This is a genomic window from Mycolicibacter engbaekii (assembly GCF_002101585.1).
Lineage (GTDB): Bacteria > Actinomycetota > Actinomycetes > Mycobacteriales > Mycobacteriaceae > Mycobacterium > Mycobacterium engbaekii.
In genome coordinates this window covers 228595-283881 of record NZ_LQOT01000069.1, presented here as the reverse complement: position 1 = coordinate 283881, position 55287 = coordinate 228595, and the positions used below count along the sequence as shown (strand labels likewise).

The window sequence follows — 55287 nt, the reverse complement described above, 5'->3', positions numbered from 1 at the left end:
CCGGGGCCGATCTCGGGTCCCGGGCCATCCGCGAGGAAACCGACGCCATGGAGGTCATGGGCGTCTCGGTGATCCGGCGTCTGGTGGTGCCCCGGCTGGTGGCCAGCGTGGTGGTCGCCGTCGCCCTCACCGGCTTCACCTGCTTCATCGGCTTTCTGGCCGGCTACGCGTTCACCGTGACGCTGCAAGGCGGTACCCCGGGCAGCTACACCTCGACGTTCTCGTCGTTCGCGACCGTCGACGACCTGATCCTGACCCTGCTCAAGGCCGTCGTGTTCGGCGTCATCGTCGCAATCATCTCCAGTTACAAGGGACTGGACACCCGCGGCGGTCCAGCGGGAGTGGCGAACTCGGTGAACGCGGCCGTGGTGCAGTCGATCCTGCTGCTGCTGCTGACCAATGTCCTGATGAGCCAGATGTATCTGGTGCTGTTCCCGAAGACCAGTTTCTGATCATGGCGGCCACCACTTTCCTGCCCCCCGGTGCGCGCCCCGTGCTCGCCGCCGCGAACGTGCCGGTCGACCAAGCGGCCCGGATCGGACACATGGTGGTGTTCTTCTTCCGGACGCTGGCCGGTATCCCGCTGGTGCTGCGGCGCTACCCGCGGGAGTTCTTCCGGCTGCTCTCGGATGTGACATGGGGTAACGGGTCCATCGTCGTCGGCGGCGGCACCGCCGGGGTGGTGTTGCTCAACGGCGCCGCCGGCGGCGCGGTGGTGGCGATCGAGGGCTACAACGCCCTCAACCTGCTCGGCCTGGGACCGGCCACCGGGTTGATCACCGCGCTGGCGACCGTGCGCGAGATCGCACCGATGATGGCCGCACTGAGTTTCGCCATCCAGGCGGGCTGTCGCTTCACCGCACAACTGGGCGCCATGCGCATCTCCGAGGAGATCGACGCGCTGGAGTCGCTGGCCATTCGCCCCATCCCCTATCTGGTGACCACCCGGGTGCTCGCGTCGGCACTGGCCGTCGTTCCCCTGTTCGTGGTCTGCCTGTGCCTGAACTTCCTGGTGTGCCAGTTCGTGATCTTCATGGTCAGCGGCCAGGCCTCGGGGACCTACCTGCACTACTTCGGGCTGATGCTGGCCGCGCGCGACATGGTTTTCGCGGTGATCAAGGTCGCCATATTCGTCGCCATCATGTCCACCCTGCAGTGTTACTACGGCTTCTACGCCGCCGGCGGGCCGCGCGGTGTCGGCATCGCCGCGGGGCGGGCCATGCGCGCGAGCATCACCATCATGGTCTGCGTCAACATGCTTCTGACCATGGCGTTTTGGGGCATCGACGCCGGCGGACGGCTGGGCGGATAGATGCCGAACCGTTTCGACTTCGACGGCCGGGGTCCCTCCACCCCGGCCTTGGTGGGCAGCGGCGTGGCCTTCCTCCTGATCTGCGCGCTGACCGGCTGGCTGCTGCTGGAGAAGTCGGCGGGCAAGCTGGACCCGCGGGTGCAGATCATCGCGGTGCTGTCCAGCGTCGGAGACGGCCTGCCCCCCAAATCCGATGTGAAGTTCCGCGGCGTGCTGGTCGGCGCGGTCCGCACCGTGATACCGGCCACGGACCAGGAACCGAACGTGGTGCATATAGACCTCAAACCCGATCGCGCACGCGGTATTCCGAACACCGTGACCGCACGCATCGTCCCCAGCAACGCCTTTGCGGTGTCCACGGTCCAGCTCGTCGACAACGGGCCGGCGGCGGTGGTGAAAAACGGCGACGTCGTCACCGAGGACCGCACCCTGCCCACCCAGTTGTTCCAGAACACCCTGGCCAAACTGCGTGATCTGGTCACCGCCGTCACCCGTCCCGGCAACGAGCACACCCTCGGCCTGATCCGGGTGCTGGCGGACGCCACCGCCGGCCAGGGACCGGCGCTGAGCTCGGCCGCCCAGGGCCTCAACCGGATCGTCGCCGAGATGAACGAGCTCAGCGCCGACGACAGTGCACCGTCGACGCTGAAGACCTGGGAGTCAGCCATCGCCGCGCTGCGCGGCACCGCGCCCGACTTGGTCGATGCGCTGCACCATGCCGTAGTGCCCATGCGCACCGTCGCCGAAAAACAGGCGGCACTGCAGAACCTGCTCACCGGGGCGCAGGACACCGTCGGCACCATGCGCACCGCCATGGACAACCACACCGACGAATTGGTGGCCATCGGCACCCAGATGACGCCGGTGGTCGGTGTGCTGGCCGACAGCTCGGCGAAGTTCCCGGCGATCGCACTGGGCATCAACAACCTGGTCGACACGTTCTTCGACGAGCTGTGGACCCGCACCGGCACCAAACTCAGCTTCAGCTTCAAGCTGGCGGTGGCGCTGGCCCCGCTGCGCCTTTACACCCGCAGCGACTGTCCGGTCTACGGCGAGCTGCGCGGCCCCAGCTGCGAGACCGCACCCGAGACGACACCCGTCGTCGACACCCACGGGATTCCCGACCCACGCTCGTATGTTCCGCCACCTGGCATCACCCTGCCCGAACCCGCCAACGCCGCCGACCGGGTCCTGCTGGGGCCGGCCGGAAGCGCCTCGCCGGAGCCCACTTTCACCCCGGGCGGCACGCCATGACCGCCCACCGCCGCCAGCTGGTCTTGCTGACCCTGTTCCTGGTTATGTGCATCTCGCTCACCGGGACCATCCTGGTCACCCTGCGCCGCGACGTGGCCGGCCCGACCAACACCTACACCGCGCTGTTCAGCGACGTCACGGGGCTACGGCCCGGATCGGATGTCCGCATGGCCGGGGTCCGGGTCGGCCGGGTAGACGCGGTGGACCTCGACGGCGACCACGCCAGGGTGCGATTCCGCATCCAGCGCAACCAGCCCGTGTACGGCGACACCATGGCCTCGGTCGTCTACCAGAACATCATCGGACAGCGCTACATCGGTTTGACCCTGGCGGATTTCGGGCACCCGGACAAGCTTCCCGACGGTGCCACCATCCCGATGGAGCGCACCGAGCCGTCGTTCGACGTCACCCACCTGCTCAACGGTTTCGAACCGCTGTTCACCCTGTTGGACCCGGACAACCGGGGAAACCTGTCCAATGCGCTGATCAAAGCGCTCCAGGGCGACTCGAGTTCGCTCGCGGTACTGGTCGGCGAAACCTCCCGCCTGGCGAAATCCCTGGCCGGCCCCGATGACCTGCTGGGCCAGCTGATCACCAGCCTCACCGCGGTCACCCAGAACCTGGCCGATCAGGGCACAGCTCTGCAGACCACGCTGTCGCAGGTCCGCGCCGTCGTGGCCGGCCTCAATGTCCACCGCGACGAACTGATCACCGCGATGGGTTCCATCTCCACGGTGGTGGGACGGCTCTCCGGGATTCTCACCGCGGTGCGCCCCGACCTGGAGGACACCCTCAACCGCGAGCCAGGCCTCCTGGCGACCATGATCGCGCGACAGGACCAGTGGGCCACCATGGGCGCCAATCTTCCCGCGGTCTTCAAGGGCCTGGCCCGAATCACCGGCGACAGCACCGCTATGAGCGCCCAGGCCTGCGACTTCAACTTCACCTTGTTCAACTTCCTCAAACCGATCGTGCCCAGCATCATCAACGCCGCAACCCCGGGCGGTTGGCGCAAGTACTCGGCGCAGTGCAGGTGAGGACCATGGGAGCACCGCGCACACGCAAACCGGTCCTCGAGGACCGCAACCAGGCCTGGCTGGGCACCATCGCCGTGCTGACCCTGACGGCGGTGATCGCCGCGACCACGCTGCTGACCACGCTGAACCTCGGCAAGACAACGTATTACGCGGAGTTTCTCCAGGCAGCCAGCATCCGGCCGGGCGATGAGGTGAGCATCGCCGGCGTCCCGGTCGGCACCGTCGAGGACACCGCGCTGGCCGGCGCTCACGTGCTGGTCTCGATGAAGATTCGCCGCGACGTGGTGCTGGGTTCGCAGACCCGGGCTGCCATCAAGCTGACCACCGTGCTGGGCGCTCGCTACGTCGAGCTCAAGCCCGCCGGTGACGGTGAACTCGAAGGCCGGCGAATCACCCTGGCGCACACCGACGTCCCCTACGATCTGCAGCGACTGTTGCAGGACTCGACCAACACCTTCGAGGATGTCGACGCGCAGCGATTCGCCCAATCCATGCAGGCGGTCTCGACCCAGCTGCGTGACCTGCCCGCTATCCTGCCCGACGCCCTGACCAACGTGCAGAACCTGTCGCGGGTCATCGCCGACCGCCGCGACCAGATCGCCGGGCTGCTGCGCAGCACCGCCGAGATCGCCGAGATCCTCGGCGGCCAGCAGGCCGATCTCGCCGCCCTGGTCGATCAGGGTCATCAGCTGTTCGGCGAGGTGACGGCGCGCCGCGACGCGGTGCTGCGGCTGATGGACGCCGCCACCACACTGGTCGCCACCGCCCGCGACATCACCGTCGGCGACCACGCCCAGCTCGACCGGCTGCTCAGTGACATCCGTCAGGCCACCGCGATGCTGGGCGACCACGACGAACTGTTGCGCAACCTGTTCCAGGTGATGCCGGTGGCCATGCGAAACGTGGCCAACGCCACCGGTTCCGGTCCGTTTCTGGACTTCGCACTGCCCGGTGGTCTGCTGGTGGATTCCTGGATGTGCGCGATCAGCGGCCGGGCCGAGCAATTCCGCTGGCCGGAGCGCTACCAGTACTTCAAGGACTGCGAATGACCAAACGGGCCCTCGTCGTCGCCGTCATCGTGCTGGCCGCAGCCGCGGTGCTCGGTGCCGGATATACGCTGCGGTCCGCGGCGAGCTCCGGACAGCGCACCATCACCGCCCGGTTCGACAACGTGATCGGCCTCTACACCGGCAACACCGTGGCGGTGCTCGGCATGCCGGTGGGCCGCGTCGCCTCGATCACGCCGCGCAGCAGCTACGTCGATGTCGTCCTCGAAGTGGACTCGAAGGTCGCCCTACCCGCCGACGTCCAGGCGGTGACGGTGGGTACCTCGATCCTCACCGACCGCCACGTCGAACTGACCCCGCCCTACGCCGGCGGGCCCGTCCTGCCCGACGGCGCCGTACTGGGCCTGGACCGCACCAAGACGCCGATCGAGTTCGACCGGGTGCTCAAGATGGTCGACAAGCTCGGCACCGCGCTCGGCGGCGACGGCCACGGCGGCGGGCCGATGGCCGACATCCTCACCGCGACATCGAAGATCACCACCACCAGCGGTCAGCAGATCAAGGATGCACTCGGCCAGCTCTCGACGGCGCTGCGGACCGGGGACGACGAGGGGCAGGCGACCCGCCAGAACATCACCACCATCGTCACGAACCTGAGCCGGCTGACCGACGCCGCGGCGCGAAACCAGGACGTGGTGCGCGCGTTCGGCGCCGACATCCGCCAGCTCAGCGCCATCGCAGCCCAGCAGGGCGTCGGCAACGGAGACACCGGCCGCTCGCTCAACCAGGTGCTCGGCCAGCTCAACACGCTGCTGTCCGACAACGGCGAGAACCTGATGGCAACCCTGCGCAGCAGCAGCGCCCTGACCACAGCCCTGGCGGACTATCGCCGCGAACTGGCGGAGGTCTTCGACGTCGCTCCGCTGGCGATCGACAACGTGGTCAATGCGATGGACACCGACAACGGCATGTTGCGGGTGGCTGCGCACTTCGATTCGGTGTTCTTCGACAGCTCGATGACCAAAGAGGTCTGCAACATCCTGGGTCTGCGGCAATTGGGTTGCCGCACCGGCACGATCCGCGATCTCGGACCCGATTTCGGGGTCACATCCGTCCTTGAGGCGATGACGAGGTTGGGGCAATGACCCGGCGGATTCTGGCGGCGCTGCCCCTGGCCGCGAGCATGGCGCTCGCCGGCTGTTCGGTCGGGGTGGAACAGCTGCCCCTGCCCGCCCCCGGCATCGGCGGCGACAGCTATCACCTGAACGCGGTGTTCTCCAACGCACTGAACCTGCCGGATCGGGCCAAGATCCGGCTCGGCGGCGCCGATGTCGGCGAGGTGGTGTCGATGGCGGCCAGGGATTACACCGCCGTGGTCGATATGCGGATTCTCGCCGACGTCCGGTTGCCGGTGGGGACCACCGCCGAACTGCGGTCGGCCACTCCACTGGGCGACATCTTCGTCGCGCTCACGCAGCCGCCGACGGCAGCCGGTGCGGCGCTGCTGCACGATGGCGACACCATCCCGATCTCCGCGACCCAGGCCGCGGCCACCGTCGAGGAAGTCCTGGCCTCGACCTCGATGCTGGTCAACGGCGGCGTGATCGGCAACCTGACCAGGGTTCTCAACGGCGTGGGCGACGCGGTCGGTCATGACGGTGACGGCCTGGCCGCCATGATCGGTGAATCGCGTGCGCTGGTGACCACCATGTCGGAGCGCACCGACGATCTTCGCGGGGTGATGCAGCAGACCACAGCGCTGGCCGACATCCTCCACAGCCGGCGGCAGTCGATCAACGACGTGCTGGGTTCGTCGGCGCCGGCGTTGGGCGTGCTCGCCGGCCAGACCTCCACCATCGTCGATCTGGTGGACCAGATGGGGGCGATCACCGGCCAGCTGCAACGATTCCCGTCCATTGCCGGCGTCGACACCCGCAGCCTGATCCACGATGTCGACGAACTTTCCCGCGTGTTCAACGAGACGGCGCTGGACCCCGGCGTGAGTTTGGACAACATGGTGCGAATCCTGCCTCCGGTGCTGAAGCTGTTCAGTGCCAACGCGGCGCACTCCGACGTCGACCTGCAGCAGTTGGCGCTCGGCCACATCGCGGACAAGAACCATCTGGGCGATCCGGAGTTCCACGGCCCCAAGTGGGCCGACTGGGACAACCTGGTCGGCTCGTTGCGCTACGTCATCACCCAGTTGGGCGATCGGGTCTGGGGCACCGACCGGGGCCGGATCTGGGGGCCGCCGCAATGAAGCCCGTCGAACTGATCGCCGCGCTGGTTCTGCGGGCGGTGCGCACCGGTGTGGCGCACCGGCTGCTCATATCGGGCATCGCACAGGTCGGCCTGGTGGTCGTCGGCGTCGCCTATCTGCTCTTCGGCGCCTTGCGCGACAACCCCTTCGCCGACCAGATGACGGTGACGGTGGACCTCGACGAATCCGGCGGCCTGCTGGCCAACCAGGACGTCACCCTGCGGGGGGTTCCGATCGGCCGGGTGGCCTCGGTGGACTTCACCGGTGACGGCGTGCGCGCCGTCGCCCGTATCGACGCACACGCCCGGATCCCGCGCGAGGGCATGGTGGCCCGGGTGTCCGGGTTGTCGCCGGCCGGCGAGCAGTACCTCAATCTCGAACCGGCCGAGTCCACCGGCCCGTTGCTCACCGACGGCACCGTGATCGGCCGATCCGACACCAGTACCCCGATTCCGATCTGGCGGCTGCTGAACAATGTCGACGGACTGCTGGCACAGACCGATCCGGTTCAGCTCCACGCGGTCCTCGGTGAGCTCGGGGTCAGCGAGCAGGGACCGCAGAAGCTGCGCGAGTTGCTCAGCGGCGGCCAGCTGCTCATCTCCACGCTGGACGGAGTGCTGCCGCAAACCGTGACACTGCTGCGCAGCAGCCGCCCGGCCTTCCGGATCTTCGATGAGGGGTCGGACGGAATACGTTCTATCGCGGCCAATCTCGGCAGTACTTTGGCCGGAGTCAGCGCCAAGGATGCCGGCATGCGGCGCCTGCTCGAAGACACCCCGAATACGCTCGCCACGATCGACCGGGTGATCGCCGACAACTCCGAGACCATGGTGCAGTTGCTGGGCAACCTGACCACCGTCGCGCAACTGTCCTACGTCCGCGTTCCCGCACTGCAACAGTTGTTCCGCGACGATCGCCCGCCCCTGCTCGACGGCGTCGCCAGCCTGATGCACGGCGGCGGCATCTGGGCGATCGCCGACATCTACCCCCGCTACATCTGCGACTACCCGCACCCCCGCGATGTGCCGTTCATCCCGAATTACCCGGAGCCCTACCTGCACACCTACTGCCTCAACGACGACCCCGGACTGCTGATCCGCGGTGCCCGCAACGCGCCCCGCCCACCCGGTGACGACACCGCCGGCCCGCCGCCGGGCTGGGATCCGCTGCGCCGCACCGATCCCACCCCCATCGGCCCGCACACCATTCCACTGCCCTACGGCGGTCCGGTCATGCCGCCGCAATCCGAACCACACCGCCAGGGCATTCCCTGGAACTGACAAGGAGACGACAGATGCCCGCAACGGCCCCCGCCGAGGCCGACGCTCTCGGCCGGCCACCCGATGACACCGTTCAGTGCAAACCCGAGAAAGTGGAGCTGCCATGAGCAACAGAATCAGCGAGCTGCGTGACGACCTGATCATGCGCTCCATGCTGGGCCGGGTGGGCGACATCCCGGAGACGGTGCTGCTGCCGGTGCTGCGCGAGCTCGCCGACGACCGCGCGGTGGTGGACGCCGAGTGGGAGTCGGTGATCACCAGGCGGGTGGCGCCGGGGGCCCGGCTTTCTGCCCGCGAATCCTGGCGGCGCCGCTACGGACAGTTCGTCCGCGAACTGGAATGGGCCATCTCCGGTTTGGTGAAGAAACTGCCACGAGACGATGTCGAGCGGCTGGTCTCCGACACCGTGGCAGCCAGATTGCGCAGTTGGCTGCGCTTCCTGCTGCCGGCATTCGGCACGGTCACCCTGGTTCCGCGCGCCCTGTATCCCCCTGTGATGGACGCCGGCGTCTCGGTGGCGACGTTCCTGGTCGGGCCGATCAGACGGACCGGTGTCGAGCCCGACGGCACCCTGGTGTATGAAATCCCCGAATGCGCCATGCACACCGCCACCGAGGCGGGCGTGGCGCAGGAGCATTCATGCCTGATGGCATGCAAAGCAGCCTGCGAGAAGTTGTTCGACAAAGACTCGGCGATGCCCTTGGAGTTCGACCCGCATCTGCCCGGACTGTCCTGCACGCTGCGGGTCCATCCCGCCGCGAGCCACTCCAACAGATAGGACCGCTTGTGACCAACCCCGACACTGCCGGTGCCGACTTCGCCGCCTACACCCCGCTCTATGACGAATATGACTACACCATCGATGATTTCGACGGCGCGATCCCGGAGGACCTGCAAGGAACGCTGTACCGCAACGGCTCTGGCAAGCTCGACGCCGGCGGGCAGGCGCTGGGTCACCTGTTCGACGGCGACGGCATGCTGTCGATGTTCTCCATGGCCGACGGATCGGTGCATTACCGCAACAGGTATGTGCGAACCAAGCACTACCGCAAATCGCTGACCTCGCGGGGAGCGCCCTATCGCGCGCTGGGGACCATGCGTCCCGGCGGCGTGCTCACCAACGCACTGCGGTTCCCGGCCAACGTGGCCAACACCGGCGTGGTGATGCACGCCGGCAAGCTGCTGGCGCTGTGGGAGGGCGGCCCGCCCACCGAGATCGACCCCGACACCCTCGACACCGTCGGCATTCACGACTTCGGGGGTGCGCTGAAATGGCTCGGCGCGTTCTCCGCGCATCCCAAGTGGGACCCCGACACCAAGGAGATGTTCAACTTCGGCCTGGCCATGGTGCCGTTCCCGAAGCTGATCTGCTACCGCGTGGACCGCGCGGGCAAGTTGCACCGACTCGGCCAGCTCGATCTGCCGCTGGCGATGTTCAACCACGACGTCGGCCTGACCAGCAAGCACATGGTCTTCGTGATTCCACCGCTGGTCTTCCCGACATCGAAGATGATGGGCGCCGCATTCGGGCTGCGTAACTTCATCGATGCCATCGAGTACGACGCGTCACGAGGCACCCTGATCGGTCTGGTGCCGCGCGACGGCGGCAAGCCACGGGTGCTCTACACCGACCCGCTGCTGCACCTGCACCTGGCCAACTCCTACGAGGACGGCACCGACACCGTGGTGGAGCTGGTGAACTACGACTCGACGTGGGAACAGCTCAACGGGCAGCTCTCCAGCTTGAGCACCGACCGGGCCAGCGACATCGGCTCTTACGGCGGGACCTTGCTGCGGCTGCGGATCACCAAAACCGACAAGGTGATTCACGAGCCGGTGAGTGATCTTCGCGGCGAGTTCCCGTCCTTCAACATCACCAAGACCAGCCGGCCGAACCGCTACACCTATCTGTCCGCGGACGCCGACGGCAGCGACTACCCCAACGCGGTGGCCAAGATCGACAACACCACCGGCACGGTGGTCACCCACCAGTTCCCCTATGGCCACCAGCCGCACGAAGCGGTCTTCGCCGCCCGGCCCGGCGGTACCGACGAGGACGACGGCTGGTTGCTGGTGGCCACCCAGGACGGGGTCAGCAACCGCGCGGGCCTGGCGGTGCTCGATGCCAAGAACATCGACACCGGACCGGTCTACACCGGCCGGCTACGGCATCACCTGCCGCTCACCTTCCACGGCAGCTTCACCCCACGGGTGGCGCAACCTACCCGGTGATCGCGGCGAATTCCGGGGCTATCAGTTCGGCCACCCGGGGCCAGGGCACGGTGATCACCGGAAGCCCCCGGCCGAACTGATAGTCCGGGAAGTGCAGCTCGATGCCGTCGGCGGTCGGGATCCAGTATTTGAAGTTGAGGTCGATCGGCGCCACCTCGTTGCCGAACTGCCACGGGCCCTGCCGGGGCGGCGCGTACTGGGTCGGCAGGATCTGTTTGGTCTCCTCGGCCAGCCGGGCCAGGCCGGCCGACTTGTCGAGGAACAAGTTGTCCCACGTGATCAGGATTCCGCTGCGTGTGTCAAACACCCGGGTCGCCACCGCATGAAACGGCATATTCGGCATTTCGGTGTTGTATTCGCCGAGAAAAAGCGCAGAAACGGTGATCGGGCGAAATGACAGAGTCCCGGTCGAATTGAATGACCAAGGCATCGTCTTGGTAGCACTCGGCTCGTAGGTCGCTACCTGTCCGCGCGCCTCCGCATCGATCACGGCATTGATCGCCTCCGCCACGTTCGCATCGCCGCCGACGAGGCGCTGGTACTGAACTTCCCAGACACCCAACCGATCCGGGCTCTGACCCGCAATCGCCGCGGGCACCGCGAGATAGCCGCCCGCCGACTCGGGCTCCGCCCCGGCCACCGGCGCTCCGGCCGCCAGGGCCATGCTCGAAAGGACCGCCAGCACCGTTGCGCGAATAACCCCCAGTCGCCGCATATCGTTTTCCTTCGCGCTCGTCGGGCCGCTAATTGCCAGACTAGTGGATCGGCGAATTTTTCAGCGGTGAATTCGGCCCCGAGCCGATGCTGTTGCCCGGCTGCCGGAATTGTCCGGCGGCCGGCTTCGGCGCGGGCCGCACCGAGCCGCCTCCCCGACCCCTCGCAAATACTAGGATGTCCTAGTATTCTCGTGTCGGGCCTATCGAGCCCCTCCACCACTTCCACGGGATGGCGCATGAGCACTCAGATACCGCACTTCATCGACGGCCGCCGAAGCGCAGGCACATCGCAGCGCACCACCGACGTCTTCGATCCCAACACCGGGGCCGTGCAGGCCACCTTGCCGCTGGCCAACGCCGCCGACGTCGACGCCGCAGTCGCCTCCGCCGCGGCGGCCCAGCGCGGTTGGGCCGCCTACAACCCGCAACGCCGCGCCCGGGTGATGATGCGCTTCATCGACCTGGTCAACACCCACGTCGACGAACTGGCCGAGCTGCTCTCCCGCGAGCACGGCAAGACCCTCGAGGACGCCCGCGGCGACATCCAGCGCGGCATCGAGGTCATCGAGTTCTGTGTCGGCATCCCGCACCTGCTCAAGGGCGAACACACCGAGGGCGCCGGACCGGGTATCGACGTGTTCTCGCTGCGCCAGCCGCTGGGCGTGGTCGCCGGCATCACCCCGTTCAACTTCCCCGCGATGATCCCGCTGTGGCAGGCCGGGCCGGCCCTGGCCTGTGGAAACGCCTTCATCCTCAAGCCGTCCGAGCGTGACCCGTCGGTGCCGGTGCGGCTGGCCGAGCTTTTCGTCGAGGCCGGGCTGCCGCCGGGGGTGCTGCAGGTGGTGCACGGCGACAAGGAGGCCGTCGACGCCCTGCTGCACCACCGCGACATCGCCGCGATCGGTTTCGTCGGCAGCTCCGACATCGCGCAGTACATCTACTCGACGGCGACCGCCAACGGCAAGCGCGCGCAATGCTTCGGCGGGGCCAAGAACCACATGATCGTGATGCCCGACGCCGACCTCGACCAAGCCGTCGATGCCCTCATCGGCGCGGGCTATGGCAGCGCCGGTGAACGCTGCATGGCGATCTCCGTGGCGGTGCCGGTCGGCGAACAGACCGCCGAGCGGCTGCGGTCCCGGCTGGTGGAGCGGATCAACAACCTGCGGGTCGGACACAGCCTGGACCCCAAGGCCGACTACGGTCCGCTGGTCACCCGCGCCGCCCTCGACCGGGTCAACGACTACATCGCCCAGGGCGTGGCCGCCGGCGCCGAGCTCGTGGTGGACGGCCGCACCCGCGGCAGCGACGACCTGCAGTTCGGCGACGCGAATCTGACGGACGGCTTCTTCGCCGGGCCGACGCTGTTCGACCACGTCGGCACCGACATGTCGATCTACACCGACGAGATCTTCGGTCCGGTGCTGTGCATCGTCCGGGCCGCGGACTACGAGGAGGCGCTGGCGTTGCCGTCGGAGCACGAGTACGGCAACGGGGTGGCGATCTTCACCCGCGACGGCGACACCGCCCGCGACTTCACCTCCCGGGTGCAGGTCGGCATGGTCGGGGTCAACGTGCCGATTCCCGTGCCGGTGGCCTACCACACCTTCGGCGGCTGGAAGCGGTCCGGTTTCGGCGATCTCAACCAGCACGGGACCGCGTCCATCACCTTCTACACCAAGGTCAAGACCGTCACCCAGCGCTGGCCGTCGGGCATCAAAGACGGTGCCCAGTTCCACATCCCCACCATGGACTAGGGCCGGGCAATGGACACGACCTTGAATGACGAAGAACGGGTGATCGTCGACACCGCGGCGGCGTTCGCCGGCAAGCGCCTGGCCCCGTACGCGCTGGAATGGGATGCCACCCACCACTTTCCGGTCGACGTGATGAAGGAAGCCGCGGAGCTGGGGATGGCGGCGATCTACTGCCGCGAGGACGCCGGCGGCTCCGGGCTGCGCCGCCTCGACGGCGTCCGCATCTTCGAACAACTGGCGATCGCCGACCCGGTGATCGCCGCCTATCTGTCGATCCACAACATGTGCGCCTGGATGATCGACAGCTACGGCACCGAGGATCAGCGCAAATCATGGGTGCCCGCACTGGCGTCGATGGACGCCGTCGCCAGCTACTGCCTGACCGAGCCGGGCGCGGGCTCGGACGCCAGCGCGCTCAGTACCCGCGCGGTGCGCCAGGGCGGCGACTATGTGCTCGACGGCGTCAAGCAGTTCATCTCCGGCGCCGGCGTCTCCGACGTGTATGTGGTGATGGCCCGAACCGGGGACGACAGTCCTCGCGGGATCTCGACGTTCATCGTCGAAAAGGGAACTCCCGGACTGAGTTTCGGTGCGGCCGAGCAGAAGATGGGCTGGAATTCCCAACCGACCGCCCAAGTCGTCTTCGACGGGGTGCGGGTTCCCGCCGAGGCCATGCTGGGCGGCCCCGACGGGGAGGGCACCGGCTTCTCGATCGCGATGAACGGACTCAACGGCGGCCGGATCAACATTGCGGCCTGTTCAATGGGTGGCGGCCAGGCCGCGTTCGACAAGACCGGCAGCTACCTCGCCGACCGGCAGGCCTTCGGAAAGGCCCTGCTCGACGAACCGACGATCCGGTTCACCCTTGCCGACATGGCCACCGCACTGGAGACCTCACGGCTGCTGCTGTGGCGGGCGGCAACCGCGCTCGATACCAACGCAGCAGACAAGGTGGAGTTGTGCGCGATGGCCAAGCGCTATGTCACCGACGCCTGCTTCGAGGTCGCCGACCAGGCGCTGCAACTGCACGGCGGATACGGATATCTGCGTGAGTACGGTCTGGAGAAAATCGTCCGGGATCTTCGCGTGCACCGCATCCTGGAGGGCACCAACGAGATCATGCGGCTGGTGATCGGCCGGGCCGAGGCGGCCCGCGTCCGGTCCGGCCAGTAACCCGCCCATCTGGGATCACCAGGGCCACTGAGGAGTACATATGGCAATCGTCGCGTTTCTCGGCTTGGGCCGGATGGGTGGGCCGATGTCGGCAAACCTGGTCGCCGCCGGGCACACCGTGCGCGGCTTCGATCCGGTGCCCGCGGCCACCGCGGCAGCCGAGCAACACGGCGTGAGCATTCACGCCGGTGCCGCCGAGGCGGTGACCGGGGCGGACGCGGTGGTGACCATGCTTCCGCACGGCGACGCGGTGAAGAGCTGCTACGCCGAGGTTCTGCCGGCGGCCTCACCCGGCACCCTGTTCATCGACAGCTCGACGATCTCGGTCGCCGACGCCCGCGAGGTGCACGCCCTGGCCGGCTCCCACGGGTTCGCCCAGCTCGATGCGCCGGTGTCCGGCGGAGTCACCGGTGCGGTCGCCGGCCGGCTGGCGTTCATGGTCGGCGGTGAGGACGCCGCGGTGGCCCGGGCAACCCCGGTACTGGAACCGATGGCCGCCAAGATCATCCACTGTGGTGCGGCGGGTGCCGGGCAGGCCGCCAAGATCTGCAACAACATGGTGCTGGCCGTGCAGCAGGTGGCGGTCGCCGAGGCGTTCGTACTGGCCGAAAAGCTCGGCCTGGCCGACCAGGCGCTGTTCGACGTGATGACCGGCGCCACCGGCAACTGCTGGGCGCTGCACACCAACTGCCCGGTCCCCGGGCCGGTGCCCACCTCCCCCGCCAACCGGAACTTCGAGCCGGGTTTCGCCACTGCGCTGATGGACAAGGATCTGCACCTGGCCATGGACGCCGTGACGTCGACCGGCGCGAACGCACCGCTGGGCAGCCACGCCGCACAGATCTACCGCGACTTCGCGGTCGATCACGGCGCGCAGGACTTCAGCGCCGTGATCAACGTGCTGCGCGACAACTGAGCGCCCCGGTGATCTGATCACCGGCCGGCAAAACTTGTCAGACCCTGCTGGCACGCTGATGTCATGTCCTCGATCTCGGCCTGCGCGGGTGGCCAAACGCGGCGCGGCGAGCGCCTCGAGGTGCTCTTCGCGGAATTGTCCGAGCTGACGGGTCAGCGCAACGCGATCGACGGGCGCATCGTCGACATCATCGCCGAGATCGACCGCGACGAATTGTGGGGTGCTACCGGGGCGCGCTCGGTCGCGGCGCTGGTGGCCTGGAAGACCGGTGTGTCACCGGGCAACGCCCACACGATCAGCACGGTGGCACACCGGCTTGCCGAGTTTCCCCGTTGCGCCCAGGGCATGCGGGAAGGCCGCCTGTCGTTGGACCAGGTCGGCGTCATCGCCGGGCGGGCAGCCGACGGCTCCGATGAGCACTACGCCCAACTGGCAGGCGTCGCCACGGTCAACCAGCTGCGCACCGCGATCAAGCTCGAACCACGACCCGAAACCGAACCCGAGCCCCGGCCTGAGCCGGTGCGGTCGATCACCAAGTCCACCGACGAGCAGGGGACCTGCTGGCGGATCAAACTCGACCACCTCGACGCGGCCAAGTTCGACGCGGCACTGCGGTCTCATCTCGATGCCCTGATGGCGCAGTGGAAGCGCGACCACGACGGTGCCGGCCGCGCAGCAGAGCAAGCGCCGCCGTTGCCGACTACCGCGGACGCATTCATGCGCCTGGTCGAGGCCGGATGGGATGCCGAGGCCACCCGCCGGCCCCACGGGCAGCACAGCACCGTGGTGGCACACCTCGATGTCAAGGACCGGGCCGCGGCACTGCATCTGGGCCCGCTGCTCTCCGACGACGAGCGGCGATACCTGCTGTGCGACGCCAGTTTTGAAGTGTGGTTCGAGCGCCACGGCGAGGTGATCGGAGCCGGTCGCGCCACCCGCGGAATCAGCCGTCGGCTGCGCCGGGCCCTGGAGCACCGCGACCGCTCCTGCGTGGTTCCCGGCTGCGGGGCCACCCGCGGCCTGCACGCCCATCACATTCGGCATTGGGAAGACGGCGGTGCCACCGAGCCCGCCAACCTGGTGCTGGTGTGCCCGTACCACCATCGTCTGCACCACCGCGGCCTCATCACCATCACCGGCCCCGCCGACCACCTCGTCGTCACCGACACAGCCGGCCGACAACTGCACCCCGGATCGCTGGCCCGCCCACCGGTCAGGCCGGCGCCGCTGGTCGCCCCCTGCCCTGGGCCCACCGGCGAGAAAGCCGACTGGTGGTGGTACCAACCCTTCCAGCCGCAGGCGCCACCGGAACTCAACTGAGCCGCTGCTGCCTGCCGGCTACTTCGCGATCGCCATCACGGCCCCCGGCCTGAGCCAGCCGATGATCTTGACGAGCGTGGCGTCATCGATCGCCACGCAGCCCGCGGTCGGTCCGCCGTCGGTGGTGTGAAAGAAGTAGGCGGAGCCGGCACCGGGTGTGCGGGATTTGTTGACACCGATCACCACCGCGTGCCGGTACTGCGGGATGTTGAGGTTCTCGCTGGCCGCCGTGTTGAACGGGCACTGGGCTTTCTGGCAGACCTGCATGGTGTTGTAGGTCGGACTCTGGGAGTCGCTGTCCCACCAGTGGTCGGATCCGACCTGCACATACGGCAGGCCACCCCCGGGATTGGGAGCGGTGCCGAACGCCGAATCGAGCGTGTAAATCCCCATCGGGGTCGACGGCTCGCCCTCCCGTGTCTGCGGCGTGATGCCCGCCGAACCGACGTGCGCCGAAATCCCGACCGCGACCGGTTCCCAGCCCGCCAGAGTCCGCTGATAGACGTCGATCTTGGCCGTCGAATGACCTACTCCGACAACCGAAACCACCTGGGTGGCGTTGCCCACCGCATTCCCGAACCACGGGTCGACGACCGCCGTCGCCAACGGCGCCGAGATAACGCTCATCGAGCACAACACCGCGCACAGCACAACCACCAGTCGACGCACCGCATCATGGTCGACGACCGGTGGCGTCAGCGTCAAACGCGCCGATCGCCTGGGGTCGCCATCAGCCCGCCGCGCGGGAGCTGAACCGGGCGACCACCCGCTCGGCCTGCAACTCACGGCATCCGGCCGCCGACAGACCGTCGTAGTCGGCCGGGTAACCAGCGCCCGCGCTGATCACCGGCAGACCGATCGCTGCGGCGGTGCGCGCCCCGGCTTCGGAGCCGGCGATCACCAGCGCCTCTCCGGCGACGATGCCCAACTCCCACAACGCCAGGCGGTAGAGCCCGGCGTCACCGGCCGGCCCGGTCAGGTCGTCGGCGCTGACAACGGTCTCCGACATGCCGTCGCCGATCAGTTCCCGCACCCGCGACTGCACCCAGCTGCGCGGCCCGGCGCCGACCACCGCGACCCAGATACCGGCCGCGAACAGGCTCAGCACCAGATCCACCAGCCCCGGGCGCGGCTCTCCTTCGTCGTCGGCCAGCGCATCCAGATCGAAGATCACCGCTTGCAGGGGGTACACCTCGGCATCCGGGTGGACCTGGTCCCACCAGAACGGGCGGGCTGGACCGGTCCATGTCGCGAGTTCAGTTGTGATCTGCATAACAGACACCGTGCCGGATGCCGCCGCAGGTGTCCTCCCCCATTGGGGGGATTCGGGCGGGGGAATCACCTTCTCCGCTGCCGGTTCGTGGGCCTTATTGTCTTGCTATGCCCGTGCGCCTGGTCCTGGTCGACGACCACGAGATGGTGATCGAGGGCCTGCGGGCCATGCTCACCGCGTTCGCCGATCGGATCGAAGTGGTCGGGCAGGCCATCAATGCCGCGCAGGCCATGACGGTGGTCGCCGACACCGACCCCGACGTGGTGCTGTGCGACGTGCGGATGCGCGGTGAGAGCGGCCTGGACCTGTGCCTGGCCCTGCGGGAACGCGACCCGCAGCGCAAGGTGGTGATGCTCTCGGTCTACGACGACGAGCAGTACCTCTTCGAGGCGCTGCGCGTCGGGGCCAGCGGCTATCTGCTCAAAAGCATCAGCAGCGATGACCTGGTGCATCAGATCGAGTTGGCCCACCACGGCGAGACGGTCATCGACCCCGGACTGGCGGCCCGGGCGGCCGGTACCGCCGCCCGGCTGCAGCGCAACGAGTTCTGGCCCGGCGCCCGGCAAGGGCTGACGCAGCGGGAAAGTGAGATCCTGGCCTACATGGTCAGCGGGCTGTCCAACCGCGGGATCGCCACCAAGCTGGTGATCGGCGAGGAGACGGTCAAGTCGCATCTCCGCTCGATCTACCGCAAGCTCGGGGTGTCCGACCGCACCGGCGCCGTGGCCACGGCGCTGCGCGAGGGGATCTACCGGTGAGCTCGGCCGGCGGGCAGCGTCCCCGCTCCCGCAAGCCCCGCGCGGTCCGGGATTTCGTCGACGCCAACCACGAGCTGGCGCTGCTGCGGGAACTCATCCAGGCGGCCTCCAGCGGACCCGGCGTGGAACCGCTCGCCGCGGCCGCGGCCCGGATGATCACCGCAGCCACCGGCACCGACGTCTGCTTCGTGCATGTGCTCGACGACACCGAGCGCTCCCTGACCCTCACCGGCGCGACCCCGCCGTTCGACACCGAGGTCGGCAAGATCCGGCTGGCGCTGGGTTCTGGGGTGTCGGGTTGGGTAGCCCGCCACCGCGAGCCGGTGGTGATCAGCCACGACAAGGAGGCCGATCCGCGGTACCTGCCGATCGAATCGCTGCGCGGGCGCGACTTCACCTCGATGGTGTCGGTGCCCATGGAGACCGATCCGGGCGGGCTGGTCGGCGTGCTCAATGTGCACACCGTGCGGCGCCGCGAGTTCACCGCCGGCGACGTCGAGCTCCTGCGGGTGATCGGCCGGCTGATCGCCGGTGCCATGCACCAGGCCCGGCTGCACCGGCAGCTGGTGGCGCGCGAACGGGCCCACGAGCTCTTCGTCGAGCAGGTCATCCAGGCCCAGGAGATCGAACGGCGCCGGCTGGCCGGTGACATCCACGACGGGATCTCGCAGCGGCTGGTGACACTGTCCTATCGGTTGGACGCCGCCGCGCGTGCAGTCGGCAGCGACCCGGACGAGGCGTCGGTGCAGCTGGAGGCCGCGCGTGAACTCGCCGGACTGACGCTGCAGGAGACCCGCGTGGCGATCAGCGGGCTGCGGCCGCCGGTGCTCGACGACCTGGGCCTGACGGGCGGACTGGCCAGCCTGGCCCAGTCCATCCCGCAACTGACGATAGAGCTGGAACTGGCCGAGACCCGGCTGCCCGAGCACATCGAGCTGGCGCTGTACCGCATCGCCCAGGAGGGCCTGCAGAACGTCGTCAAACACGCGGCCGCGACCACGGTCCGGCTGAGTTTCACCATCACCGCCGATCCCGACACCGCGCGACTGGAGATCGTCGACGACGGGGTCGGTTTCGACACCTTCGAGCATCCGGTGGGCGGCGACGAGATGGGCGGCTACGGGGTGCTGTCGATGGCTGAGCGCGCCGAGTTGGTCGGCGGGCGGCTCAACATCCGGTCGCGCCCCGGAGCGGGCACCGCCGTGACCGCCACCATCCCGATCCCCGCACCGACGGCGCGAGAATCAGCCGGCTAGCCCGCGGCGCCGACCCGCCACGCCCGGCTCCGCCGCGCCTGCGATCGGCGCTAGAAATCGCCGGCGTTGCGGCGCAGCGTCTCGATGGCCGACGACAACGCCCGCGATTCCTCTAGCGACATCCCGATATCGGCGAACACCTGAGCGTTGAGGCTGGCCGTCGCATCGGTGACGGTCGTGCGCCCCAGGTCGGTGATGGACACCAGCGTGGTGCGGCCGTCGGTCGGGTGCGGCAGTCGCTCGACCAGACCAGCGGCCTCCAACCGCCGGATGGCATGCGTGACGCTGGTGACGTGGACCTGCAGCCGGTCGGAGGCTTTGGTGATCGGCAGTGCACCGGAGCGGCTGAACGCCAACAACCGCAACAGCTCGAATCGGGAGAAGCTCAGGTCGTAGGGACGCAGCGTCGCCTCCACCCGGGCCAGCAGAATCTGGTGGGCCCGCATCACCGATGTCACCGCCACCATCCCGTCGGCGACATCGCCCCAGCCGGCCCGCTCCCAGTTCGCTCGCGCCAGGGCGATCGGATCGGCGTCGCCGGACGCAGGGGAAGCTGCCACGTCCTTTTCTACCGCACCGCACCGCGCAGTCATGACGGTGTGCGCCGATCCGGTGTCTCCGCCTTCGGAAGCATTCGTCGCAGAACGCGGCGCTTGAGGCGGTCGATCAGGGAAAAAGGTTCGCTGTCATAGCGGAAAATGAACCATCGAGCACTTCGGCACGGCACACTGAGGAGATATGACCGCGCCGTCGCTCGCCGCCGTAGCCGTTGAGTTCCCGCCCCATCGATATAGCCAGGCCGAATCCGCCCAAGCACTGGGCGACTTCGCCGGTCCCGAGTTTCGGCGGTTCTTCGAGGCCAGCGGCGTCGCCTCCCGCCACCTGGCGCTGCCCCTGTCCCGCTACTCCGAACTGAGCGGCTTCACCGAGGCCAACGACACCTTCATCGAGGTGGCCCTCGACCTCGGCGAGCGGGCGCTGCGGGCCGCCCTGGACGCCGCCGAGGTCAAGCCGGCCGACGTCGACGTCGTGGTGTCCACGACGGTGACCGGCCTGGCCGTACCGACACTGGAGGCCCGCCTGGCGGCCAGAGTCGGGCTGCGGCCCGACGTCAAGCGGGTGCCGCTGTTCGGGCTGGGCTGCGTCGCCGGGGCCGCCGGGGTGGCTCGGATGTATGACTACCTGCGTGCCTATCCCGACGGGGTGGCGGCGTTGCTCGCGGTCGAACTGTGCTCGCTGACCATCCAGCGCGACGACCGCTCGATACCGAACTTCGTGGCCGCCAGCCTCTTCGGTGACGGCGCTGCCGCCGTGATCGCCACCGGGGCGAACCGGCGGCCGGCCGGGGCGAACATGCCGCGAATCTTGGCGACCCGCAGCCGGCTTTACCCCGACAGCCAGGATGTGATGGGCTGGGACATCGGCACCGGCGGTTTCCGGATCAAGCTGTCGGTCGAAGTCACCACCGTGGTGGAGAAGTACCTGGCCGACGACGTCCACAACTTCCTCGCCGACTGCGGCCTGCGCGCCGAGGACCTGTCCACCTATGTCTGCCATCCCGGCGGACCCAAAGTCATCGAGGCGGTCCAAAACGTCCTCGACCTGCCTGCCGAAGCGCTCGACCGCACCCGAACATCGCTGCGCGAGAACGGGAATCTGTCATCGGCCTCGGTACTGGATGTGCTGCGGGCCACCGTGGCCGAGCCGCCGCCGCCCGGTTCGTTCGGCCTGATGGTCGCGATGGGGCCCGGATTCTGTTCCGAGCTCGTACTGCTCGGCTGGTAGCCGGATGTATTACCTGCTGATCCTGGCGGTCGGGCTGGAGCGACTGGCCGAGCTCGCGGTGTCGACGTCGAATGCGAAGTGGGCCTTCGCCCGGGGCGGCAAGGAGTTCGGCGCAGGCCACTACCCCGCCATGGTGCTGCTGCACTCCGGGCTGCTCGTGGGCTGTGTGGCCGAGGTGTGGCTGCTGGACCGCCCGTTCATCGGATGGCTGGGCTGGCCGATGCTGGTCTTGGCCGCGTTGAGCCAGGTGTTGCGCTGGTGGTGTGTGGCGACCCTGGGCCGGCGCTGGAACACCCGGGTGATCGTGTTGGACGGTGTTCCCCTGGTGCACCGCGGGCCGTATCGGTGGCTGCACCATCCCAACTATGTGGCTGTGGTCCTCGAAGGGGTGGCGCTGCCGTTGATCCACACCGCGTGGCTGACGGCACTGCTGTTCACCCTCGCCAACGCCGCGCTGCTGCGGGTCCGGATCCGGCTGGAGAACTCGGCCCTGGGCTACGCCTGACGCCTCAAAGGCCTGACTCCCGAAAGGACGCCGGCCTGCGCCCGCAGCTACCCGCGGGCTGGGGTTATGCGCCGGCGGGGGCGGCCGGGCTGGTCAGGATCCGCGGCCCGTCCTCGGTCACCGCGACACTGTGCTCCCAGTGCGCCGCACGCGACCCGTCGGCGGTGACGACCGTCCACTCGTCTTCGAGGATGACGGTCTGGTCGGTCCCCAGGGTCAGCATCGGCTCGATCGCCAGCACCGACCCGGCCACCAGCAGCGGCCCGTGGCCCGGCGATCCCTCGTTGGGCAGGAAGGGGTCCATGTGCATCTGGCGGCCGATGCCGTGGCCGCCGTAGCCGGCGACGATACCGAAGGAGCGTTTGAACTGCGCGGATGCGGCCCGGGCGCCGGTTTCGATGGCGTGGGAGACGTCGCTGAGCCGGTTGCCCACGACCATCGCCGCGATCCCGGCCTCCATCGCCTGCCTGGTCGCCGCGGACAGGTTCTCGTCGGCGACCGACAGCGTGCCGATCCCGAAGGTGATCGCGGCGTCGCCGTGCCAGCCGTCCAGAATCGCTCCGCAGTCGATGGACACCAGATCACCCTCCGCCAGCACCTCGGTGGCCGAAGGGATGCCGTGCACCACCCGATCGTTGACCGAGCTGCAGATCGACGCCGGGAACCCGTGATAGCCCAGGAACGACGGAGTGGCGCCCGCGTCGCGGATCACCGACTCGGCGATCTCGTCCAGCTGCAGGGTGGACACCCCGGCCGCGGCGGCCTCGCGGACCGCCGACAGTGCGGCAGCGACCACGGCGCCGGCCGCGGCCATCGCGTCAAGCTCGCCCGGGCTGCGATGCGGCACCGCCTTGCGCCGCTTCGGCAGACCGATCACTACTGTCCCAGGGCCTTCAGGGCGCGGGCGAACACCTCATCGAGCGTGCCGAGGGCGTCCACAACGTGCAGGTCGTGCTCGTCCTGGTAGTAGTCCAACAGCGGCGTGGTCTCCTCGCGGTAGACCATCATGCGGTTGTGGATGACATCGGCGGTGTCGTCAGCGCGACCACGTTCCTTGAGCCGCTTGAGCAGTTCGCTCTCGGTGACCCGGAACTCCAGCACCGCGTCCAGCTTGGTCTGCCGACGTTCAAGCATGGCGTGTAGCGCCTCGGCCTGCTCCAACGAACGGGGGTAGCCGTCCAGGATGAAGCCGTTCGCGGCATCGGGCTGGTCGAGCCGGTCGTCGACCAGCGCGTTGGTCAGCTCCGGCGGCACCAGGTCGCCGGCATCGAGGTACTGCTTGGCCTTTTTCCCCAGCTCGGTGCCCTCGGCGATGTTGTGGCGGAACAGATCGCCAGTGGAGATCTGCGGGACACCCAGTTTCTCCGCCAATTTCACTGCTTGGGTGCCCTTGCCTGCACCCGGCGGTCCCAGCAGTACCACTCTCACTTGAGGAACCCTTCGTAGTTGCGCTGCATGAGCTGGCTCTCGATCTGCTTCACCGTGTCGAGACCGACGCCGATCATGATCAGCACCGCGGTACCACCGAACGGCAGGTTCTGGACGGTTCCGGAGTTACCCATCTGGAGGAACAGGTTGGGCAGCACCGAGATCACACCCAAGTAGATCGAGCCGGGCAGCGTGATCCGGCTGAGGACGTAGCGCAGATAGTCAGCGGTCGGGCGGCCCGGCCGGATACCCGGAATGAAGCCACCGAACTTCTTCATCTCGTCGGCCCGCTCGTCGGGGTTGAACGTGATCGACACGTAGAAGTAGGTGAAGAAGATGATCAAGCCGAAATAGATGCCGATATAGACGAAGTTGGACGGGTCCGACAGGTAGGTACTGACGAACTTGTCCCACCAGCCGTTGCCCGGGCTGCCCCCGCTGCGGACCAACTGGGTGATCAGCTGCGGAATGTAGATCAGCGACGAGGCGAAGATGACCGGGATGACGCCGGCCTGGTTGACCTTCAGCGGCAGGTAGGTCGAGGTGCCGCCGTACATGCGCCGGCCGACCATCCGCTTGGCGTACTGCACCGGGATACGGCGCTGCCCCTGCTCGACGAAGACCACGCCCACGACGATCGCCAGCGCTGCCAGGCAGACCATGGTGAACACCACGGCGCCACGGGAGTCCAGGATGGTCTTGCCTTCGATCGGAATGCGCGCGGCGATACCGACGAAGATGAGCAGCGACATGCCGTTGCCGATACCGCGCTCGGTGATGAGCTCACCGAGCCACATCACCAGCACCGCGCCGGAGGTCATCACCAGCACGATGACCATCAGGGTGAAGATGCTGTGGTCGGCGATGATGTCGTGACGCAGGCTGCAGGTCTGCAACAGCCCGCCGTTGGCGGCCAGCGCGACGATGCTGGTGGCCTGCAGGATGGCCAGGGCAACCGTCAGGTAGCGGGTGTACTGCGTCATCTTGTTCTGGCCGGACTGGCCTTCTTTACGCAGTTCCTCGAAACGCGGAATCACCACCGTCAGCAGCTGGACGATGATGCTGGCGGTGATGTAGGGCATCACGCCGATGGCGAAGACCGTCAGCTGGAGCAGCGCGCCGCCGGAGAACAGGTTGATCAGCGAGTAGACCTGCGCGGCGTCACCACCGCTGACTTCTTTGATGCACTGCTGGACGTTCTGGTAGTCGACGCCGGGCGATGGGATGGCGGCTCCCAGCCGGTACACCACGATGATGCCCAGCGCGAACAAGATCTTGCGCCTCAGGTCGACCGTCCGCAGCGCTGAGATGAAAGCCGAGAACACTCTTCTCCTCCTGCGCAGCCGAGGTCCGGTCGCGGCGTTCCAATGGGCTGTTCTGTCCCAGCCCCGGTTAGTCCTGGGTAAGTCCTGCGTTGTCGCGTCCGCGTGGCGGCCCGTCATGGCGGGGCCACGCGTGACTTTGGCGCGTCAGCAGTCTACGAGACTAACAGCTCAGCACGACGGGGCGGGCTGGCCTTGGCGGCACTGCCAGCGCGCGGTCAGGCTGGCGGCGTACAGTCGCCCCTAGCTCGTTAAACGCGCTAACTAGTTTTTCGGGCTGATCTGACCGGCAGAGAGGAAGAGGACCGTGATGGCACCTACCGAACTCAACACCGCCGACCTGCCCTCCGGCGTGGACATGGACGCCGCCATCGGCGCGGGGCGGAGCTGACGACCGTGGCGCGCAGTGACAACGACAGCTGGGACCTGGCCTCCAGCGTGGGCACCACCGCCACCATGGTCGCCGCCGCCCGTGCGCTGGCCACCGCGGAACCCGACGCCATCATCTCGGACCCGTTCGCGGCCCCGCTCGTGCGCGCGGTGGGCGTCGACTTCTTCACCAAGCTGGTCGACGGCGCCCTGGAGCCGGCGGTGGCCGCGGAGGCCAAGGCCGCCGCCGAGCCGATGACGGCCGTGATGGCGGTGCGCACCCGGTTCTTCGACGACTTCTTCCGGGCAGCCGCGGCCGCCGGGATCCGGCAGTTCGTGATCCTGGCCGCCGGACTGGATTCACGGGCCTACCGGTTGGACTGGCCGCAACCCAGCGTGGTCTATGAGATCGACCAACCGGAGGTCATCGAGTTCAAGACGCGCACGCTGGCTGCCCTGGGCGCGCAGCCGAGCGCCGAGCACCGTGCCGTGGCGGTCGATCTGCGCGACGACTGGCCGGCGGCCTTGCGCGAACGTGGTTTTGACCCGACGCAGCCCACCGCGTGGATCGCCGAGGGGCTGCTGGTCTACCTGCCCCCGGACGCACAGGACCGGTTGTTCGACCACATCACCGCGCTCAGCGCCCCGGGCAGCAGGCTGGCGACCGAATTCCACCCGGACGGCGGCGCCGCGCTCAGCGGCTCGAACCAGTCGTTGGGGCAGCGGTTCGCCGCTCAGGGGCTGGACCTCGACATCGCCAGCCTGGTCTACCCCGGCGAGCGCAATCCGGTGGGCAGCTATCTGAGCCAGCGCGGGTGGCAGGTGGACGAACGCTCCCGCGAAGCGGTGTTCGCCGCCTACGGTCGCAGTTTTCCCGACGGCGACATCGTGGCGCGGCTGCGCAATTCGGTTGCGATCGAGGCGATTCGCACCTGACGGCGGCCGCCGCGTTCGGGGCGGTGAATTGGCCATTCGGCGGCTGGCCGGCTTCCGGCAACGGTATAACAGCCCCATGGTGCTCAAAGTCGCGGTTCCGCACGACCTGATCGGCGGCGACGTCGATGAGGGTTTCGGCAAGGTCGCCGACGCCTTCCGGGACAACTTCGCCCGGGGCAGCGAAGTGGGCGCCGCCCTGGCGGTCTTCCGCAACGGCGTCAAAGTCGTTGACCTGTGGGGTGGTTATCGCGACGGCTACAACCGCGCACCGTGGCGGCGCGACACCATGGTCAATGTCTTCTCGAGCACCAAAGGCGTGGCGGCGCTGGCCGTGGCGCTGGCGGTGTCGCGGGGCCTATTCGGTTACGACGACAAGGTGGCCGCCCACTGGCCGGAGTTCGCCCAAGCGGGCAAGGGCGACATCACGGTCCGCCAGCTGCTCGGGCACCAGGCGGGGCTGAGCGCGCTCAAACCTGCCCCGAGGTTGGCCGACGTGGCGGCCCCGGACCGGCTGGCCCCCCTGCTGGCGGCTCAGCGGCCCCGCTGGGCGCCGGGAACCCGCCACGGGTATCACGCGGTCACCTTGGGCTGGTACGAATCCGAACTCATCCGCCGCACCGACCCCGCCGGCCGTACCCTGGGCCGGTTCTTCGCCGAAGAGATCGCCCGGCCACTCGGGCTGGACCTGCACATCGGGCTGCCCTCGTCGGTATCCCGCGACCAGGTGGCGCTGTTGCACCAGTGGAAGCGCGCGGAGTCCCTCCTGCACCTGTCGGTGATGCCCGCCGCTCTGGTGGCCGCCCTGCTCAATCCGTTCGGTCTGCTGGGGCGGGCGAGCTCGCTTCCGCGCGACGTCAAACCGTGGGATGGCGACTACAACCGCGACGACGTACGTGCCGTGGAAATCCCGTCTGCCAACGGGATCGGCACCGCCCGGGCGATCGCGCAACTCTACGGCGCCGCTGCCGGCGCGGACTCCGCTCTGCCGCTGCGCGAGGACGTGCGCGACGAACTCGCCGCCATGCCGGCGCCGCCGTCGCGCGGGGAACGGGACAAGGTGTTGGGCGTGGAGCTGGTGTTCAATCTGGGTTTGTCCAAACCGGCATTCGGCACCGTTTTCGGTTCTTCCGACAAAGCCTATGGCACACCGGGTTTCGGCGGTTCCTTCGGGTTCGCCGATCCCGACACAGCGATCGGCTACTCCTACGTGATGAACCGCCTGGGCTTTCACCTGCACAGCGACCCGCGCGAACTCGCGCTGCGCCAGGCAGTGTTCCACCACGTCCTCGGGACCCGGCGACAAGCCTGATCGCCGCTGCGGTCAGCACGGACCACCGCGTCTTACCAGCGCGACTCCCCCAGCCACAGCACGTGCGCACCGTTGACCGAGCGTTCGATGTGCTCGACCACTCCGACCAGAGAGCGCACCACCAAGCCGCCGACCGCATCGGACACCGCCGCCGCCGGCTGCGACGACGGGCGCGGCCGGATGAATTCCCACCACGACGAGCCCGGATACGACGCGGTGCGGACCTGCGCATCCGCATCGAGTCCGGCCAACACCTTCGCCCGGCGTACCGCCGTGCGCAGGCCGCCCAGTTCGTCGACCAGTCCGCGCTCGGCCGCGTCCGCGCCGGTCCACACCCGCCCTCGCGCCACCGCGTCGACCTCTTCGGTGGACAGGTTGCGGCCTTCCGCCACCCGGGCGACGAAGTCGTCGTAGAACAGATCGGCCTCGGTCTCCACCTGCCCCTGCTGTTCGGCGGTGAAGGGCGCGTCCATCGACCAGGCGTCGGCGTTGGCGCCGGTACGCACCGCATCGCTGCCCACCCCCAGCCGGTCCTTGAGAGCACGGGCCACCAACTTGCCGGTCACCACGCCGATGGATCCGGTGATGGTGCCCGGATTGGCCACGATGGCATCCGTGCAGGCGGAGATGTAGTACCCGCCGGATGCGGCGACCGCGCCCATCGAGGCCACCACCGGCTTGCCCGCAGCACGTGCCTGCTGCACGGCCCGCCAGATGGTTTCCGAACCGGTGACCGACCCTCCCGGACTGTCTACCCGCAACACGATCGCGGCCACGTCATCGTCGGCGGCCGCCTCCCGCAGCGCGGCGGCGATGGTGTCACCGCCCACACTGCGGTTGCCCAGCGGCGACAGCGGTGGACCGCCCGAGCCGCTCACGATCGCCCCGGCCACCGTCACCACGGCGATCACCGGTTTGGGTTTGCGTCCCGGCAACGGCGGGCCCGACCCGGGCGTGGTGGCATGCGCGTAGCGCGTCAGGTACAGGCGCGGCGGCGCGTCGTCGTCGTCGGCGCCGGATATCTCCCTGGCTCCGGTGAGTTCGGCGATCCGGTCGTAGGCCTGGTCACGAAAGCCGATCCGGTCGATCAGCCCCGACCGCTGTGCGTCGTCGCGCAGCAGCGGCGCCTTGTCGGCCAGGGCATCGACGACGCCGGCGTCGAGCTTGCGCGATTCGGCGACCGCCGCGCGCACCTGCGCATGCAGGCTCTGCACCAGCGCGGTGTCGGCCTCGCGGTGCGCATCGGTGTAGGAGTCCTGGGTGAAAAGGTTGGCCGCGGACTTGTACTCGCCCCGGGCGACGAACTGTGCCTCGATACCGGCCTTGTCCAGGGCGGTACGCAGAAAGGTCGCGCTGGTGGCGAAACCGACCAGCCCGACGGTGCCCGACGGCTGCATCCAGATCTCACCGAACGCCGAGGCCAGGTAGTAGGACAGCGTGCCCGGATAGGTCTCCGCCCAGGCCACGGATGGCTTGACGGCGCTGAATTCGGCGACAGCGGCCCGCAGCTCCTGCACCGGCCCGGCGGCGGCCGCCGACAGCTGTACCCGGGCGATCAACCCCGCCACCCGAGGGTCTTGTGCCGCCCGGTGGATCGCGGCCACCACGTCGCGCAGCACCGGCGGTCGGCCACCGGAACGGATCAGCGCCAGCGGGTCGAAGGCGCTGGTCTCGTGAGGAAGCTCTTGCAGGTCGAGTTCGAGGATGACGCCGTTGGGCACGCCGTGGTGCCGGGCGGTGTCGAGACGGCGCGCAACGCCGCGCAGGCCGTCGATGCCGGGTACCCCGGGCAGCAGAGAGAACATGGATTCGAGCCTACCGGCGGCATGGGAGCGGGCAGGGCGTGCGCAGCGCGGCGGGCGATACCCACGCCAACGCAGAATCGCACCCCACCGTGTGGTGGAGTGCGATTCTGTGTCCGGCGGCCGGCGTGATGCCGCCCGCCTTCGAGACTCTTACAGCTCGGTGGCGGTGCCTCCGGCCGCGGTGATCTTGTCGCGGGCGCTGCCGCTGAACTTGTGCGCGGTGACGTCGGCCTTGACCGTCAGCTTGCCGTCGCCGAGCACCTTGACCAGCGTGTTCTTGCGCACGGCACCCTTGGCCACGAGCTCGTCGAGGCCGACGGTGCCGCCCTCGGGGAACAGCCGGTTGATGTCGCCGACATTGACGACCTCGTACTCGGTGCGGAACCGGTTACGGAAGCCCTTCAGCTTGGGCAACCGCATGTGGATCGGCATCTGCCCACCCTCGAACGCGACCGGCACGTTCTTACGCGCCTTGGTGCCCTTGGTACCGCGACCGGCGGTCTTACCCTTGGAGCCCTCACCGCGACCGACACGGGTCTTCTTGGTGTTCGACCCGGGCGCCGGGCGCAGGTCGTGCAGCTTGATGGTCATTCGGCTTCCTCCACATGCACGAGGTGGTGAACAACCCGGATCAGGCCACGGGTCTGGGGGTTGTCCTCACGCACCACCGACTGGCGGATCTTGCGCAGGCCCAGGGTACGCAGGCTCTCGCGCTGCTTCCAGCGTGCACCGATGGTGCCGCGGACCTGGGTGATCTTCAGGTTTGCCATGGTTATGCCGTGCCTTCCCGCGCCGCGGCGGCAGCCAGAGCATCGCTCTCGCGACGAGCCTTGAGCATCGCGGCCGGCGCAACATCTTCGATGGGCAGGCCACGCCGGGCCGCCACCTCTTCGGGACGCTGCAGCATCTTCAGCGCGGCAACGGTGGCGTGCACCACGTTGATCGCGTTGTCGCTGCCCAGCGACTTGGACAGGATGTCGTGCACCCCGGCGCATTCCAGCACCGCGCGCACCGCACCACCGGCGATCACACCGGTACCGGGGCTGGCCGGGCGCAGGAACACCACACCGGCGGCGGCTTCACCCTGCACCGGGTGGGTGATGGTGCCACCGATCAGCGGCACCCGGAAGAAGCCCTTGCGGGCCTCCTCGACACCCTTGGCGATCGCGGCCGGAACTTCCTTGGCCTTGCCGTAGCCGACGCCCACCAGGCCGTGGCCGTCGCCGACGATCACCAGCGCGGTGAAGCTGAACCGGCGACCGCCCTTGACCACCTTGGAGACCCGGTTGATCGCGACCACGCGCTCCAGGTAGTTGCTCTTGTCGCCGTCGCGGTTGTCGCGGCCACCGCGGCCACCGTCGCGGCCACCGCGGCCACCCCGGTTGTCGCGGTTGTCACGGTTGTCGCGTCCCTCGCTGCGGCTGCCCGTGTCGGGACCTGCCGAGGAGGCCCCTGTCGGCTGCTCCGCCATCATGCGGTCCTTCCAGTCATCTTCACGTCAGTCATCAGAAGTTCAATCCGCCCTCGCGCGCCGCGTCGGCCAACGCAGCGATCCGGCCGCCGTAGGTGTAGCCACCGCGGTCGAACACCACATCCTGCACGCCGGCGGCCTTGGCGCGCTCGGCGATCAGCTGTCCGACCCGCACACTGTGGGCCTTCTTGTCGCCGTCCACGGCCCGCACGTCGGCCTCGATCGACGATGCCGCTGCCACCGTGTGGCCGGCCAGGTCGTCGACCAGCTGCACGTGAATGTGCCGCGAAGAGCGGTGCACCACCAGCCGGGGACGCTCGGCGGTGCCGGCGACCTTCTTGCGCAACCGCGCGTGCCGACGGATGCGGTGCGTGCGCCGAACCTCGGAGATGTTCTGCCCGACGGGTTTGCGGACCGGGGTGCCCGTCTGTGATTGCGCCATGACTACTTACCTGTCTTTCCGACCTTGCGGCGAACCTGCTCACCCTCGTAGCGCACGCCCTTGCCCTTGTAGGGGTCGGGGCGGCGCAGGCGGCGGATGTTCGCCGAGATCTGGCCGACCTTCTGCTTGTCGATGCCCGAGACCGAGAACTTGGTGGGCGTCTCCACCGCAAAGGTGATGCCCTCCGGAGCCTTGATCAGCACCGGGTGGCTGTAACCCAGCGCGAACTCCAGGTCGCTGCCCTTGAGCGCGACGCGGTAGCCGACGCCGAAGATCTCCATCTTGCGGACGTAGCCCTCGGACACCCCGGTGACCAGGTTGGCCAGCAGGGTGCGGCTCAGGCCGTGCAGCGACCGGTTGCGCCGGTCGTCGTCCGGGCGGGTCACCACCAGAGCGCCGTCGTCGTTGCGGGCGACGCTGATCGGCTCCGCCACGGTGAGCTCGAGGGTGCCCTTGGGCCCCTTGACCGATACGTTCTGACCATCGATGGTCACGTCGACCCCGGCGGGAACCGGGACCGGCTGCTTACCAATACGCGACATGTCTGCTACTCCCTCACCACACGTACGCGAGGACTTCGCCGCCCACGCCCTGCCTGGCCGCCTGACGGTCGGTGAGCAGACCCGAGGACGTGGAGATGATCGCCACGCCCAGGCCGCCGAGCACCCGAGGCAGGTTGGTCGACTTTGCGTAGACCCGCAGGCCCGGCTTGGACACCCGGCGCAGACCGGCGAGGCTGCGCTCGCGGTTCGGGCCGTACTTGAGGTTGACCACCAGCGACTTGCCCACCCGGGCGTCTTCGACGTGGTAGTCGGTGATGTAGCCCTCGCGCTTGAGGATCTCGGCGATGTTGGCCTTGATCTTCGAGTGCGGGAGGGTCACCTCCTCGTGGTACGCCGAGTTGGCGTTCCGCAGACGGGTCAGGAAGTCCGCGATCGGATCCGTCATAGTCATTTAGGCTGCTCCTCCACCCTCACCAGCTGCTCTTCTGCACACCGGGCAGCTCGCCGGCGTGCGCCATTTCGCGCAGGCAGATTCGGCACAGGCCGAACTTCCGGAGCACCGCACGCGGGCGGCCGCACTTGTTGCAGCGGGTGTAGGCGCGCACCGCGAACTTGGGCTTGCGAGCCGCCTTGATAACCAACGCTTTCTTAGCCATGGTGGTCAGTTCTCCTTGAACGGAAAGCCGAGAGCCCGCAGTAGCGCTCGCCCTTCGTCGTCGTTGGTCGCCGAGGTGACGACAGTGATGTTCATCCCCCGCGGGCGGTCGATGGAGTCCACGTCGATCTCGTGGAACATCGACTGCTCGGCGAGCCCGAAGGTGTAGTTGCCGGAACCATCGAACTGCTTGGGCGAAAGCCCGCGGAAGTCGCGGATACGCGGCAGCGCGATCGAGGTGAGCCGGTCCAGGAACTCCCACATCCGGTCACCGCGCAGGGTGACCCGGGCACCGATCGGCATGCCCTCGCGCAGCTTGAACTGGGCGATGGACAGCCGGGCCTTGCGGATCTCCGGCTTTTGGCCGGTGATCGCGGCCAGGTCGTTGACCGCGTTGTTGATCAGCTTGGCGTCCCGGGCGGCTTCACCGACGCCCATGTTCACCACGACCTTCACCACGCCCGGGATCTGCATCACGTTGGCGTAGTTGAACTCTTTGTTGAGCGCGTCCCGGATCTCCTCGCGGTAGCGCACCTTCAGCCGAGGCTGGATCTTTTCTGCAGTCGTCATCTCTAGATGTCCTTGCCGTTGCGCTTGGAGACGCGAACCTTCTTGCCGGACTCGGCGTCCACCCGGTAACCGATCCGGGTGGGCTTGCCGTCGGAGTCGACGACCATCACGTTGGAGACGTGGATCGGAGCCTCCTGGGTGACGATCCCGCCCGAGGAGGCGCCGGCCTGGTTGGCCGAGTTCGCGACGTGCTTGCGGATCCGGTTGACGCCCTGGACCAGCACCCGGTTGCGGGTGGGGAACGCCTGCAGGACCTTGCCCTTGGCGCCCTTGTCCTTACCGGCGATGACCAGGACGGTGTCGCCCTTGTGGACCTTCATCTACAACACCTCCGGTGCCAGCGAGACGATCTTCATGAACCGCTTCTCCCGCAGCTCACGGCCGACCGGCCCGAAGATGCGAGTTCCACGGGGGTCGTTGTCGGCCTTGATGATGACGGCCGCGTTCTCGTCGAACTTGATGTAGCTGCCGTCGGCGCGGCGACGCTCCTTGGCGGTGCGCACCACAACGGCCTTCACAACGTCGCCCCGTTTGACGTTGCCGCCCGGGATGGCGTCCTTGACAGTCGCGACGATGACATCACCGATGCCGGCGTATCGCCGCGACGAGCCGCCGAGCACCCGGATGCACAAGATCTCCTTGGCGCCGGTGTTGTCGGCGACCTTCAACCGCGATTCCTGCTGAATCACCAGATCTCCTCAGTAGTTGGGACGACGCGCGACATGACAAGTGGCATGCCGGAATCTCCCCGGTCGTGCATGGTCTTCTTTATTGCCGAAGGGCACGCAGGGCCAACTCACGCCAGCCGAGGTCTGCACATGGCAACCCCTAGAGCTTAGGCGACGTATCGCCAGACTCCAAATTGCTCTCCGACCCCCCGGTCGCGCACCGAAACCCGATATGGCTGGTGCCGGTGTCCTGCGCCTGCGGCGATCTGGCGGCGGGCCGGTAGCGGTGGCAGTACTCGGGCGCACACAGGTGCGAGCCGCCCTTGAGGGTCTGGCTGACGGTGGGGTCGCCGGCAGCGGCCGGAGCACAGCAGGCACTCGGCGGTGCATCCAGGCGGTGATGGGCCCAGAAGACGGTGGTGGTCCACTCCCAGACGTTGCCGATCATGTCGAGCAGTCCCCAGGCGTTGGCGGCAAAGGCGCCCACCGGCGACGTCCCGGACCAGCCCAGAGCGCCGTCGTTGCGGTACGGGAAGGCGCCCTGCCAGGTGTTGGCCATCAATTCCCCGCCGGGCTTCTCCTCGTCGCCCCACGAATAGGTGGTCGCGGCCCCGGCCCGAGCGGCGTACTCCCATTCGGCTTCGGTGGGCAGCCGCCGCCCCGCCCACCGCGCGTACGCCGCCGCGTCGGGGTAGGCCACCTGCACCACCGGGTGATCGGGCTTGTCCTCGACGCCGCTGTGCGGGCCCAGCGGGTGCCGCCAGTTGGCGCCGGGCACCCACCGCCACCACTGCCGCCAGTCCCGCAGGTCGACCGGCCCGGATGTCGGGGCGAAGACCAGGGCACCCGGCTGCGCGTCGCCGTAGCGCGCGGGATCGAGGTGCTGTTCGGCGACGGTCACATAGCCGGTTGCGGCGACGAACGCGGCGTACTGGGCGTTGGTCACCGGATGGCGTTCCAGCGCGAACGGCTGCACCGCCACAGTGTGGATCGGCGCCTCTTCGGGATAGAAGCTCGTCGAACCCATCCGGAACACCCCGGCCGGGATGTCGACGAGTTCGGTCAGCAAGGCGTCAATCCCGGGCGAATGCGGCGGCGATGCTCTTCCGCACATCCAGGTACGGCTCGCCGCTGACATCCACGGCCACATCCGCGATGGATCCACCGGTGAAGCCGAACGGCGCACGGTACGCCGACGACACGGCTTGCCCGGTGTTGCGCCCCACGCTGACGCCGCCGCCGGCCAGCGCGAAGGCACCCGGCTGGGCGAGCATCCCGGTCAGGGTGGCCACCACGGTGTCGTCGATGTACAGCGTGGCGTCGCCCACCGGGGTGTGGCTGCCCTCGACGGTGCCGGTGCGCTCGAATCGGATGCCGAAGATGTGGTCTCCCAACGGGATCGGATCGGCCGAGGACAGCCACTGCTCACGCTCGCCGAGGAAGTTGTAGACGTAGTGCAGCTTGCCGTCCTGTACGAACAGCGCGTGGCCGCCGTGCCGTGCGCCCTGCTTGAACAGCACACCCTCGGCGGCAGCCGAATCCACCGTGACGCGCGCCAACACCGAGAACGATCGCCCGCGGATCTCCACGCAGGCTCCCAACGGCACCTCCGCGGTGTTCGGGTAATACGTGTAGGCGGTGCGGTCACCCGACAGGTACGGCCGCTGCCGGGCCGGCATCTCGATGATGTTCAGGTCCGACAGCGGAAGCCCGTTGTAACGCTCCGCTTCGGAGAACCACAGCTGCTTGAGCTCTTCGAGTTTCTCGGGGTGCTCGGCCGCCAGGTCGTGGCACTGGCTGCGGTCTTCGGCCAGGTGATAGAGCTCCCACCGGTCGTCGTCGAAGTTGCTCCACCCCGAGGGCGCCGCCGCGTGCACGGTGTTGGCGAACCAGCCCCGGTGCCAGATACCACGCGTTCCCAACATCGAATAGAACTGCGTGTGCTTGCCGGTGTCGGCGTCCGGGTCTTCGAGGGCGGCTTTGAAGCTCACCCCCTCCAGCGGCCGCTGGGCAATGCCGCGCACCGTGTCGGGAGCGGTGATGCCGAGCAGGTCGTAGACCGTCGGGGTCACGTCGCAGACGTTGACGTAGGTGTCGCGCACCTCGCCGTGCGCCGCGATCCCTTTGGGCCAGCTGATGATCGCCGGATCGGCGATGCCGCCCTCGTGGGAGGCATAGCGCTTGTAGAGCTTGTAGGGCGTGTTGAACGCCATCGCCCAGCCGACCGGATAGTGGTTGTAGGTCTCCGGGCTGCCGAGCTCATCGAAGAGCTTCATCGCCTCTTCGACGGAGTCGATATAGCCGTTGAAGAACTTGTTCTCGTTGGGAGACCCGTTCGGGCCGCCCTCGCCGCTGGCTCCGTTGTCGGAGATCACCACCACGATGGTGTTGTCGAGCTGCCCGGACTCCTCCAGGTAGTCCAGAATCCGGCCGATCTGAGCATCGGTGTAGCTCTGGAATCCGGCGAACACCTCGGCCATTCGGGCAAACAGGCGCTTCTCGGAATCATCGAGGGTGTCCCAGGGGCGGACCATGTCCAACAGCGGCCAGGGATGGCCCGCGGAGCCGGTGACGTCGGCGTAGGGGTTGACCTCGGACAGATCGGTGTCCGCCGGCACCAGGCCCAGCTTCTTCTGGTTCTCCAGGACGATCTCGCGGTACTTCTCGTAGCCCATGTCGAAACGCCCGGCATAGCGATCGGCCCATTCGGCGAACACATGGTGCGGGGCGTGGCCGGCACCCGGGCAGACATAGCCGAACCAGGGCTTGCCGGGTGCGACGGTCTTCGCGTCGCGGATGAACTCGATGGTCCGATCGGCGATGTCCTTGGACAGGTGGTAGCCGTCCTCCGGCGTGGCCGGCGGCTCGACCGGATGGTTGTCGTAGACCAGATCGGGATACCACTGATTGGTCTCGCCGCCCATGAATCCGTAGAACCGCTCGAAGCCCCGCTGGGTCGGCCAGTGCCGCCGCGTGGCCGCCATGTTGGACTCCTCCAGCGGCGTCAGGTGCCACTTGCCGACGCAGAAGGTGTTCCAGCCCTGTTCGGCGAGAACCTCACTGAGAAGCGCGGTGTCGTAGGGGATGCGCCCACTGCAGTTGGGGAACCCATCGGTGAACTCCTCGATGGTCGCCATCCCGACGCTGGTGGCGTTGCGGCCGGTCAGCAACGCGGCTCTGGTCGGCGAGCACAGGGCGGTGGTGTGAAACTGCGACAACCGGACCCCGCGGGCGGCGATCCGGCTCATGGTCGGCATCTCGACCAGCCCGCCGAAGCAGTCCCAGGTCGCGATGCCGGTGTCGTCCCAGACCAGGTACAGCACGTTGGGTGCGCCTTCGGGAGCCGTCGGCGCGGCGAACGGACCCCAGTCCGGTTCGGAGTCCCGGATGTCGAGACTGATCTTGCCCTTGAACTCCACCATTGCTCACTCCGTCGTCGGCCCCCGGAACTGTTGAGACACTACCGGGCCGCCGGCCAAGCGGCAGACTTTGCGAGCCGGACACGCCTTGTGCGCAGCCGAATTCGGCTTCCCCACGCTACGGTGCACCCGGGCACCAGGCCGCTACGCCCCGGTGCGGAATAAGCAGCGGCCCTGACCCGCAGTACAGGACTGCGTGTCAGGGCCGCGGCGTAACAGCTTTTACTTGGCCTTCTCGAGGATCTCGACCAGGCGCCACCGCTTGGTCGCCGAGAGAGGACGGGTCTCCATCAGCGACACGCGGTCGCCGATACCGGCCGTGTTGTTCTCGTCGTGCGCCTTGACCTTCTTGGTGGTCCGGATGATCTTGCCGTACAGCGGGTGCTTCACACGGTCTTCGAGTTCGACGACGATGGTCTTCTCCATCTTGTCGCTGACCACGTAGCCGATCTGGGTCTTGCGGCGACCCCGCGGCGTCTCGGTGCGCGGAGTGTGCTTGGCGCCCTTCTCCGCGGCGTTAGCCTTTGCAGCCTGTGCCATTACGATGCCTCGCCTTCAGAACCAGCGGGACCGGACGCCAGGCCCAGTTCCCGTTCGCGCAACACGGTGTAGATGCGCGCGATCTGGTGGCGCACCGTGCGGAGCCGACGGTTGTTGGTGAGCTGCCCGGTCGCCATCTGGAAACGCAGGTTGAACAGCTCTTCTTTGGACTCGCGCAGCTGCTCGACGAGTTCGTCGGCGCTCAGCTCGCGCAGTTCGCCGGCGGTCACTCCCACTGCCATCAGAACTGCTCCTCTCGGGTGACGATGCGCGCCTTGATCGGCAGCTTGTGGATCGCCCGGGTCAGTGCGGCACGGGCGATGGCCTCGTTGGGGTAGCTCAGCTCGAACAGCACCCGACCCGGCTTGACGTTGGCGACCCACCACTCCGGCGAACCCTTACCGGAACCCATGCGGGTTTCGGCGGGCTTCTTGGTCAGCGGGCGGTCCGGGAAGATGTTGATCCACACCTTGCCGCCACGCTTGATGTGCCGGTTGATGGCGATACGCGCCGACTCGATCTGCCGGTTGGTGATGTAGGCGTGCTCCAGGGCCTGGATGCCGTACTCACCGAACGTCACCGCGGTGCCGCCACTGGCGATACCGCGCTGCTTGGGGTGATGCTGCTTGCGGTGCTTGACCTTACGGGGAATCAACATGATTCAGCTCTCCGTGTTCTGCGTTTCCGCTGCGGCCGGAGCGGCCTCGGTGACCGTCTCGGCAGCAGCGGTGTTCTCGGTGCTCTCAGCGGCCCGCCCGGCGTCGGTGCTGGTCGCGGTGGTACCGGAGGCGCCGCTGCGGCGCGGGCGGGTGCCCGACGGCCGCTCCCGGCGGGGACGGTCGGCCGACGGCGCCGTAACGGACAGCTCGCGCTTGCCGCCGACGATGTCGCCCTTGTAGATCCAGACCTTCACGCCGATCCGGCCGAAGGTGGTCTTCGCCTCGTACAGCCCGTAGTCGATGTCGGCGCGCAGCGTGTGCAGCGGCACCCGACCCTCACGGTAGAACTCCGAACGGCTCATCTCAGCGCCGCCGAGACGGCCCGAGCACTGCACCCGGATGCCCTTGACGTTGGGCTGGCGCATCGCCGACTGGATCGCCTTACGCATCGCGCGACGGAACGCCACGCGGTTGCTCAGCTGCTCGGCAACGCCCTGGGCCACCAGCTGGGCCTGCGACTCGGGGTTCTTGACCTCGAGAATGTTCAGCTGCACCTGCTTGCCGGTCAGCTTCTCCAGGTCGGCACGGATGCGGTCGGCCTCGGTGCCCCGACGGCCGATCACAATGCCCGGACGAGCGGTGTGGATGTCCACGCGAACCCGGTCCCGGGTCCGTTCGATCTCCACGTCGGCGATGCCGGCACGCTCGAGCCCGCTCGACAGCAGACGCCGGATCGCCACGTCTTCCTTGACGTAGTCCGCGTACTGCTTGTCGGCGTACCAGCGCGACTTCCAGTCGGTGGTGATGCCGAGCCGGAAACCGTGCGGATTGATCTTCTGGCCCATTACTCCGAGCCCTCCTTCGCGTCGGACGTCTCAGGCGCCTTCTTGGTTGCCGCCTTCTTGGCGGGCGCCTTCTTCGCCGCCGCTTTCTCCGTCGTCTTCTCGGCAGCCTTGGCTGCGGAAGCCTTCTTCGCCGGCGCCTTCTTGGCGGGCGCCTTCTCGGCCGTCGCCTTCTTGGCCGGCGCCTTGGCAGCAGCCTGACCGGCGGCGGCCTTGCTGGCCTGGGCACGACGTGCCCGGGCGGCACCGGCAGACTGCGCCGAACCACCGCCGGAGACCGGACGGCTCTCCACCACCACGGTGATGTGGCTGGTGCGCCGCCGGATCCGGTACGCACGCCCCTGGGCGCGCGGCTTGATCCGCTTGGCGGTCGGGCCCTCGTCGGCGTAGACCGTGGCCACCACCAGGGTGGCCGGGTCCAGTCCGTTGTTGTTCTCGGCGTTGGCCGCCGCGCTGGCGATGACCTTGGCCACCGGCAGGCTGGCTTGCTGCGGCGCCCAGCGCAGGATGTCCAGCGCCTCAGACACCGACTTGCCGCGAACCAGGTTGATCACCCGGCGCGCTTTGCTGGCCGATACCCGCACGAAGCGGGCCTTGGCGACAGCAGACGGGAATTCAGTCGTAACACTCACCGGCGCTTAGCCTTCCGGTCGTCTTTGATGTGTCCCTTGAAGGTGCGCGTCGGAGCAAACTCGCCGAGCTTGTGCCCGACCATCGACTCGGTGACGAATACCGGAACATGCTTACGGCCGTCGTGTACAGCGAACGTGTGCCCGATGAAGTCCGGGATGATCGTCGACCGACGGGACCAGGTCTTGATGACCTGCTTGGTGTTCTTCTCGTTCTGAACGTCGACCTTCTTGAGCAGATGGTCGTCGACGAACGGACCCTTCTTAAGGCTACGTGGCATCGCTTTCCCTCCGATTCCTAGCGCTTCTTGCCGGTGCGCCGGCGTCGGACGATGAGCTTGTCGCTGGGCTTGTTCGGCCGGCGGGTGCGACCCTCCGGCTTACCCCATGGGCTGACCGGGTGCCGGCCGCCGGAGGTCTTGCCCTCACCACCACCGTGCGGGTGGTCCACCGGGTTCATGACCACACCACGGACGGTCGGGCGCTTGCCCTTCCACCGCATCCGGCCGGCCTTACCCCAGTTGATGTTCGCCTGCTCGGCGTTGCCCACCTCGCCGACCGTGGCGCGGCAGCGCACGTCGACGCGGCGGATCTCACCGGAAGGCATACGCAGCGAGGCGTAGGCGCCTTCCTTGCCCAGCAGCTGGATGCTGGACCCGGCCGAGCGGGCCAGCTTGGCGCCGCCGCCCGGGCGCAGCTCCACCGCGTGCACCAGCGTGCCGGCGGGGATGTTGCGCAGCGGCAGGTTGTTGCCCGGCTTGATGTCGGCGTTGGCGCCCGACTCCACGACGTCGCCCTGCGAAAGACCCTGCGGCGCGATGATGTAGCGCTTCTCGCCATCGAGGTAGTGCAGCAGCGCGATCCGCGCGGTGCGGTTCGGGTCGTACTCGATGTGGGCGACCTTGGCGTTGACGCCGTCCTTGTCGTGGCGACGGAAGTCGATCACGCGGTAGGCACGCTTGTGGCCACCACCCTTGTGGCGGGTGGTGATCCGGCCGTGGGCGTTACGCCCACCGTGGCCGTGCAGCGGCCGGACCAGCGACTTCTCCGGGTGAGAGCGGGTGAGCTCAGCGAAATCGGAGACGCTGGCACCGCGACGACCGGGGGTCGTCGGCTTGTACTTGCGGATTCCCATGTCAGTTAGATCTCTCTCTCACTCCGGTCAGGCCGGCGCGGCGAACAGGTCGATCGGCTTGCTGCCGGGGGCCAGAGTCACAATGGCGCGCTTGGTGTCCTTGCGCTTGCCGTAGCCGTTCCGGGACCGCTTGCGCTTGCCCGGCCGGTTGGCGGTGTTCACCGACGAGACCTTGACCGCGAAGATCTTCTCGATCGCGATCTTGATCTGCGTCTTGTTCGAGTCCGGGTGCACCACGAAGGTGTACACGTTGTCCTCGATCAGCCCGTAGGACTTCTCGGAGATGACCGGCGCGAGGATGATGTCGCGGGGGTCGGTGATGGTCGCCATCAGGCCGAAACCTCCTCGGTTTTGCCAGTGTGAGCCTCGATGTAGGAGTTCAGAGCCTCGACGCTGAACACCACGTCGTCGGCACGCAGCACATCGTGGGTGTTGAGCTGGTCCGGGGACAGGATGTGCACACCCGGCAGGTTGCGCACGCTGCGGGCGCCCGTCTCGTCGGCCCGGCCGATGACCACCAGCACCCGCTTGCGGTCGGTGAGCGAGCCCAGGAACGTCTTGGCGCTCTTGGTCGACGGAGTCTGGCCGCTGACCAGCTCGGTGACCGCGTGGATCCGGCCGTTGCGCGCCCGGTCGGACAACGCTCCGCGCAGGGCGGCGGCGATCATCTTCTTGGGGGTGCGCTGGCTGTAGTCGCGGGGCTTGGGCCCGTGCACCACACCACCGCCGGTGAACTGCGGCGCCCGGGTCGAGCCCTGGCGGGCACGGCCGGTTCCCTTCTGCCGGTAGGGCTTGCGGCCACCGCCGCTGACCTCACCGCGGGTCTTGGTGGAGTGCGTACCCTGACGGGCCGCAGCCAACTGAGCGATCACCACCTGGTGCATGAGCGCGATGTTGGCGGGAGCGTCGAACAGCTCGGCGGGCAGCTCGACCGAGCCGCTGGACTTGCCGTCCGGAGTCTTGACGTCAATCGTGATGCCGGCCATTACTTCTCACCCTTTTTGATCGCGCTGCGGACCAGAACCAGCCCACCGTTGCGGCCCGGAATGGCGCCCTTGATCAGCAGGACACCGTTCGCGGCGTCCACCTTGTGCACCACCAGGTTCTGGGTGGTGACCCGGTCGTTGCCCATCCGTCCCGACATCCGGGTGCCCTTGAACACCCGGCCGGGGGTCGAGCAGCCACCGATCGAACCCGGCCGGCGGTGCACAGCCTGCGCGCCGTGACCGGCGCCCTGGCCGGCAAAGCCGTGCCGCTTCATGGTGCCGGCGTAACCCTTGCCCTTGGAGGTTCCGGTGACGTCGACGTAGCTGCCGTCGCTGAAGATCTCGGCGGTCAGCTCCTGGCCGACCTCGTAGCCGGCGGCGGCCGCCTCGTCGTCGAGGCGCAACTCGGCCAGGTGCCGGCGCGGGTTGACGCCCGCGGCGGTGTACTGACCGGTCAGCGGCCGGTTGACCTTGCGAGGGCTGATCTCGCCGTAAGCGAGCTGGACGGCGCTGTAGCCGTCGCGCTCAGGGGTGCGGATGCGGGTGACCACATTCGGCCCGGCCTTGACGACCGTGACCGGCACGACCTTGTTGTTCTCGTCGAACACCTGCGTCATGCCCAGTTTGGTACCCAAAATACCTTTGCGTGCCATGGTTTCTTCCGAGCTCCTACTGGGATGCCTTATTGGATGTTGACGTCGACGCTGGCCGGCAGATCGATGCGCATCAGGGCGTCAACGGTCTTCGGCGTGGGATCGAGGATGTCGATCAACCGCTTGTGGGTGCGCATCTCGAAGTGCTCCCGCGAGTCCTTGTACTTGTGCGGGGACCGGATGACGCAATACACGTTCTTTTCGGTCGGCAGCGGCACCGGGCCGACTACAGACGCACCGGTACGGGTGACCGTCTCAACGATCTTGCGCGCCGAGGCGTCGATCGCCTCATGGTCGTAGGCCTTGAGCCTGATGCGGATCTTTTGTCCCGCCACGCTTCTGCTACCTCACTCCTGCAAAGGGGGCCCGTCTTTCGAACCCTTTGTGCCCCAGCTCGTCTGTGCCTGCCCGAACCCGTGGGTCCGTTTCGACACTGCGCTGGGCGCTGCCGCCGCTGTTTACCTGTCCTGGTCCACCGGTCCCCGCGGTCGGGCGTGTCGCCCGGACGCGGCCTCGTGCACGGTGAAAAAGCTCCGTACGGCGAGAGTGGGACCGGATGCGCCCGGGTGGGCGCTGGTCGTATGCCCAGCCAGGAGCGATCCCGGCGCAGGCGAACCTGAATAGTATGCCCCAGATCGGGTCAGCGGCCAAATCCCCAGCGGTCGCGCTCCCGGCCCGAGTGGCCGACCACCGCCGAACAGCCCGGCCGCCGATCTTACTTGCCGGTAAGGTGGGTGGGCGTGACCGGATCTACCAGTACTTATCGGACCTGGCAGCGGCTCGCGGGCGTCCCGGGCGGCACCCGGATGTTCTCGGCCGCGGCGATGGCCCGGGTCCCCTATTTCGCCTCGGTGCTGCCCCACGTTGTCCGGATGGAGCCCGGGCTGGCCGAGGTGCTGGTGCCCAAGTGGCCGTTCGTCTACAACCACCTGCGCACGGTGCACGCCATCGCGTCGTGCAATGCGGCCGAGGTCGCGATGGGGATGCTGATGGAGGCAACCGTGCCCGCCAGCCACCGCTGGATCCCCAAGGCGATGAGCGTGAGCTACCTGGCCAAGGCGACGACGTCGTTGCGGGCCACGGCCCGGCTGGACCCGCCCGACTTCGCCGCCATCACCGAAGGCACCGAGGTGGTGGTGCCGGTGAGCATCACCGACAAGACCGGCGTGGAGGTCGTGCACGCCGACATCACCACCTGGGTCACGCCGGCCTGAGCGGGCGAGCCCTCCCACTCCCCCGCCGAGCGTGTACTCAGCCCGAGATTCCGGGTGATTTTTCGTTCTGAGTACACGCTCGGCGAAAGAGAACACGAGCTCAGCCGCGCACGCCCGCCCAGAAGTCGCACTGGTGCTCTGCGGCGTAGTCAGTGATCACCCGGCTTCCGTCGGTCCGCAGCGACATCCAGCGCCGCTGCGGCCCCGGTCCCACCACGGGCCAGTCGGGTTGCTCGACCGCGATCGGCGCCCCCGTCACCACAAACCCCGTCCAGTACTCGATCATCTGGTCGGACAGCCGGCGCTGGGCGGGATCCAGCGGGGGCGCGCCGCCGATGTCGAACAGATAGCGCATCTCCAGGGAGTGGGTGGCCCCGACCGGGAACGGCACCTGGTCGTACAGGTCGGGCGCGGGAGCATGCGGGTCGTCGAACTCGTAGCCGTAGACGGGGCCGGCAGCAGCCAGTCCGCCGGCCATCCGGTCGGCCAGGCAGGCGAAGATGTCGTCGGTCGCCGCGGCCGCGTAGGCCAGCGAGACGCTGCCGTCGTACCGGGCCGGCGGATAGCGCTGCGCCACCTCGGCGGCGTGGTCGGCGCCGAAGGTGTCGTCCAGCTCGCCGGGGTATTCCGCGGCGGTGATCTCCCGGCCGACGCGCAGATACCGCAGCGCGACGAACATGGTGAACTCGTCGCGGTTGATGCCGAGTAGTACCGGTCTGCCCGCCGGGCCGCCCTCGTGCGGGGACTCCTGAAACACCCGCACCGGATCCTTGGGCAGCAGCTTGGTCCCGATCACCGGACCGCTGAGCTGATCGGTGCCGAACCGCGAGTACCACAGCGGCTTGGCCAGCCGGTCGGGTGGCAACGCCCGCAGACACGAGGCGATCTGCTCGTCGGGATAGTCATGGCCCCGGCCGTGCTCGCCACAGCCCACCGATTCGGTGTACTCCCGGCTGATCTGCTGCGCCTGCTCCACCTCGACCTGGGCCTGGCACGGCCCACTCTGGATGATCGCCGCCCGGAACAGCCCGGCCGATTCCGGCGCGGCCAGGTGGTCGCAGACCGACATACCGCCGGCGGACTCACCGGCGATGGTCACCTTGTCCGGATCGCCGCCGAACGCGTCGATGTTGTCGCGGACCCAGCGCAGCGCCGCCTGCTGATCCGCCAGGCCGTAGTTGCCCGGGTCCCCCAGTGCCGGGTCGGACAGGAAGCCGAGGGCGCCCAACCGGTAGTTGACGGTGACGACCACGATGCGGCCCCGGACCGCGAGGCGTTGCGCGTGATAGATGTCGCCGGCGCCCCGCATGAAGCTGCCGCCGTGGATCCACACCATCACCGGCAGCGGCTCGGCCGCCGAGCCGGTCGGCGTCCACACGTTCAGCGTCAGGCAGTCCTCGCTGGTCTGGTCCGGGTGGCCGGCGTCGGGCTGGATGCACCAGGGTCCGCGCCCCACCGCCTCGCGCACCCCCGGCCAGGCGGGCATCGGCGCCGGCGGCTGCCATCGCAGCGGACCGACCGGCGGCGCGGCGTATGGGACTGCTTGGAACAGGCGGTGATCCGGACCGACGCTTCCTTTCAGCAGACCGGAGCCGGTCCGCACCACGTCGGCGTTGAGCGCGACAGCACGCGGGCCCACGCCGGGTTGGGACGCAGCACCGTCAGAACTCGCGCACCCGGCAGCCAGCACCGCGGACAGCGCCAGCACCAGGACGCCGGCCCGCGCCACCCGGCGACACGATCGGATCGACATGACCGAAGAGCCTAATCGGGGAGGTTCGCGCAAAGCGGGTACACGACGGGCGACCATGCCCGACACTGGTGCCGAGCTGACACCTGTCAAGAATTGTGGACGAGGAGCCGGACTTGAGCACACCGACAATCGACCAGGCGGCCCAGGTATTCGCCGACCCCAGCGCCTACGCCGACGACGCTCGGCTGCACGGCGCGCTGACACACCTGCGCGCCCACGCCCCGGTGTGCCTGGTCGACCGGCGGCCCTACCGCCCGTTCTGGGCGATCACCCGGCACGCCGACATCATGGAGATCGAACGCGACAACGCGCTGTGGATCAACGAACCGCGGCCGGTGCTGGTGCCCGCCGAGTCCGACGACCTGCAGCGTTCTCTGCTGGAGTCCGGGATGGGTCTGCGCACGCTGATCCACATGGACGACCCGCTGCACCAGAAGATGCGTTCTGTCGTCTCGGAGTGGTTCCGCCCCAAGGCAATGCGCAATCTCAAGGCCCGTATCGACGAACTCGCGCACCGCTACGTCGAGAAGATGGTGCAGCTGGGGGGCGAGTGTGACTTCGTCCAGGAGGTCGCGGTCAACTACCCGCTGTTCGTGATCCTGTCACTGCTCGGCCTGCCCGAATCGGACTTTCCCCGCATGCTGCGCCTGACCCAGGAGCTGTTCGGCGGTGACGACGAGGAGTACCGCCGCGGCTTGACTCCCGAGGAGCAGTTGCCGGTGCTGCTCGACTTCTTCGCCTACTTCGGGGCGCTGACCGCCGAGCGGCGAGCCCGCCCTACCGAGGATCTGGCCTCCACGATCGCCAACGCGACCATCGACGGGGCGCCGCTGTCCGATGTGGACACCGCCTCCTACTACGTCATCATCGCCACCGCCGGCCACGACACCACCAGCGCGGCGATCAGCGGCGGGATGCAGGCACTGATCGAGCATCCCGAGCAGCGCGAGCGGCTCCGCGCTGACATGAACCTGATGCCGACGGCGGTCGAGGAGATCATTCGCTGGGTGACGCCGGTCAAGGAGTTCATGCGCACCGCGACCGCCGACACGCAGGTGCGCGGCGTGCCGATCGCCAAGGGAGAATCGGTCTACCTGTCCTACGTCTCGGCCAACCGTGACGAGGACGTATTCGCCGACCCGTTCGCCTTCGATGTCGGACGCGACCCGAACAAGCATCTGGCGTTCGGGCACGGCGTGCACTTCTGCGTGGGTTCCGCCTTGGCGCGCATGGAGATCAGCAGCTTCTTCAGCGCCCTGCTGCCCCGCCTGGAATCCGTCGAACTGGCCGGCGAGCCACAACTGGTGTCGACGACGTTCGTCGGCGGGCTCAAGCACCTGCCGATCCGCTATCGCATCCGGCCCTGACCGCACAGCAGCGCAGCCGCCCGCTGTGCCAGCATCGCGATCGTCGCGTGCGGCCCGCGACTGGGGATCGTGGGCAGCGCCGATCCGTCGATCACCCATAGCCCGGCAATCCCCCGCACCCTGCACTGCGCGTCGAGCACCGCGGCCCGGTCGCCGTCGACCCCCATGGGCGCGCTGCCGCACAGGTGTTGCGAAGTCGACCAACGCGGTGCGGTGCCAGATGTTTTGGTGCCCACGACGGCCTCGAGCAACTCCGCCCCGCGGCGCAGCTCGGCAAGGTCTTGCGGCTCGGTGTCATAGCGGTGCTCGATACGTGGGGCGACCTGCGGATCCGCCGAGACCAGGCTGATCCGGCCGCGGGCACGCGGGGTCATCAACGCAACGCCGATATGCGGCGGATCGACGGCGGCGGTCTCACCGACCATGGCCGCGAAACCCGTGGTGTAGGGCCGGATTTCCAGGCCTTCGTGGTGTAGTACGGCCTCGAGCACCGGGCGGCCCGGCGTGCCCGGCCACTCGGCTGAGACCAGCCATTCCGGGTGGTCCGCGCAGTGTGCCCCTACCGGAAGCGGGACACTGACGGCAACCCCGGCGGCACGCAGCATCGCTTCCTCGCCCACCCCGGACAGCATCAGCAGGTGTGCTGTGCCGATCGCTCCGGCGCACAGCACGATTCGATCCGCCGTCAGCCGCACCGGCCCCTGCTCCCCGATCGCCTCCACCGCCACGGCCCGGTCGCCGTCGATATCGACGCGCACCGCGCGGGTCTTCGGCAGGACGGTCAGGTTGGACCGGGACAGGGCCGGCCGCAGGTATGCCTCGCCCGGGCCGGTGCGCACACCGTCGACGATGTTGAGCGGGACGGCGCCGGCTCCCGGTCCCGTCGCCAACGTCGCGTCGTTGAGATCATCGATCCAGTCAAATCCCGCCCGTGTCACCGCTTCGATGAATCGACTTGTCCCAAAGCACATGTCGCGAGTTCGCCGGACCGGAATCGGGCCGGAGTCACCGTGCGCCGGGCCGTGAAAGTCCAGGTCGGTCTCAACCGCCCGAAATGCCTCCAATACCTCCGGCCAGGACCAGCCGGCGGGAAAGCCGGCGAAGTCCGCGGGCAGCCCGCGGCAGAAGTAGCCGCCGTTGACCGCACCGGAGCCTCCGAGCGTGGCACCTCGCACGATGGCCGCCGCGTGATCGCTGGTCAGCTCGGCGCGGTAACGGCGCACCAGCGGGCTCTCGGTGCCGATCGGCAACCGTGCGGCATCGGCGGTATGCGCCGCCAGAACCGGGTCGTCCAGCCCGGTACCCGACTCCAGGACAGTCACCGCGCATGCCGGATCAGCCGAGAGCAGCGCTGCGACAATGGATCCGGCGCTACCCGCGCCCACCACCAGGGCGTCGCTGTGCGCCACCGGAACCGTCAAGCCCCTACCCCCGGATCTGCGGCTTGAGTGCGGCCCAGTTGCGCTCCCGCACCACGCCGCCCCACAGGCCGGCGCCGTAGGCGAGGTCGTCGAGCCGTTTGAGCAACAGGTAGCCGAGCAGCCCCAGCGGCCGTGTGTCGTCCTCGCAGCGTGCGTGCCGCAGCCAATCGACCACTCCGTCGGCAATCGCCGCCACGACCAGCGCCCTGCGGCAGCGCTGGGACACCAGAGCGGCCAGCAGGGCGAGCGGCCAGTAGTGCCGACACAGGGCTGAGGCGATCTGCAGTCCGGCACCGGCCAGTCCGCGCAATGTCACGGTCAGCACATCGGCCGGCGCGGTGTCGGGGCCGCGCATGGACCTGGCGACCTTGCGTCCGGTCAGCGCAGCGATCGCCAGCGCGACCAGGTACCCCGCCGTCGAGCCGAGCGCCATCAGCACCCAACCCGCCAGGGCCCATCCGGAGATCACCATGGGTGCGGTCTTGTCTGGATGCCGCGCCGACAATGGAGCCGCCGAGTTTCCGTAAAATGCTTTGCGCGACAACCACTCCCGTACGTCGACCCGGTGGTCGTGGGCGACCTGTGCGATCGGCTCGTAGCGCAGCCGGCTGCCTGAGTCCACCAGGCGCCAGCACAGGTCGACGTCTTCGCCGGACCGCAGCGCTTCGTCGAAGCCACCCGAGGCACGCAACGCCGAAACACGGCAGATGATGGCCGCACTGGGGACGTAGGCGACCTTGCTGTAGGGAACCACCGGAGCCTCACAGCCACCCAGATCCAGGGACGACCGGATGCCCTCGTAGCGCGCGAGCAGGTTTCCGCTGTCGGCCATCGCGACGATACGCGGGGCCACCAGGGCCACGGCGGGGTCGCAGAAGTGGCCCAGCAGCGCCTCCAGCCAGCCCCGGCGCGGCACCACGTCCGAGTCCAGAAATGCCACGAACTCCGTGGTGCAGACGCTCAGTCCGGTGTTGCGCGCCGCGGCGGGACCCCGATTCTCCGGGTGGCGCACAATCTCCAGCGTGCCGTTGTGCGCGGCTGCCAGGTCCTCTCGGCAGACCGGAACGTGCGACCCGTCATCCACCACCACGACGCGCAGTCCGCGCAGCGCCGCCACCAGGCGCTGTAGACCGACTATGTTGTCCCGCACGGGAATTACTACCGTGACGTCGCGATATGATGGGCCGCCGGCCGGCCGCGGGTGGGCGACCGTGGCATCGAGCAGGGTCCGGGCCAACTGAGCGCTGACGGCGTCGCGTACTTCGAGGCGGCCGTCGGACAGCATTCCCCGTGCGGCGGGCGCCAGCCTGAGCAGCCGGGTCGGCGAGCCGCCCAACAGCGTGGATCCGCGGCCCAGCACGCGCACTTTCCGATCCACCTGCACAGCGAAGCCGTCCGGGAGGCGATCCACGCTCATCGCAGCATCCCGTCCGGCCCGGGAGCCCAGCTCGTGATGGCGGCCAGCGCCGCGTCGGCCATCTCACCGAAGAACCGCCGCCCCTCGGCGGCGGTGGCGGTGGTCGGGTCGCCCAGCACCCCGACGGCGCTCACTGCGGCGACACCGCCGGCACGCATGGCGGGCAACAGCTGCGCCAAGGGCGCCGTGTTTCCTGACTGCAGGCGATCCAGCCGGACACTGTCGGGTGAAAGATGCAGCAACAGAGACGTTTCGGTGTGCCCGGCATGGGCGTCGGCGCCCGCCACGGCACACGGGACCCAGGCCACGTCGCGGGCTTCGGAGCGCAGCAGGCGCACCGCTTGGGCCATCGCGTCGGTATTGCCGCCGTGTCCGTTGACGAAGACCACCCGCTGAGCCCAGCAGCACGCCGACCGGCCGTACTCGACCAACAGCCGGGTCAGTGCCTCGGTGCCGATCGAGATGGTTCCGGCAAAACTCTGATGCTCGCCACTGGCGCCGTAGGCGACGGCCGGCGCCACCGCCCAGGCGTCCCCGCGGGCCGCCAGCTCACCGGCCAGCGCCTGGGCGATTCGGGTGTCGGTGTCCAGCGGCAGGTGCGGCCCGTGCTGTTCGGTCGATCCGACCGGAACCAGCAGCGTCGCGCCTGAGCCCGGCAGCTGGCGCTCTAGCAGGTTCTGCAGCTCGTTCCAGGTAGAACTTCCGAGCTCGCGGCCAACCACCATCGCACGATGGTAAGCGAATTCACCTGTCGTACACCAGTTGTTGAAAAGTACGACTGGCGTAAATTTTTCTTCCGGGGACCCGATCCAGCCGCACCTGACCACGTTCGTCCCGTTGGCCACGGGCGTATCAGCTGCCGGGGCTGATTTCGCAGGTGGACGGCCCAGTCGGGCTACCCGGCCTGGGCGGCCGGCACGCCGAGCGCACGGGCGAAACCAGCCGGAATCAGGATGTCCTCCGGCGACAGGTCGTGCACCGAGGCCCGGCCGAGCCCCATCAGGGCCGAGTCGATACCGCCCCGCAGGATGTCCAGGACGTTCTCCACGCCCGGCTGCCCGGCGGCGGCCAGACCCCACAGGTAGGCCCGGCCGATCATCACCGCACGCGCTCCCAGCGCGACCGCCTTGACGACGTCGCTGCCCCGGCGGATCCCGCCGTCGAGCAGAACCTCGATCTGGTCGCCGACCGCATCGGCGATGGCCGGCAGGGCCCGGATCGCCGCCGGAGTGCCGTCCAGGTTGTTGCCACCGTGGTTGGAGACCGAGATCGCCGAAACACCGGCATCTACAGCACGTTTGGCATCGTCCACGCGCATCACGCCCTTGAGCATGAACGGCCCGCCCCACAGTTCCCGGACCCAGGCGATGTCTTCCCAGGTGGGCGGGGGTGTGCCCATCCATTCTCCGTAGGCCTGAAAGAACGGCGGCCCGGACTCGCCGGGGCGCGCCTGGTTGGGCACCCGCAGAGTCGGGGGACGCAGGGTCTTGGCCCAGCGCAGGAACCAGCCCGGCCTGGCGAGGGCCTCCGGCATCATCGTGATCATGGTCTTGAGGTCCATCTTCTCGGGGATGGTGGGGCTGCCCCAGTCCCGCCCGTGCGAGAAGCTCCAGTCGGTGGTCGCGATCAGACCGACCGCCCCGGCCGCCCGAGCACGCTCCACCCGCTCGGCGATGGCATCGCGCCCCCCAAGCCAGTAGATCTGGAAGAAGGTCTTGGGATTGGCGGCGATCACCTCTTCCATGGGCTTGCTGGCGAACGACGACAGGCCCATCGCGGTACCGCGGGCCGCCGCGGCTCGGGCGACAGCTACCTCGCCGTCCGGGTCGATCGCCTGCACGCCGGTGGGCGAAATCATCACCGGCATTGAGATCTCTTGGCCCATAACGGTGGTCGACAGTTCGCGGCTGGCCGGTGCGCCCACCACATGGGGAGCGAAACCCAGCTCGCTGAACGCGGCGACGTTGTCGCTGACCGTCAGACCCTTTTCGCTGGCCGAGATCAGCGAGGAATACGCGGACTTCGGAAGCCGCTTTTTGGCTCTTTCCTGGGCGACGGCCACAGTTTCGAACCAGAGATTACGAGCCATGTTCAGATCGGACTTTCGTTGCAGAGGCGGGCCGGCGGGCGCATGGACAGCGTCAGCGGCACCACAGACGTGATCGGCTTACCGCGGGAGTGGTCCGCGGCGGGACGGGGCTTGGTGCGGTCGGCGGCCAGCGCGGGCGCGCCGTAGCCCTGGACACATTCGGGATCGGGGCCATCGAGCGGCAAGCCGGTGAAGAACTTGGCGGCCATGCACCCGCCCCGGCAGCTGTCGTAGTGCTCGCAACCACCGCACGCACCCGCGGACTGCGGCTCCCGCAGCTCGCGAAACAGCGGCGCATTCTTCCAGACGTTGTCGAAGCCGTTGTCGGCCAACACGTTTCCAGCCAGAAAGCGGTCATGAATGGCGAACGGACATGCGTAGACGTCGCCGACGGGGTCGATGAGACAGACCACCCGGCCGGCGCCGCACATGTTGAGCCCGGCAAGCGCACCGGGGGCCCCGAGCCCCGACAGGTGGAAGAAGGAGTCGCCGGTCAGCACGCGTTCCCCATTGGCGACCAGCCAGTCGTAGAGCGCCACCTGCTGTTCGGCGGTCGGGTGCAGCTCGTCCCACACATCGGCTCCCCGCCCGGACGGCCGGAGCCGGGTGATCCGCAGGGTGGCCCCGTACCGGCCGGCCAGCGCGGCGAAGTCGTCGAGCTGGTCGATGTTGTGTCGGGTCGCGACGACGGAGATCTTGGCGTCGGAGAAGCCGGCCGCAGCCAGGTTCTCCAGCGCACGGATCGCCATGTCGAACGAGCCGGGCCCGCGGATCGGGTCGTTGACCTCCGCGGTGGCTCCGTCGAGGGAGATCTGGACGTCGACGTAGTCGCTGGCCGCCAGTTTCGCCGCCACCTCGGGCGTGATCCGCAGGCCGTTGGTGGAGAACTTCACGCCGACGTGATGCTCGGTGGCGTAGTCCACCAGCTCCCAGAAGTCTGCGCGCACAGTGGGTTCACCGCCACCGATGTTGACGTAGAACACCTGCATGCGTTCCAGCTCATCGATGATGTCCTTGCACTGCTGCGTGGACAGCTCGCGGGGATCACGCTTGCCCGACGAGGACAGGCAGTGCACACACGCCAGGTTGCAGGCGTAGGTCAGTTCCCACGTCAGGCAGATCGGAGCGTCGAGACCGTGCTCGAATTGTTCGATCAGCCGGGGCACCGGTGCCACGGATGTCATTGGCCCTCCCTGGGCATCAGCATCTTCGAGTCCGCCAGCACGCGCAGCGCATGCAGGTAGGGACCCTGGTCGGCGTCGTCGACTCCGGCTGCACGGCAGGCGGATCGGACATCGTCGTGGTCCGAAAGAGACCGCACCACCTCGACGATGGTGCGGTTCTTCAGAAACGACAACTTACGAGTGCCGAAGTGGTACAGCAGGGCACCAAACGGCTCCGGACGCAGCGCCACCTGCGGGTGGAGCTGCCAGCCGCGGTCGGGGTCGAACACTGTTACCTCCGACTGCACGGCGACCTCCGGCATGGTCAGTAGACGCCGCACATGCCGTCGATGGACACCTCTTCGACCAGGGTCTCGGTGACGATCTCGGCGGCGGTGTCGTTCTGCAGGTTGCTGTCCATGACGCGAGCCTTTCTCCGGGGTTCGACAATGCACTGTCGTGTCGGTCACAATCTCGGGACAGAATATGGCATCGAGTGCCGTAAAGAAAGCGGGGCTGTCGGATGGGCGGTGCACTGGAGCCACACACCCGCGCCGGCCGGCGCCGGTCCACCACCCCGCACCACATCACCGACGTGGCGATCGACCTGTTCGCCGCGCGCGGTTTCGGCGAGGTCAGCGTGGACGACGTGGCGCACGCCGCGGGTATCGGCCGCCGCACGCTGTTCCGGTACTACGCCTCCAAGAGCGCCATCCCGTGGGGCGACTTCGACGCGCACCTGCAGCAACTGCGCGCCCTGCTGGACGCCATCGAGCCGGCGGCGCCGCTGGGCGATGCGCTGCGCGCGGCGCTGCTGGCGTTCAACACCTTTGACGAGAGCGAGACGGCGCGGCACCGCCGGCGTATGCGCGTGATCCTGCAGACCGACGAGCTGCAGGCCTACTCGATGACGATGTATGCCGGCTGGCGCGGGGTCATCGCGGAGTTCGTGGCCCGCCGGGCGGGCCTGCACCCGGACGACCTGCGGCCACAGACGGTGGCGTGGACCATGCTGGGCGTGGCACTGAGCGCCTACGAACGCTGGCTGGGCGACGAGACCCTGGTCTTGCCGCTGGTCCTGGGCGAGGCGTTCGACGCCATTCGCGGCGGCCTGGACTGACCCGGACCCTGCTCTGTACCGGCATCAACCCGCGGCGGCGCGGTACGCGGCGACGACGGGCTCCAGTTCGTCGGGCGTGGCGCCGTGCAGGATCACCGCGTCGGCCCCGTAGTCGAACTCGGCGCGGATGCGCTCAGCGCAGCGGCTCGCCGGACCGGTGGCCGCCGGTTCCAGCCATTCGTCGGGCAGCAACGTCGCGATGTGCTCGATCTGCTCGGCGGTGGCCTTGTGATCGATACCGCCCGGAATCGACTGCACCACCGGATCGTCCCGGAAACGCTGCAGGACGGCCGGATCCCAGTCGTTGGTGCGCACCATCAGATCGCCGTAGCCCTGCAGGTAGGTCGCCAGGCGTGCGACGGTCTTCTTCAGCCGCAGTTCTTCGGGCAGGTGGTCGCCGACGGTGGCGAAGCACGACCAGACCCGCACGGCGGCCGGATCGCGTCCGGCCCGTTCGGCGGCGTCTTTGACCGTTTTCACACTGCGCTGCAAGGTCTCCGGGGTGAAGTAGGTGTGCAGGATGACGTCGTCGAACAACCTCCCGCCCAGCTCCAGGGTCTTCGGGCCGAACGCCACCAGCGCCAACCGGATGTCTTCGGAGAAGTCCGGGTCCAAAAACAGCACCTGATAGCGGCCGATCGGCCCGTCGTGGTTGAAGATCACCTCGCCACTCCAGAGCCGGCGCATCACCTGGGCGAAGTCGGCCATCTGTGCCGTGGTGACGCTCGGAATGCCGAACGCGGCGTACATGGCGGCGATTCCGCGTCCGATGCCCAGCGTGAACCGGCCCCCGGACAGCCGGTGCATGGTGGTGGCCCAGGACGCGGTGATCAGCGGGTGGCGGGTGTTGTGATTGGTTGCCGCGGTGGCGATCTGCATCCGGTCGGTGACCGCGCATGCGGCGCCCACCAGCGACGACGCTTCCTTGACGTTCCAGCGTTCGGAGATGAACGCGGTACCGAAGCCCAGTTCCTCGCCGCGGCGTGCCTCGTCCATCAGCGAGGCCGGCCCTTCGCCGCCGGCGCCGGCCAGCAGGTAGTAGCCCAGTTCGTCGAGTACCCGTTCGGTCATGCCCAGACGCCTTGCTTGTAGGCGCGCAGCGCACCGGTCAGCCATGACGGGCTCACCCCGTCGATACCGGCGGGAATCGCTACCGCGCCAACCGTCACCGGGTACCTCCCATCATCTGTGTCAGGAACCGTTCCGTCTCCGCCTGGGCCCGCCGCGAGAAGATGTGTCCCACGTGTCCGCCGTCGTGCCAGAACAGTCGGCCGCCCCAGCGTTGCTGCAGCGCCACGGCGGTCTCGGGATAGGCCATCCGGTCGTTGCGTGCGGCCACGATCAGCCGACGTTCAGCGGGCGGCGCGGGAACGGCGGCCAGCAGGTCGACCACCGACATCAGGGCGGTCGCGGTCGACGAGCTCAGCGCCTGTCCGACCGACTCGCCCGCGGCACCCCAGCGCCACAGGTGATGTCCCACCATCGCGTTGAGCCCGGCGATCGGGGTGTAGACCGCGACCGCGTCGACATCGGGTTCCAGATGCGACACCAGGGCGGCCAC

At 68.2% G+C, this 55287-nt stretch carries 64 protein-coding genes (2 of these 64 cut by a window edge); 23 read left to right on the top strand and 41 right to left on the bottom strand.

Annotation, left to right across the window (positions count from 1 at the left end):
- The 10 genes from AWC02_RS17965 to AWC02_RS17925 form a co-directional block, all read left to right on the top strand.
- Positions 1-452, top strand: the 3' portion of a protein-coding gene (locus AWC02_RS17965) for an MlaE family ABC transporter permease (protein ID WP_237160515.1). It extends 406 nt beyond the left edge of the window; only the last 452 of its 858 coding nucleotides appear in the window; its start codon lies off the left edge, out of view; it ends in the stop codon at positions 450-452.
- A gap of 2 nt (positions 453-454) precedes the next feature.
- Complete coding sequence (locus AWC02_RS17960) at positions 455-1312, top strand: MlaE family ABC transporter permease (protein ID WP_085130037.1); 858 nt, start codon at positions 455-457, stop codon at positions 1310-1312.
- Positions 1313-2566: an MlaD family protein gene (locus AWC02_RS17955; protein WP_085130036.1), complete on the top strand. Its 1254-nt coding sequence runs from the start codon at positions 1313-1315 to the stop codon at positions 2564-2566.
- The gene (locus tag AWC02_RS17950) at positions 2563-3603 is read left to right on the top strand and encodes an MlaD family protein (RefSeq protein ID WP_085130035.1); all 1041 of its coding nucleotides are present in this window, start codon (positions 2563-2565) and stop codon (positions 3601-3603) included. Before AWC02_RS17955 ends, AWC02_RS17950 begins: the two co-directional genes overlap by 4 nt.
- A 5-nt stretch (positions 3604-3608) precedes the next feature.
- Positions 3609-4652 (top strand): MCE family protein, encoded by a 1044-nt coding sequence (locus AWC02_RS17945; RefSeq protein ID WP_085130034.1) that lies wholly within the window; start codon positions 3609-3611, stop codon positions 4650-4652.
- Entirely contained in the window at positions 4649-5755 is a 1107-nt protein-coding gene (locus AWC02_RS17940) for an MCE family protein (RefSeq protein ID WP_085130033.1), read from the top strand. The genes AWC02_RS17945 and AWC02_RS17940 overlap by 4 nt, the downstream gene beginning before the upstream one ends.
- Positions 5752-6870 carry an MlaD family protein gene (locus AWC02_RS17935; protein ID WP_085130032.1) on the top strand — a complete coding sequence of 373 codons (1119 nt, stop codon included), beginning with the start codon at positions 5752-5754 and terminating at the stop codon, positions 6868-6870. The genes AWC02_RS17940 and AWC02_RS17935 overlap by 4 nt, the downstream gene beginning before the upstream one ends.
- Positions 6867-8150, top strand: coding sequence for an MlaD family protein (locus tag AWC02_RS17930; RefSeq protein ID WP_085130031.1), 1284 nt, complete (start codon positions 6867-6869; stop codon positions 8148-8150). The genes AWC02_RS17935 and AWC02_RS17930 overlap by 4 nt, the downstream gene beginning before the upstream one ends.
- Before the next feature lie 103 nt (positions 8151-8253).
- Complete coding sequence (locus AWC02_RS22675; RefSeq protein WP_237160514.1) at positions 8254-8928, top strand: hypothetical protein; 675 nt, start codon at positions 8254-8256, stop codon at positions 8926-8928.
- An 8-nt stretch (positions 8929-8936) separates the two neighbouring features.
- Positions 8937-10382, top strand: a complete 1446-nt coding sequence (locus AWC02_RS17925) for a carotenoid oxygenase family protein (RefSeq protein ID WP_237160513.1) — start codon at positions 8937-8939, stop codon at positions 10380-10382.
- On the opposite strand, the gene AWC02_RS17920 is transcribed toward AWC02_RS17925, so the two are convergent.
- Positions 10372-11097, bottom strand: coding sequence for an RsiV family protein (locus AWC02_RS17920; RefSeq protein WP_237160512.1), 726 nt, complete (start codon positions 11095-11097; stop codon positions 10372-10374). The genes AWC02_RS17925 and AWC02_RS17920 overlap by 11 nt on opposite strands.
- A 237-nt stretch (positions 11098-11334) precedes the next feature.
- Between AWC02_RS17920 and AWC02_RS17915 the strand changes: the two genes are divergently transcribed.
- From AWC02_RS17915 to AWC02_RS17900, 4 genes are all read left to right on the top strand, one after another.
- Positions 11335-12855, top strand: a complete 1521-nt coding sequence (locus tag AWC02_RS17915; protein WP_085130029.1) for a CoA-acylating methylmalonate-semialdehyde dehydrogenase — start codon at positions 11335-11337, stop codon at positions 12853-12855.
- Between the two features lie 9 nt (positions 12856-12864).
- A complete protein-coding gene (locus AWC02_RS17910; protein ID WP_085130028.1) occupies positions 12865-14028 on the top strand; it encodes an acyl-CoA dehydrogenase family protein in 1164 nt (387 codons plus the stop codon).
- Between the two features lie 40 nt (positions 14029-14068).
- Entirely contained in the window at positions 14069-14944 is an 876-nt protein-coding gene (gene mmsB / locus AWC02_RS17905; RefSeq protein ID WP_085130027.1) for a 3-hydroxyisobutyrate dehydrogenase, read from the top strand.
- A 63-nt stretch (positions 14945-15007) separates the two neighbouring features.
- Positions 15008-16264: an HNH endonuclease signature motif containing protein gene (locus tag AWC02_RS17900; RefSeq protein ID WP_085130026.1), complete on the top strand. Its 1257-nt coding sequence runs from the start codon at positions 15008-15010 to the stop codon at positions 16262-16264.
- A gap of 18 nt (positions 16265-16282) precedes the next feature.
- Here AWC02_RS17900 and AWC02_RS17895 read toward each other — a convergent pair whose 3' ends face one another.
- Together AWC02_RS17895 and AWC02_RS17890 are read right to left on the bottom strand one after the other, a co-directional pair.
- Positions 16283-16933 (bottom strand): L,D-transpeptidase family protein, encoded by a 651-nt coding sequence (locus tag AWC02_RS17895; RefSeq protein WP_085130120.1) that lies wholly within the window; start codon positions 16931-16933, stop codon positions 16283-16285.
- Positions 16934-16994: 61 nt separating this feature from the next.
- On the bottom strand, positions 16995-17537 hold the full coding sequence (locus tag AWC02_RS17890; protein WP_085130025.1) for an HAD family hydrolase: 543 nt from the start codon (positions 17535-17537) through the stop codon (positions 16995-16997).
- 107 nt (positions 17538-17644) lie between these two features.
- Here AWC02_RS17890 and AWC02_RS17885 point away from each other — a divergent pair, with 107 nt between their 5' ends.
- Together AWC02_RS17885 and AWC02_RS17880 are read left to right on the top strand one after the other, a co-directional pair.
- A complete protein-coding gene (locus AWC02_RS17885; protein WP_046318391.1) occupies positions 17645-18295 on the top strand; it encodes a response regulator in 651 nt (216 codons plus the stop codon).
- Between the two features lie 74 nt (positions 18296-18369).
- Complete coding sequence (locus AWC02_RS17880; protein ID WP_109559930.1) at positions 18370-19551, top strand: GAF domain-containing sensor histidine kinase; 1182 nt, start codon at positions 18370-18372, stop codon at positions 19549-19551.
- 50 nt (positions 19552-19601) lie between these two features.
- Here AWC02_RS17880 and AWC02_RS17875 read toward each other — a convergent pair whose 3' ends face one another.
- On the bottom strand, positions 19602-20144 hold the full coding sequence (locus AWC02_RS17875) for a MarR family winged helix-turn-helix transcriptional regulator (RefSeq protein ID WP_085130023.1): 543 nt from the start codon (positions 20142-20144) through the stop codon (positions 19602-19604).
- Between the two features lie 145 nt (positions 20145-20289).
- Between AWC02_RS17875 and AWC02_RS17870 the strand changes: the two genes are divergently transcribed.
- Complete coding sequence (locus tag AWC02_RS17870) at positions 20290-21336, top strand: type III polyketide synthase (protein ID WP_085130022.1); 1047 nt, start codon at positions 20290-20292, stop codon at positions 21334-21336.
- A 4-nt stretch (positions 21337-21340) separates the two neighbouring features.
- A complete protein-coding gene (locus AWC02_RS17865) occupies positions 21341-21841 on the top strand; it encodes an isoprenylcysteine carboxyl methyltransferase family protein (protein WP_085130021.1) in 501 nt (166 codons plus the stop codon).
- Between the two features lie 64 nt (positions 21842-21905).
- On the opposite strand, the gene map is transcribed toward AWC02_RS17865, so the two are convergent.
- From map to secY, 3 genes are read right to left on the bottom strand one after another with little or no spacing between them, the layout of a single operon-like run.
- On the bottom strand, positions 21906-22718 hold the full coding sequence (map, locus tag AWC02_RS17860) for a type I methionyl aminopeptidase (RefSeq protein WP_085130020.1): 813 nt from the start codon (positions 22716-22718) through the stop codon (positions 21906-21908).
- Positions 22718-23269, bottom strand: coding sequence for an adenylate kinase (locus tag AWC02_RS17855; RefSeq protein WP_085130019.1), 552 nt, complete (start codon positions 23267-23269; stop codon positions 22718-22720). Before AWC02_RS17855 ends, map begins: the two co-directional genes overlap by 1 nt.
- On the bottom strand, positions 23266-24594 hold the full coding sequence (secY, locus tag AWC02_RS17850; protein WP_085130018.1) for a preprotein translocase subunit SecY: 1329 nt from the start codon (positions 24592-24594) through the stop codon (positions 23266-23268). The genes AWC02_RS17855 and secY overlap by 4 nt, the downstream gene beginning before the upstream one ends.
- Before the next feature lie 393 nt (positions 24595-24987).
- Between secY and AWC02_RS17845 the strand changes: the two genes are divergently transcribed.
- A complete protein-coding gene (locus tag AWC02_RS17845; protein WP_085130017.1) occupies positions 24988-25896 on the top strand; it encodes an SAM-dependent methyltransferase in 909 nt (302 codons plus the stop codon).
- Between the two features lie 76 nt (positions 25897-25972).
- Positions 25973-27205 carry a serine hydrolase domain-containing protein gene (locus AWC02_RS17840; protein WP_085130016.1) on the top strand — a complete coding sequence of 411 codons (1233 nt, stop codon included), beginning with the start codon at positions 25973-25975 and terminating at the stop codon, positions 27203-27205.
- 32 nt (positions 27206-27237) lie between these two features.
- Here AWC02_RS17840 and sppA read toward each other — a convergent pair whose 3' ends face one another.
- From sppA to rpsJ, 24 genes are all read right to left on the bottom strand, one after another.
- Complete coding sequence (gene sppA / locus AWC02_RS17835; RefSeq protein WP_085130015.1) at positions 27238-29010, bottom strand: signal peptide peptidase SppA; 1773 nt, start codon at positions 29008-29010, stop codon at positions 27238-27240.
- Between the two features lie 150 nt (positions 29011-29160).
- On the bottom strand, positions 29161-29601 hold the full coding sequence (gene rplO / locus AWC02_RS17830; protein ID WP_085130014.1) for a 50S ribosomal protein L15: 441 nt from the start codon (positions 29599-29601) through the stop codon (positions 29161-29163).
- Positions 29598-29780, bottom strand: a complete 183-nt coding sequence (rpmD, locus tag AWC02_RS17825) for a 50S ribosomal protein L30 (RefSeq protein WP_046318378.1) — start codon at positions 29778-29780, stop codon at positions 29598-29600. The genes rplO and rpmD overlap by 4 nt, the downstream gene beginning before the upstream one ends.
- A 2-nt stretch (positions 29781-29782) precedes the next feature.
- A complete protein-coding gene (rpsE, locus tag AWC02_RS17820; protein WP_085130119.1) occupies positions 29783-30481 on the bottom strand; it encodes a 30S ribosomal protein S5 in 699 nt (232 codons plus the stop codon).
- A gap of 34 nt (positions 30482-30515) precedes the next feature.
- Positions 30516-30923 (bottom strand): 50S ribosomal protein L18, encoded by a 408-nt coding sequence (gene rplR / locus AWC02_RS17815; protein ID WP_085130013.1) that lies wholly within the window; start codon positions 30921-30923, stop codon positions 30516-30518.
- Positions 30924-30925: 2 nt separating this feature from the next.
- Positions 30926-31465 carry a 50S ribosomal protein L6 gene (rplF, locus tag AWC02_RS17810; RefSeq protein WP_046318373.1) on the bottom strand — a complete coding sequence of 180 codons (540 nt, stop codon included), beginning with the start codon at positions 31463-31465 and terminating at the stop codon, positions 30926-30928.
- 13 nt (positions 31466-31478) lie between these two features.
- The gene (gene rpsH / locus AWC02_RS17805; protein ID WP_085130012.1) at positions 31479-31877 is read right to left on the bottom strand and encodes a 30S ribosomal protein S8; all 399 of its coding nucleotides are present in this window, start codon (positions 31875-31877) and stop codon (positions 31479-31481) included.
- 19 nt (positions 31878-31896) lie between these two features.
- A complete protein-coding gene (locus AWC02_RS17800; protein WP_024440399.1) occupies positions 31897-32082 on the bottom strand; it encodes a type Z 30S ribosomal protein S14 in 186 nt (61 codons plus the stop codon).
- 5 nt (positions 32083-32087) lie between these two features.
- Complete coding sequence (rplE, locus tag AWC02_RS17795; RefSeq protein WP_085130011.1) at positions 32088-32651, bottom strand: 50S ribosomal protein L5; 564 nt, start codon at positions 32649-32651, stop codon at positions 32088-32090.
- Between the two features lie 2 nt (positions 32652-32653).
- Positions 32654-32971 (bottom strand): 50S ribosomal protein L24, encoded by a 318-nt coding sequence (gene rplX, locus AWC02_RS17790; protein WP_085130010.1) that lies wholly within the window; start codon positions 32969-32971, stop codon positions 32654-32656.
- Positions 32972-33340 carry a 50S ribosomal protein L14 gene (rplN, locus tag AWC02_RS17785; protein WP_046318367.1) on the bottom strand — a complete coding sequence of 123 codons (369 nt, stop codon included), beginning with the start codon at positions 33338-33340 and terminating at the stop codon, positions 32972-32974.
- Positions 33341-33479: 139 nt separating this feature from the next.
- Complete coding sequence (locus AWC02_RS17780; protein ID WP_085130009.1) at positions 33480-34388, bottom strand: formylglycine-generating enzyme family protein; 909 nt, start codon at positions 34386-34388, stop codon at positions 33480-33482.
- Between the two features lie 4 nt (positions 34389-34392).
- Positions 34393-36741, bottom strand: a complete 2349-nt coding sequence (locus AWC02_RS17775; protein ID WP_085130008.1) for an arylsulfatase — start codon at positions 36739-36741, stop codon at positions 34393-34395.
- A 219-nt stretch (positions 36742-36960) separates the two neighbouring features.
- Positions 36961-37278, bottom strand: coding sequence for a 30S ribosomal protein S17 (gene rpsQ / locus AWC02_RS17770; RefSeq protein ID WP_085130007.1), 318 nt, complete (start codon positions 37276-37278; stop codon positions 36961-36963).
- Entirely contained in the window at positions 37278-37520 is a 243-nt protein-coding gene (gene rpmC, locus AWC02_RS17765; protein WP_085130006.1) for a 50S ribosomal protein L29, read from the bottom strand. The genes rpsQ and rpmC overlap by 1 nt, the downstream gene beginning before the upstream one ends.
- Positions 37520-37936 carry a 50S ribosomal protein L16 gene (rplP, locus tag AWC02_RS17760; protein ID WP_046285397.1) on the bottom strand — a complete coding sequence of 139 codons (417 nt, stop codon included), beginning with the start codon at positions 37934-37936 and terminating at the stop codon, positions 37520-37522. The genes rpmC and rplP overlap by 1 nt, the downstream gene beginning before the upstream one ends.
- 3 nt (positions 37937-37939) lie before the next feature.
- Positions 37940-38782 (bottom strand): 30S ribosomal protein S3, encoded by an 843-nt coding sequence (rpsC, locus tag AWC02_RS17755; protein ID WP_046319527.1) that lies wholly within the window; start codon positions 38780-38782, stop codon positions 37940-37942.
- Positions 38782-39411, bottom strand: a complete 630-nt coding sequence (gene rplV / locus AWC02_RS17750; protein WP_085130005.1) for a 50S ribosomal protein L22 — start codon at positions 39409-39411, stop codon at positions 38782-38784. The genes rpsC and rplV overlap by 1 nt, the downstream gene beginning before the upstream one ends.
- Entirely contained in the window at positions 39408-39689 is a 282-nt protein-coding gene (rpsS, locus tag AWC02_RS17745; RefSeq protein WP_006245110.1) for a 30S ribosomal protein S19, read from the bottom strand. The genes rplV and rpsS overlap by 4 nt, the downstream gene beginning before the upstream one ends.
- A 17-nt stretch (positions 39690-39706) precedes the next feature.
- Positions 39707-40543, bottom strand: a complete 837-nt coding sequence (rplB, locus tag AWC02_RS17740; RefSeq protein WP_024440413.1) for a 50S ribosomal protein L2 — start codon at positions 40541-40543, stop codon at positions 39707-39709.
- Positions 40544-40570: 27 nt separating this feature from the next.
- The gene (gene rplW, locus AWC02_RS17735) at positions 40571-40873 is read right to left on the bottom strand and encodes a 50S ribosomal protein L23 (protein ID WP_046319532.1); all 303 of its coding nucleotides are present in this window, start codon (positions 40871-40873) and stop codon (positions 40571-40573) included.
- Positions 40873-41529, bottom strand: coding sequence for a 50S ribosomal protein L4 (gene rplD / locus AWC02_RS17730; RefSeq protein ID WP_085130004.1), 657 nt, complete (start codon positions 41527-41529; stop codon positions 40873-40875). The genes rplW and rplD overlap by 1 nt, the downstream gene beginning before the upstream one ends.
- The gene (gene rplC, locus AWC02_RS17725; RefSeq protein ID WP_085130003.1) at positions 41529-42182 is read right to left on the bottom strand and encodes a 50S ribosomal protein L3; all 654 of its coding nucleotides are present in this window, start codon (positions 42180-42182) and stop codon (positions 41529-41531) included. Before rplC ends, rplD begins: the two co-directional genes overlap by 1 nt.
- A 29-nt stretch (positions 42183-42211) precedes the next feature.
- Complete coding sequence (gene rpsJ, locus AWC02_RS17720; protein WP_003883485.1) at positions 42212-42517, bottom strand: 30S ribosomal protein S10; 306 nt, start codon at positions 42515-42517, stop codon at positions 42212-42214.
- A 471-nt stretch (positions 42518-42988) separates the two neighbouring features.
- Here rpsJ and AWC02_RS17710 point away from each other — a divergent pair, with 471 nt between their 5' ends.
- On the top strand, positions 42989-43396 hold the full coding sequence (locus tag AWC02_RS17710; RefSeq protein ID WP_237160525.1) for a hotdog fold domain-containing protein: 408 nt from the start codon (positions 42989-42991) through the stop codon (positions 43394-43396).
- A gap of 100 nt (positions 43397-43496) precedes the next feature.
- Here AWC02_RS17710 and AWC02_RS17705 read toward each other — a convergent pair whose 3' ends face one another.
- The gene (locus AWC02_RS17705) at positions 43497-45149 is read right to left on the bottom strand and encodes a carboxylesterase/lipase family protein (protein ID WP_085130002.1); all 1653 of its coding nucleotides are present in this window, start codon (positions 45147-45149) and stop codon (positions 43497-43499) included.
- A gap of 113 nt (positions 45150-45262) precedes the next feature.
- On the opposite strand from AWC02_RS17705, the gene AWC02_RS17700 reads away from it, so the two are divergent.
- Positions 45263-46516: a cytochrome P450 gene (locus AWC02_RS17700; RefSeq protein WP_085130116.1), complete on the top strand. Its 1254-nt coding sequence runs from the start codon at positions 45263-45265 to the stop codon at positions 46514-46516.
- Here AWC02_RS17700 and mftG read toward each other — a convergent pair.
- From mftG to mftA, 7 genes are all read right to left on the bottom strand, one after another.
- Positions 46498-47937 (bottom strand): mycofactocin dehydrogenase MftG, encoded by a 1440-nt coding sequence (mftG, locus tag AWC02_RS17695; protein ID WP_085130001.1) that lies wholly within the window; start codon positions 47935-47937, stop codon positions 46498-46500. The two genes, AWC02_RS17700 and mftG, sit on opposite strands and share 19 nt — an antisense overlap.
- A 4-nt stretch (positions 47938-47941) precedes the next feature.
- On the bottom strand, positions 47942-49354 hold the full coding sequence (gene mftF / locus AWC02_RS17690; RefSeq protein ID WP_085130000.1) for a mycofactocin biosynthesis glycosyltransferase MftF: 1413 nt from the start codon (positions 49352-49354) through the stop codon (positions 47942-47944).
- A complete protein-coding gene (gene mftE, locus AWC02_RS17685) occupies positions 49351-50079 on the bottom strand; it encodes a mycofactocin biosynthesis peptidyl-dipeptidase MftE (RefSeq protein WP_085129999.1) in 729 nt (242 codons plus the stop codon). Before mftE ends, mftF begins: the two co-directional genes overlap by 4 nt.
- Positions 50080-50249: 170 nt before the next feature.
- Entirely contained in the window at positions 50250-51443 is a 1194-nt protein-coding gene (gene mftD, locus AWC02_RS17680) for a pre-mycofactocin synthase MftD (RefSeq protein ID WP_085129998.1), read from the bottom strand.
- Between the two features lie 2 nt (positions 51444-51445).
- Positions 51446-52627 (bottom strand): mycofactocin radical SAM maturase, encoded by a 1182-nt coding sequence (gene mftC, locus AWC02_RS17675; protein WP_085129997.1) that lies wholly within the window; start codon positions 52625-52627, stop codon positions 51446-51448.
- Complete coding sequence (gene mftB / locus AWC02_RS17670) at positions 52624-52929, bottom strand: mycofactocin biosynthesis chaperone MftB (RefSeq protein ID WP_085129996.1); 306 nt, start codon at positions 52927-52929, stop codon at positions 52624-52626. Before mftB ends, mftC begins: the two co-directional genes overlap by 4 nt.
- Before the next feature lie 2 nt (positions 52930-52931).
- Positions 52932-53027 carry a mycofactocin precursor MftA gene (gene mftA, locus AWC02_RS17665; RefSeq protein ID WP_082109703.1) on the bottom strand — a complete coding sequence of 32 codons (96 nt, stop codon included), beginning with the start codon at positions 53025-53027 and terminating at the stop codon, positions 52932-52934.
- Positions 53028-53129: 102 nt separating this feature from the next.
- Between mftA and mftR the strand changes: the two genes are divergently transcribed.
- The gene (gene mftR / locus AWC02_RS17660) at positions 53130-53726 is read left to right on the top strand and encodes a mycofactocin system transcriptional regulator (RefSeq protein ID WP_085129995.1); all 597 of its coding nucleotides are present in this window, start codon (positions 53130-53132) and stop codon (positions 53724-53726) included.
- A gap of 24 nt (positions 53727-53750) precedes the next feature.
- Here mftR and AWC02_RS17655 read toward each other — a convergent pair whose 3' ends face one another.
- Complete coding sequence (locus AWC02_RS17655) at positions 53751-54797, bottom strand: TIGR03857 family LLM class F420-dependent oxidoreductase (protein ID WP_085129994.1); 1047 nt, start codon at positions 54795-54797, stop codon at positions 53751-53753.
- A 94-nt stretch (positions 54798-54891) separates the two neighbouring features.
- Positions 54892-55287: the final stretch of an alpha/beta hydrolase gene (locus tag AWC02_RS17650; RefSeq protein ID WP_085129993.1), read on the bottom strand. 720 nt of this gene lie beyond the right edge of the window; the window shows 396 of its 1116 coding nt (coding positions 721-1116); its start codon lies off the right edge, out of view; it ends in the stop codon at positions 54892-54894.

What these genes read in the sequence shown, in the direction of transcription:
- AWC02_RS17960 (WP_085130037.1), top strand. Translation starts at nt 455, where the DNA reads ATGGCGGCCACCACTTTCCTGCCCCCCGGTGCGCGCCCCGTGCTCGCC.
- AWC02_RS17955 (WP_085130036.1), top strand. Translation starts at nt 1,313, where the DNA reads ATGCCGAACCGTTTCGACTTCGACGGCCGGGGTCCCTCCACCCCGGCC.
- AWC02_RS17950 (WP_085130035.1), top strand. Translation starts at nt 2,563, where the DNA reads ATGACCGCCCACCGCCGCCAGCTGGTCTTGCTGACCCTGTTCCTGGTT.
- AWC02_RS17945 (WP_085130034.1), top strand. Translation starts at nt 3,609, where the DNA reads ATGGGAGCACCGCGCACACGCAAACCGGTCCTCGAGGACCGCAACCAG.
- AWC02_RS17940 (WP_085130033.1), top strand. Translation starts at nt 4,649, where the DNA reads ATGACCAAACGGGCCCTCGTCGTCGCCGTCATCGTGCTGGCCGCAGCC.
- AWC02_RS17935 (WP_085130032.1), top strand. Translation starts at nt 5,752, where the DNA reads ATGACCCGGCGGATTCTGGCGGCGCTGCCCCTGGCCGCGAGCATGGCG.
- AWC02_RS17930 (WP_085130031.1), top strand. Translation starts at nt 6,867, where the DNA reads ATGAAGCCCGTCGAACTGATCGCCGCGCTGGTTCTGCGGGCGGTGCGC.
- AWC02_RS22675 (WP_237160514.1), top strand. Translation starts at nt 8,254, where the DNA reads ATGAGCAACAGAATCAGCGAGCTGCGTGACGACCTGATCATGCGCTCC.
- AWC02_RS17920 (WP_237160512.1), bottom strand. Translation starts at nt 11,097, where the DNA reads ATGCGGCGACTGGGGGTTATTCGCGCAACGGTGCTGGCGGTCCTTTCG.
- AWC02_RS17915 (WP_085130029.1), top strand. Translation starts at nt 11,335, where the DNA reads ATGAGCACTCAGATACCGCACTTCATCGACGGCCGCCGAAGCGCAGGC.
- AWC02_RS17910 (WP_085130028.1), top strand. Translation starts at nt 12,865, where the DNA reads ATGGACACGACCTTGAATGACGAAGAACGGGTGATCGTCGACACCGCG.
- mmsB (WP_085130027.1), top strand. Translation starts at nt 14,069, where the DNA reads ATGGCAATCGTCGCGTTTCTCGGCTTGGGCCGGATGGGTGGGCCGATG.
- AWC02_RS17900 (WP_085130026.1), top strand. Translation starts at nt 15,008, where the DNA reads ATGTCCTCGATCTCGGCCTGCGCGGGTGGCCAAACGCGGCGCGGCGAG.
- AWC02_RS17890 (WP_085130025.1), bottom strand. Translation starts at nt 17,537, where the DNA reads ATGCAGATCACAACTGAACTCGCGACATGGACCGGTCCAGCCCGCCCG.
- AWC02_RS17885 (WP_046318391.1), top strand. Translation starts at nt 17,645, where the DNA reads ATGCCCGTGCGCCTGGTCCTGGTCGACGACCACGAGATGGTGATCGAG.
- AWC02_RS17875 (WP_085130023.1), bottom strand. Translation starts at nt 20,144, where the DNA reads ATGACTGCGCGGTGCGGTGCGGTAGAAAAGGACGTGGCAGCTTCCCCT.
- AWC02_RS17870 (WP_085130022.1), top strand. Translation starts at nt 20,290, where the DNA reads ATGACCGCGCCGTCGCTCGCCGCCGTAGCCGTTGAGTTCCCGCCCCAT.
- AWC02_RS17865 (WP_085130021.1), top strand. Translation starts at nt 21,341, where the DNA reads ATGTATTACCTGCTGATCCTGGCGGTCGGGCTGGAGCGACTGGCCGAG.
- AWC02_RS17840 (WP_085130016.1), top strand. Translation starts at nt 25,973, where the DNA reads ATGGTGCTCAAAGTCGCGGTTCCGCACGACCTGATCGGCGGCGACGTC.
- sppA (WP_085130015.1), bottom strand. Translation starts at nt 29,010, where the DNA reads ATGTTCTCTCTGCTGCCCGGGGTACCCGGCATCGACGGCCTGCGCGGC.
- rplO (WP_085130014.1), bottom strand. Translation starts at nt 29,601, where the DNA reads ATGACCATCAAGCTGCACGACCTGCGCCCGGCGCCCGGGTCGAACACC.
- rpmD (WP_046318378.1), bottom strand. Translation starts at nt 29,780, where the DNA reads ATGGCAAACCTGAAGATCACCCAGGTCCGCGGCACCATCGGTGCACGC.
- rpsE (WP_085130119.1), bottom strand. Translation starts at nt 30,481, where the DNA reads ATGGCGGAGCAGCCGACAGGGGCCTCCTCGGCAGGTCCCGACACGGGC.
- rplR (WP_085130013.1), bottom strand. Translation starts at nt 30,923, where the DNA reads ATGGCGCAATCACAGACGGGCACCCCGGTCCGCAAACCCGTCGGGCAG.
- rplF (WP_046318373.1), bottom strand. Translation starts at nt 31,465, where the DNA reads ATGTCGCGTATTGGTAAGCAGCCGGTCCCGGTTCCCGCCGGGGTCGAC.
- rpsH (WP_085130012.1), bottom strand. Translation starts at nt 31,877, where the DNA reads ATGACTATGACGGATCCGATCGCGGACTTCCTGACCCGTCTGCGGAAC.
- AWC02_RS17800 (WP_024440399.1), bottom strand. Translation starts at nt 32,082, where the DNA reads ATGGCTAAGAAAGCGTTGGTTATCAAGGCGGCTCGCAAGCCCAAGTTC.
- rplE (WP_085130011.1), bottom strand. Translation starts at nt 32,651, where the DNA reads ATGACGACTGCAGAAAAGATCCAGCCTCGGCTGAAGGTGCGCTACCGC.
- rplX (WP_085130010.1), bottom strand. Translation starts at nt 32,971, where the DNA reads ATGAAGGTCCACAAGGGCGACACCGTCCTGGTCATCGCCGGTAAGGAC.
- AWC02_RS17775 (WP_085130008.1), bottom strand. Translation starts at nt 36,741, where the DNA reads ATGGTGGAGTTCAAGGGCAAGATCAGTCTCGACATCCGGGACTCCGAA.
- rpsQ (WP_085130007.1), bottom strand. Translation starts at nt 37,278, where the DNA reads ATGGCACAGGCTGCAAAGGCTAACGCCGCGGAGAAGGGCGCCAAGCAC.
- rpmC (WP_085130006.1), bottom strand. Translation starts at nt 37,520, where the DNA reads ATGGCAGTGGGAGTGACCGCCGGCGAACTGCGCGAGCTGAGCGCCGAC.
- rplP (WP_046285397.1), bottom strand. Translation starts at nt 37,936, where the DNA reads ATGTTGATTCCCCGTAAGGTCAAGCACCGCAAGCAGCATCACCCCAAG.
- rpsC (WP_046319527.1), bottom strand. Translation starts at nt 38,782, where the DNA reads ATGGGCCAGAAGATCAATCCGCACGGTTTCCGGCTCGGCATCACCACC.
- rpsS (WP_006245110.1), bottom strand. Translation starts at nt 39,689, where the DNA reads ATGCCACGTAGCCTTAAGAAGGGTCCGTTCGTCGACGACCATCTGCTC.
- rplB (WP_024440413.1), bottom strand. Translation starts at nt 40,543, where the DNA reads ATGGGAATCCGCAAGTACAAGCCGACGACCCCCGGTCGTCGCGGTGCC.
- rplW (WP_046319532.1), bottom strand. Translation starts at nt 40,873, where the DNA reads ATGGCGACCATCACCGACCCCCGCGACATCATCCTCGCGCCGGTCATC.
- rplD (WP_085130004.1), bottom strand. Translation starts at nt 41,529, where the DNA reads ATGGCCGGCATCACGATTGACGTCAAGACTCCGGACGGCAAGTCCAGC.
- rplC (WP_085130003.1), bottom strand. Translation starts at nt 42,182, where the DNA reads ATGGCACGCAAAGGTATTTTGGGTACCAAACTGGGCATGACGCAGGTG.
- AWC02_RS17710 (WP_237160525.1), top strand. Translation starts at nt 42,989, where the DNA reads ATGTTCTCGGCCGCGGCGATGGCCCGGGTCCCCTATTTCGCCTCGGTG.
- AWC02_RS17705 (WP_085130002.1), bottom strand. Translation starts at nt 45,149, where the DNA reads ATGTCGATCCGATCGTGTCGCCGGGTGGCGCGGGCCGGCGTCCTGGTG.
- mftF (WP_085130000.1), bottom strand. Translation starts at nt 49,354, where the DNA reads ATGAGCGTGGATCGCCTCCCGGACGGCTTCGCTGTGCAGGTGGATCGG.
- mftE (WP_085129999.1), bottom strand. Translation starts at nt 50,079, where the DNA reads ATGGTGGTTGGCCGCGAGCTCGGAAGTTCTACCTGGAACGAGCTGCAG.
- mftD (WP_085129998.1), bottom strand. Translation starts at nt 51,443, where the DNA reads ATGGCTCGTAATCTCTGGTTCGAAACTGTGGCCGTCGCCCAGGAAAGA.
- mftC (WP_085129997.1), bottom strand. Translation starts at nt 52,627, where the DNA reads ATGACATCCGTGGCACCGGTGCCCCGGCTGATCGAACAATTCGAGCAC.
- mftB (WP_085129996.1), bottom strand. Translation starts at nt 52,929, where the DNA reads ATGCCGGAGGTCGCCGTGCAGTCGGAGGTAACAGTGTTCGACCCCGAC.
- mftA (WP_082109703.1), bottom strand. Translation starts at nt 53,027, where the DNA reads ATGGACAGCAACCTGCAGAACGACACCGCCGCCGAGATCGTCACCGAG.
- mftR (WP_085129995.1), top strand. Translation starts at nt 53,130, where the DNA reads ATGGGCGGTGCACTGGAGCCACACACCCGCGCCGGCCGGCGCCGGTCC.
- AWC02_RS17655 (WP_085129994.1), bottom strand. Translation starts at nt 54,797, where the DNA reads ATGACCGAACGGGTACTCGACGAACTGGGCTACTACCTGCTGGCCGGC.